The organism is Acinetobacter sp. TYF_19 (assembly GCF_043105125.1).
Taxonomy (GTDB): Bacteria; Pseudomonadota; Gammaproteobacteria; order Pseudomonadales; family Moraxellaceae; genus Acinetobacter; species Acinetobacter johnsonii.
In genome coordinates, this window is record NZ_JBICLH010000080.1 from 1 (window position 1) to 56,410 (window position 56,410).

The 56,410-nt window shown below is 39.4% G+C and carries 54 protein-coding genes, 1 rRNA gene, 1 pseudogene and 1 riboswitch; of the genes and pseudogenes, 33 read left to right on the forward strand and 23 right to left on the reverse strand.

The genetic code is table 11. The features are described from left to right. The first annotated feature begins 221 nt into the window (after positions 1–221). Positions 222–336 (forward strand): 5S ribosomal RNA (rrf, locus tag ACF8FD_RS11665). A gap of 177 nt (positions 337–513) precedes the next feature. Here the strand turns inward: rrf and ACF8FD_RS11670 are convergent. The 5 genes from ACF8FD_RS11670 to ACF8FD_RS11690 form a co-directional block, all read right to left on the reverse strand. Then, the gene (locus ACF8FD_RS11670) at positions 514–1,074 is read right to left on the reverse strand and encodes a lytic transglycosylase domain-containing protein (RefSeq protein WP_005399395.1); all 561 of its coding nucleotides are present in this window, start codon (positions 1,072–1,074) and stop codon (positions 514–516) included. Positions 1,075–1,790: 716 nt separating this feature from the next. Beyond that, entirely contained in the window at positions 1,791–2,990 is a 1,200-nt protein-coding gene (locus tag ACF8FD_RS11675; protein ID WP_058869654.1) for an acyl-CoA dehydrogenase family protein, read from the reverse strand. 17 nt (positions 2,991–3,007) lie between these two features. Beyond that, complete coding sequence (locus ACF8FD_RS11680) at positions 3,008–4,294, reverse strand: acyl-CoA dehydrogenase family protein (RefSeq protein ID WP_171428566.1); 1,287 nt, start codon at positions 4,292–4,294, stop codon at positions 3,008–3,010. A 231-nt stretch (positions 4,295–4,525) separates the two neighbouring features. Beyond that, entirely contained in the window at positions 4,526–5,899 is a 1,374-nt protein-coding gene (locus tag ACF8FD_RS11685; RefSeq protein WP_205666685.1) for an AarF/ABC1/UbiB kinase family protein, read from the reverse strand. 157 nt (positions 5,900–6,056) lie between these two features. Then, positions 6,057–6,362 carry a hypothetical protein gene (locus ACF8FD_RS11690; RefSeq protein ID WP_234304974.1) on the reverse strand — a complete coding sequence of 102 codons (306 nt, stop codon included), beginning with the start codon at positions 6,360–6,362 and terminating at the stop codon, positions 6,057–6,059. 193 nt (positions 6,363–6,555) lie between these two features. Here ACF8FD_RS11690 and ACF8FD_RS11695 point away from each other — a divergent pair, with 193 nt between their 5' ends. The 8 genes from ACF8FD_RS11695 (at position 6,556) to ACF8FD_RS11730 (ending at position 15,516) form a co-directional block, all read left to right on the forward strand. Then, positions 6,556–6,978 (forward strand): DUF1311 domain-containing protein, encoded by a 423-nt coding sequence (locus ACF8FD_RS11695; RefSeq protein WP_279679097.1) that lies wholly within the window; start codon positions 6,556–6,558, stop codon positions 6,976–6,978. A gap of 105 nt (positions 6,979–7,083) precedes the next feature. Next, the gene (prmB, locus tag ACF8FD_RS11700) at positions 7,084–8,094 is read left to right on the forward strand and encodes a 50S ribosomal protein L3 N(5)-glutamine methyltransferase (protein ID WP_026056415.1); all 1,011 of its coding nucleotides are present in this window, start codon (positions 7,084–7,086) and stop codon (positions 8,092–8,094) included. Positions 8,095–8,109: 15 nt separating this feature from the next. Beyond that, on the forward strand, positions 8,110–9,201 hold the full coding sequence (gene aroC / locus ACF8FD_RS11705; RefSeq protein ID WP_125273806.1) for a chorismate synthase: 1,092 nt from the start codon (positions 8,110–8,112) through the stop codon (positions 9,199–9,201). 183 nt (positions 9,202–9,384) lie between these two features. After that, positions 9,385–10,203, forward strand: coding sequence for a hypothetical protein (locus ACF8FD_RS11710; RefSeq protein WP_234304972.1), 819 nt, complete (start codon positions 9,385–9,387; stop codon positions 10,201–10,203). Between the two features lie 229 nt (positions 10,204–10,432). After that, a riboswitch (glycine riboswitch) is annotated at positions 10,433–10,519 on the forward strand. A gap of 132 nt (positions 10,520–10,651) precedes the next feature. After that, positions 10,652–11,896 (forward strand): D-amino acid dehydrogenase, encoded by a 1,245-nt coding sequence (locus ACF8FD_RS11715; protein WP_234304971.1) that lies wholly within the window; start codon positions 10,652–10,654, stop codon positions 11,894–11,896. 181 nt (positions 11,897–12,077) lie between these two features. Continuing rightward, positions 12,078–12,305 carry a hypothetical protein gene (locus ACF8FD_RS11720; protein ID WP_058869647.1) on the forward strand — a complete coding sequence of 76 codons (228 nt, stop codon included), beginning with the start codon at positions 12,078–12,080 and terminating at the stop codon, positions 12,303–12,305. A gap of 442 nt (positions 12,306–12,747) precedes the next feature. Continuing rightward, positions 12,748–13,971 carry a diguanylate cyclase gene (locus ACF8FD_RS11725; protein WP_234304970.1) on the forward strand — a complete coding sequence of 408 codons (1,224 nt, stop codon included), beginning with the start codon at positions 12,748–12,750 and terminating at the stop codon, positions 13,969–13,971. A 54-nt stretch (positions 13,972–14,025) separates the two neighbouring features. After that, positions 14,026–15,516, forward strand: coding sequence for an amidase (locus ACF8FD_RS11730; RefSeq protein ID WP_234304969.1), 1,491 nt, complete (start codon positions 14,026–14,028; stop codon positions 15,514–15,516). Positions 15,517–15,571: 55 nt separating this feature from the next. Here the strand turns inward: ACF8FD_RS11730 and ACF8FD_RS11735 are convergent, their stop codons facing one another. The 5 genes and pseudogenes from ACF8FD_RS11735 to ACF8FD_RS11755 all read right to left on the reverse strand — a co-directional run bounded on the left by ACF8FD_RS11735 (position 15,572) and on the right by ACF8FD_RS11755 (position 20,566). Continuing rightward, positions 15,572–16,726, reverse strand: a complete 1,155-nt coding sequence (locus ACF8FD_RS11735) for an MFS transporter (protein WP_234304968.1) — start codon at positions 16,724–16,726, stop codon at positions 15,572–15,574. A 167-nt stretch (positions 16,727–16,893) separates the two neighbouring features. Further along, a pseudogene (locus ACF8FD_RS11740) lies at positions 16,894–17,250 on the reverse strand (SDR family NAD(P)-dependent oxidoreductase); the annotation flags it as partial. 173 nt (positions 17,251–17,423) lie between these two features. Next, positions 17,424–18,368 (reverse strand): esterase/lipase family protein, encoded by a 945-nt coding sequence (locus ACF8FD_RS11745; RefSeq protein WP_392453410.1) that lies wholly within the window; start codon positions 18,366–18,368, stop codon positions 17,424–17,426. Beyond that, positions 18,337–19,353: a hypothetical protein gene (locus ACF8FD_RS11750; RefSeq protein WP_234304966.1), complete on the reverse strand. Its 1,017-nt coding sequence runs from the start codon at positions 19,351–19,353 to the stop codon at positions 18,337–18,339. The genes ACF8FD_RS11745 and ACF8FD_RS11750 overlap by 32 nt, the downstream gene beginning before the upstream one ends. 133 nt (positions 19,354–19,486) lie before the next feature. Then, positions 19,487–20,566, reverse strand: coding sequence for a putative zinc-binding metallopeptidase (locus ACF8FD_RS11755; RefSeq protein ID WP_234304965.1), 1,080 nt, complete (start codon positions 20,564–20,566; stop codon positions 19,487–19,489). A gap of 399 nt (positions 20,567–20,965) precedes the next feature. On the opposite strand from ACF8FD_RS11755, the gene ACF8FD_RS11760 reads away from it, so the two are divergent. The 4 genes from ACF8FD_RS11760 to ACF8FD_RS11775 all read left to right on the forward strand — a co-directional run bounded on the left by ACF8FD_RS11760 (position 20,966) and on the right by ACF8FD_RS11775 (position 23,458). Continuing rightward, the gene (locus tag ACF8FD_RS11760; RefSeq protein ID WP_029575028.1) at positions 20,966–21,457 is read left to right on the forward strand and encodes a hypothetical protein; all 492 of its coding nucleotides are present in this window, start codon (positions 20,966–20,968) and stop codon (positions 21,455–21,457) included. Between the two features lie 320 nt (positions 21,458–21,777). Beyond that, a complete protein-coding gene (locus tag ACF8FD_RS11765) occupies positions 21,778–21,900 on the forward strand; it encodes a hypothetical protein (protein ID WP_268843198.1) in 123 nt (40 codons plus the stop codon). Positions 21,901–21,904: 4 nt separating this feature from the next. After that, on the forward strand, positions 21,905–22,360 hold the full coding sequence (locus tag ACF8FD_RS11770) for a CopG family ribbon-helix-helix protein (protein WP_010326746.1): 456 nt from the start codon (positions 21,905–21,907) through the stop codon (positions 22,358–22,360). 75 nt (positions 22,361–22,435) lie between these two features. Further along, positions 22,436–23,458 carry an ABC transporter substrate-binding protein gene (locus ACF8FD_RS11775; protein WP_234304964.1) on the forward strand — a complete coding sequence of 341 codons (1,023 nt, stop codon included), beginning with the start codon at positions 22,436–22,438 and terminating at the stop codon, positions 23,456–23,458. 111 nt (positions 23,459–23,569) lie between these two features. On the opposite strand, the gene ACF8FD_RS11780 is transcribed toward ACF8FD_RS11775, so the two are convergent. The 5 genes from ACF8FD_RS11780 to ACF8FD_RS11800 form a co-directional block, all read right to left on the reverse strand. Next, the gene (locus ACF8FD_RS11780) at positions 23,570–23,899 is read right to left on the reverse strand and encodes a multidrug efflux SMR transporter (RefSeq protein WP_159128315.1); all 330 of its coding nucleotides are present in this window, start codon (positions 23,897–23,899) and stop codon (positions 23,570–23,572) included. Positions 23,900–23,916: 17 nt separating this feature from the next. After that, entirely contained in the window at positions 23,917–24,801 is an 885-nt protein-coding gene (locus ACF8FD_RS11785; protein WP_392453411.1) for a hypothetical protein, read from the reverse strand. Further along, complete coding sequence (locus tag ACF8FD_RS11790; protein WP_287166694.1) at positions 24,798–25,808, reverse strand: isopenicillin N synthase family oxygenase; 1,011 nt, start codon at positions 25,806–25,808, stop codon at positions 24,798–24,800. Before ACF8FD_RS11790 ends, ACF8FD_RS11785 begins: the two co-directional genes overlap by 4 nt. Positions 25,809–25,880: 72 nt before the next feature. Beyond that, complete coding sequence (locus ACF8FD_RS11795) at positions 25,881–26,777, reverse strand: ABC transporter ATP-binding protein (protein WP_392453412.1); 897 nt, start codon at positions 26,775–26,777, stop codon at positions 25,881–25,883. Beyond that, positions 26,777–27,721, reverse strand: coding sequence for an ABC transporter permease (locus ACF8FD_RS11800; protein WP_125273818.1), 945 nt, complete (start codon positions 27,719–27,721; stop codon positions 26,777–26,779). Before ACF8FD_RS11800 ends, ACF8FD_RS11795 begins: the two co-directional genes overlap by 1 nt. A 185-nt stretch (positions 27,722–27,906) precedes the next feature. On the opposite strand from ACF8FD_RS11800, the gene ACF8FD_RS11805 reads away from it, so the two are divergent. The 8 genes from ACF8FD_RS11805 (at position 27,907) to ACF8FD_RS11840 (ending at position 33,019) form a co-directional block, all read left to right on the forward strand. Further along, positions 27,907–28,275 (forward strand): hypothetical protein, encoded by a 369-nt coding sequence (locus tag ACF8FD_RS11805; RefSeq protein WP_004979554.1) that lies wholly within the window; start codon positions 27,907–27,909, stop codon positions 28,273–28,275. Between the two features lie 3 nt (positions 28,276–28,278). Further along, positions 28,279–28,704 (forward strand): hypothetical protein, encoded by a 426-nt coding sequence (locus ACF8FD_RS11810; RefSeq protein ID WP_234304959.1) that lies wholly within the window; start codon positions 28,279–28,281, stop codon positions 28,702–28,704. 127 nt (positions 28,705–28,831) lie between these two features. Further along, a complete protein-coding gene (locus ACF8FD_RS11815) occupies positions 28,832–29,083 on the forward strand; it encodes a hypothetical protein (RefSeq protein WP_004693049.1) in 252 nt (83 codons plus the stop codon). Between the two features lie 33 nt (positions 29,084–29,116). Further along, complete coding sequence (locus tag ACF8FD_RS11820; RefSeq protein WP_234305094.1) at positions 29,117–29,842, forward strand: zeta toxin; 726 nt, start codon at positions 29,117–29,119, stop codon at positions 29,840–29,842. A gap of 490 nt (positions 29,843–30,332) precedes the next feature. Continuing rightward, on the forward strand, positions 30,333–30,749 hold the full coding sequence (locus tag ACF8FD_RS11825; protein ID WP_234304958.1) for a YeeE/YedE family protein: 417 nt from the start codon (positions 30,333–30,335) through the stop codon (positions 30,747–30,749). A gap of 2 nt (positions 30,750–30,751) precedes the next feature. Further along, entirely contained in the window at positions 30,752–31,174 is a 423-nt protein-coding gene (locus ACF8FD_RS11830) for a YeeE/YedE family protein (RefSeq protein WP_151836448.1), read from the forward strand. Beyond that, positions 31,171–32,040 (forward strand): MBL fold metallo-hydrolase, encoded by an 870-nt coding sequence (locus tag ACF8FD_RS11835; protein WP_234304957.1) that lies wholly within the window; start codon positions 31,171–31,173, stop codon positions 32,038–32,040. Before ACF8FD_RS11830 ends, ACF8FD_RS11835 begins: the two co-directional genes overlap by 4 nt. A gap of 205 nt (positions 32,041–32,245) precedes the next feature. Further along, positions 32,246–33,019, forward strand: a complete 774-nt coding sequence (locus ACF8FD_RS11840) for an alpha/beta fold hydrolase (protein ID WP_151837188.1) — start codon at positions 32,246–32,248, stop codon at positions 33,017–33,019. Here the strand turns inward: ACF8FD_RS11840 and ACF8FD_RS11845 are convergent, their stop codons facing one another. From ACF8FD_RS11845 to tssH, 6 genes are read right to left on the reverse strand one after another with little or no spacing between them, the layout of a single operon-like run. Continuing rightward, positions 33,020–33,988 carry a M15 family metallopeptidase gene (locus tag ACF8FD_RS11845; RefSeq protein WP_125273823.1) on the reverse strand — a complete coding sequence of 323 codons (969 nt, stop codon included), beginning with the start codon at positions 33,986–33,988 and terminating at the stop codon, positions 33,020–33,022. It lies immediately after the preceding gene. After that, positions 33,985–34,584, reverse strand: a complete 600-nt coding sequence (locus ACF8FD_RS11850) for a hypothetical protein (protein ID WP_234304956.1) — start codon at positions 34,582–34,584, stop codon at positions 33,985–33,987. The genes ACF8FD_RS11845 and ACF8FD_RS11850 overlap by 4 nt, the downstream gene beginning before the upstream one ends. 11 nt (positions 34,585–34,595) lie before the next feature. Continuing rightward, positions 34,596–35,393 (reverse strand): type IVB secretion system protein IcmH/DotU, encoded by a 798-nt coding sequence (gene icmH, locus ACF8FD_RS11855; protein ID WP_062034902.1) that lies wholly within the window; start codon positions 35,391–35,393, stop codon positions 34,596–34,598. An 11-nt stretch (positions 35,394–35,404) separates the two neighbouring features. After that, on the reverse strand, positions 35,405–36,769 hold the full coding sequence (gene tssK, locus ACF8FD_RS11860) for a type VI secretion system baseplate subunit TssK (RefSeq protein WP_234304955.1): 1,365 nt from the start codon (positions 36,767–36,769) through the stop codon (positions 35,405–35,407). 5 nt (positions 36,770–36,774) lie between these two features. Next, positions 36,775–37,905, reverse strand: a complete 1,131-nt coding sequence (tssA, locus tag ACF8FD_RS11865) for a type VI secretion system protein TssA (RefSeq protein WP_234304954.1) — start codon at positions 37,903–37,905, stop codon at positions 36,775–36,777. A gap of 23 nt (positions 37,906–37,928) precedes the next feature. Then, positions 37,929–40,616 carry a type VI secretion system ATPase TssH gene (gene tssH / locus ACF8FD_RS11870; RefSeq protein WP_392453413.1) on the reverse strand — a complete coding sequence of 896 codons (2,688 nt, stop codon included), beginning with the start codon at positions 40,614–40,616 and terminating at the stop codon, positions 37,929–37,931. A gap of 360 nt (positions 40,617–40,976) precedes the next feature. On the opposite strand from tssH, the gene ACF8FD_RS11875 reads away from it, so the two are divergent. The 12 genes from ACF8FD_RS11875 to ACF8FD_RS11930 all read left to right on the forward strand — a co-directional run bounded on the left by ACF8FD_RS11875 (position 40,977) and on the right by ACF8FD_RS11930 (position 54,550). Beyond that, complete coding sequence (locus ACF8FD_RS11875) at positions 40,977–41,177, forward strand: hypothetical protein (RefSeq protein WP_279679094.1); 201 nt, start codon at positions 40,977–40,979, stop codon at positions 41,175–41,177. A gap of 11 nt (positions 41,178–41,188) precedes the next feature. Then, positions 41,189–41,626 (forward strand): hypothetical protein, encoded by a 438-nt coding sequence (locus tag ACF8FD_RS11880; protein ID WP_279679093.1) that lies wholly within the window; start codon positions 41,189–41,191, stop codon positions 41,624–41,626. Between the two features lie 40 nt (positions 41,627–41,666). After that, complete coding sequence (gene tssB, locus ACF8FD_RS11885) at positions 41,667–42,170, forward strand: type VI secretion system contractile sheath small subunit (RefSeq protein WP_234304952.1); 504 nt, start codon at positions 41,667–41,669, stop codon at positions 42,168–42,170. Then, the gene (gene tssC / locus ACF8FD_RS11890; protein WP_218289409.1) at positions 42,163–43,644 is read left to right on the forward strand and encodes a type VI secretion system contractile sheath large subunit; all 1,482 of its coding nucleotides are present in this window, start codon (positions 42,163–42,165) and stop codon (positions 43,642–43,644) included. Before tssB ends, tssC begins: the two co-directional genes overlap by 8 nt. Positions 43,645–43,690: 46 nt before the next feature. Further along, positions 43,691–44,194 carry a type VI secretion system tube protein Hcp gene (locus ACF8FD_RS11895; protein ID WP_004693082.1) on the forward strand — a complete coding sequence of 168 codons (504 nt, stop codon included), beginning with the start codon at positions 43,691–43,693 and terminating at the stop codon, positions 44,192–44,194. A 66-nt stretch (positions 44,195–44,260) separates the two neighbouring features. Then, positions 44,261–44,737 carry a type VI secretion system baseplate subunit TssE gene (gene tssE / locus ACF8FD_RS11900; protein ID WP_010326723.1) on the forward strand — a complete coding sequence of 159 codons (477 nt, stop codon included), beginning with the start codon at positions 44,261–44,263 and terminating at the stop codon, positions 44,735–44,737. A gap of 12 nt (positions 44,738–44,749) precedes the next feature. Beyond that, a complete protein-coding gene (gene tssF, locus ACF8FD_RS11905; protein ID WP_234304951.1) occupies positions 44,750–46,558 on the forward strand; it encodes a type VI secretion system baseplate subunit TssF in 1,809 nt (602 codons plus the stop codon). Continuing rightward, positions 46,522–47,520, forward strand: a complete 999-nt coding sequence (tssG, locus tag ACF8FD_RS11910; protein ID WP_234304950.1) for a type VI secretion system baseplate subunit TssG — start codon at positions 46,522–46,524, stop codon at positions 47,518–47,520. The genes tssF and tssG overlap by 37 nt, the downstream gene beginning before the upstream one ends. Further along, entirely contained in the window at positions 47,513–48,937 is a 1,425-nt protein-coding gene (locus ACF8FD_RS11915; protein ID WP_234304949.1) for a hypothetical protein, read from the forward strand. Before tssG ends, ACF8FD_RS11915 begins: the two co-directional genes overlap by 8 nt. Positions 48,938–49,027: 90 nt before the next feature. Next, positions 49,028–52,786: a type VI secretion system membrane subunit TssM gene (tssM, locus tag ACF8FD_RS11920; protein ID WP_392453415.1), complete on the forward strand. Its 3,759-nt coding sequence runs from the start codon at positions 49,028–49,030 to the stop codon at positions 52,784–52,786. Positions 52,787–52,822: 36 nt separating this feature from the next. After that, a complete protein-coding gene (gene tagF, locus ACF8FD_RS11925) occupies positions 52,823–53,779 on the forward strand; it encodes a type VI secretion system-associated protein TagF (RefSeq protein ID WP_078389300.1) in 957 nt (318 codons plus the stop codon). 6 nt (positions 53,780–53,785) lie between these two features. Continuing rightward, positions 53,786–54,550, forward strand: coding sequence for an OmpA family protein (locus ACF8FD_RS11930; RefSeq protein WP_058869615.1), 765 nt, complete (start codon positions 53,786–53,788; stop codon positions 54,548–54,550). Positions 54,551–54,989: 439 nt separating this feature from the next. Here ACF8FD_RS11930 and ACF8FD_RS11935 read toward each other — a convergent pair whose 3' ends face one another. Then, complete coding sequence (locus tag ACF8FD_RS11935) at positions 54,990–55,184, reverse strand: hypothetical protein (RefSeq protein WP_201706515.1); 195 nt, start codon at positions 55,182–55,184, stop codon at positions 54,990–54,992. A gap of 132 nt (positions 55,185–55,316) precedes the next feature. Beyond that, positions 55,317–56,410, reverse strand: a 1,094-nt coding sequence (locus ACF8FD_RS11940) for a zonular occludens toxin (protein ID WP_392453414.1), incomplete at its 5' end; no start/stop codon positions are given.

Sequence of the window (56,410 nt, forward strand, 5' to 3'; positions counted from 1 at the left end):
TGTGAAGCTGACCAATACTAATTGCTCGTGAGGCTTGACTATACAACACCCAAACAGTTGGTGTTGTGGTTCAAATCACTGCAAACAACTTGATTTAGTTATAAAGCTAAGTACAATGTGCAAATTAAATTAACTCAGATATTCTGTTAATAACTCATTTGATGAAAGTTAGGCATACACGCTGTGTAAATAAGACCAAACGAATAGTCATAAACAGTTGTGCTGGCGACAATAGCAAGAGTGAACCACCTGATCCCTTCCCGAACTCAGAAGTGAAACCTCTTAGCGCTGATGGTAGTGTGGAGTTATCCATGTGAGAGTAAGTCATCGCCAGCTCATTAATTCTAAATCCCCCTAACTCAAATGAGATAGGGGGATTTTTTTATGCAAGGAAGGTTGAATAATGTTAGATAATAAAAAAAGAGATAGAGAACGAGTGAAATAGCTTATCTATAAGGGCATAAATGGTAAAAAGCCAGCATTTTCTGGTTTTTATGTCTTATTTAAAAGAGGTTATAGAGCATCTTTTAAGTTTTCTTGATGTGCTTTAACCTGTTTGGCATATTTCTTACCTTGACGCTTCATCTTCCAGCTGGAATGGTAGCCTGTTGGACCGACATTATAATAAGCCAAAGCTTTGGGCCAACTTTCTGCTTTTTGGTTATAGTTAGCGAGAATATAGGTGCCACAATTAATATTATTAATCTCTTCAAATAAATCGCCAGGGCAGGTTTGTTGCCAATAGCGTGGAATAACTTGAGTAAGTCCAATAGCACCAGCAGGGGAAACAGCATAATTTCTATAGCTAGACTCTTGTCTTATGACGGCTGCAACTAGTAATGGATCGACATTATAGCGATCGGCACTTTGTACAATCATGGGTGCAATACGTAGTGCTGTATTGGGCTCAACAGCGTATGCCTTTTGAATGCCATTGGCTAATTTTGCTGAACGCTTTTCAACCGAACCGCCACCTAGTGATGCACAACCAGTAAATATTAAAGTTATTGTTAAAATTAAAACAGATTTAGCTTTAATATGAGATGTTGGCAAGTATCGTTGATAATTCAGCAAACTGTATATCCATTGGTATAATGTCTGAGAAGATCATATTGAGCTGTGCAATTACAGTCAAGTTGAGACAGAAGGTACTATTTTATGGTTTTGTTAAATCCGTACTTTATTTAAGCGAAATAGATGTGATTAATCAAAAGTCTATATTTTTATGCGGTGAGTAGAACCACTTGCAAAGACAGTTTTGTCACATAAATACAGAGTATTTAAATTTACCATACCTGATCGTATGGACCAGTCAAAGAAATTCCTCTTGCTTATAATAAATAGCCTAAGTAGCTTCTAGGCATCTAAATTTGTAAGACTGGCTATTCTCCAAATATTAGGGTGGAAATTAGGAAGATGTAAGACCTAATGTAAAGACATGACTGACGCTGATAAAAAACTTTTAAATTTCAAAAAAGAGTGATTTACACGCAACAGAAAACAGCATCGGCTATTTTTTTATGATGATAATTATTAATACTATTAAAAAAAATAGAGTGAGGGTGCATATATAATTAAAAGCATTTATGTATTATTAAGCATGTTAAATAAATTTAAACTCACATGATTGTGATACGTTTTTTTGAAGCGCAATAAATAAGTTTAGGCGTTGTTAGATAGCATGAATTTGAGTCTAGTGATTTCTTATTTCATAGTACTTTCAATGTGAAGCCATAATTCTTTATTTAGAGAAACCATAGCTTCAACATATCCGAATGGGACGTTTTATATTATTTCAATTCGCTCGATGACTTTCCTAATTCACGGCGTGCGATAATGAGTTGCTGAATTTGTTGCGTTCCTTCAAAAATATCTAGAATTTTAGAATCTCTTGCCCATTTTTCCAAAAGCTCATCTTCGTTGTAGCCGACAGTTGAAGCAAGTTCGACGCACTTAAGGGTAATTTCATTACAAATTCGACCAGCTTTAGCTTTGGAGATGGAAGCTTCTTTTGAGTTCGGTTTCTTGTTATCTGCCATCCATGCGGCTTTTAAGATCAGTAAACGAGCCGCTTCCCATTCGGCTTCCATACGATAAATTTGGCTTGCAATATGAGTCGTTTGTAAGTATGGGGTTATATATTGAGGATCCAAACAATCGCTGAAGATCTCTTTAATGCGTTCTAGTGAGGCCTTGGCACAGCCTATAGCCATCGCTGCAACGAGCGGACGAGTATTATCAAAAGTTTCCATCACGCCAGCAAAGCCTTTAGCAATATTAATTTCCGCATTTCCCAGTAGGTTATTAGCTGGCACTCGGCAGTCGATTAAACGAATAACTGCGGTATCAGAGGCTTTGATTCCTAGCTTATGTTCTAAACGTTCCACTGTCATGCCAGCAGTTCCTTTAGGAATTACAAAAGATTTGATCGCTGAACGGCCTAATTTTTTATCCAGCGTTGCCCAAACGACGATAGCGTCAGCACGCTCTCCTGAAGTCACGAAAATCTTTTCACCGTTTAAGATGTAATCTTCACCATCTTTGACTGCTGTGGTGCGAATAGCGGCAGAGTCCGAACCACAGTTTGGTTCAGTGATTGCCATGGCTGCCCATGTGTTTTTGAAACGCTCTAACTGCTCTTCATTGGCAACAGCTGCAATTGCTGAGTTTCCAAGCCCTTGGCGGGGCATTGATAGAAGTAAAGCGGTATCTCCATAACACATTTCAATTACACTTAAAGCGGTAGAGAGATTCACTCCATTTTTATTGCCTTGTTCATTTGTACCTCGCTTGCCGACAGCAGCCCCCGCATTCATACCTTCACCACCCTCATTCATACCATCGACTAAAGATGCCAGCATATCCAGTTCTTTAGGGTAGCTGTGTTCAGCTTTATCGTATTTTCTAGAGATAGGACGAAGTACATTGATGGCCACTTGGTGGGCTTGATCAATCAGTAATTTAAATTTTTTAGGGTTTTGTAAATTCATGCCAGTTTTCCTTTTTATTATGCATGTAGACCAGAGTGAACAATCGCTGTTGCACGTAAATCACGATACCAACGCTCAACAGGATGTTCTTTGGTGAATCCGTGCCCACCTAAAATCTGTACACCATCGGTGCCAATTTTCATGGCTTTTTCGGCACAAAGTAAACGTGCTAAATAGGCTTCACGGTGAAATGTCTGCCCAGATTCAGCTAGACTTGCGGCATTTAGAATGAGCATACGCATGGCATCAATTTCGATGGCCATATCGGCAATCATAAAAGCAACACTTTGACGGTGAGAAATTGGTTCACCAAAGGCGGTACGTTCATTGGCATATTCAATACAATATTTTTTGACCGCTTCACATGTGCCGACCGCCATTGCACACCACATTAAATTGCCGAGGTCTAAAAATGCCGTGTAGTTGAAATCTTCATCACCTAAGCGTAAAGCAGGGGTTTGATTAAAAATTAAAGTTGCTGTTTCGGTTGCTTTGAGCCCCATAGCGGGAGATTTTTTAAACTGAATACTTTCATCCCGTCTGAGAATAAAAACTTCAGCTTGGCCATTAAGTTCGGCACTGACAAGGAAAATATCTGCACTTTCAGCCAATAGTACAAGTGTCTTTTCACCTTGAATAAAATACTGGCCAGCACGTGAAATGGCTTTGGTTTTTAACTGGTAAGGATTAAAAGCAGGCGTAGCTTCTTGAATTGCAAAGCTAGCGCGAATGCTACTGTCTTGCGCAAAACTGTTTAAATATAAAGCTTGTACTTGCTCAGAACCCCATTGTGTAACGGCATTAATCACACTAAAGGTAGAGAGCATACCAGCGGCTAAACTAAAATCACCTTTGGCCAAATGCTCCGCAATAAGCACATTACTCAGAATATTTTTCTCAGCAGCGACACCACCGTGTGCCTCAGGCAAAGCATAAAAGTTCAGACCTAGCTCTTCGATATATTGCCAAAGTTCTGTTGGAAAAGTTTCATTTTGATCGGCACTTGCAGCTAATGGGTAAAGTATATCAGCGGCAAACTGAGACATGGTGTCGATGGTCATTTGCTGATCTTCAGAATAGCTCAGATCAAACAATGATTTTTCTTGATTATTGAGTCGCTGTTTATGCAGATCCTTATTGGCTTTAAAGGCTTTTTGTGTTTTTGATAAAGTCTTATAGCCCGCTTTTGAGCCTTGATATAGCGATTTCTCCACAAATTTTCTAAGTTTTAATTGGTCAAGTACGTCGCTACTTGCCATTTTTGTGATCAGTGATAAGCCAAATCCCTGCGCCTTATTTACCATATTTGTCATTATTTTCATCCAGCAGAATTATTCTGTGGTTGTATGCTGACATAGCGGCACACGAATAACTATGTCATCGCTGACATGATGTATTGTCAAAGATAAACGGTAGGTTGTATGCTTTAAATTTCTCTAATCTTTTGTTTTTAAATATTTTTGTTGAATCGTTAGAAATTAAATTTATTGATCAATTGACCAAAATGACATCGCGTCATTTTGGTCAATGAGCCTTTAGATAAACTTTTTCACCATTGCACGAATATTGGTTTTCGCTTCAATCACAGTCATAAAGGTATAAGCACCGATGAATTTACGGCTGATAAACATAAATTCTTTCGGTGGCACACTGAAATAGCGAGAAGCCATCGACTTAGAAGCTTGTTGCATTACACGGCTATGAAGCTGGCTTGCTTTCCAGTCATAAGCAAAGTGTTCATCCATAACACCAGCAGGTAAGTCTGGGTTGTTGCTTGGACTGCTGAATGCTTCAGTTGCAAGTAAGAAAACTTTAGCCATATCCGGTTTAATGCTTTGAGGGATAGAGTCGAAAAACTCATAGCCTGTCATTGCTTGAACCATTTCTTCACTACTATGATTAAACCCAGCATGAATGAGCTTACGTGCAACGCCAAGTAAATGTTCATCAAACTGTCGTATTGCGCCGAAATCAAGCAGAACGATTTTGTCCAAGATGTCATTGCCATTGCCTAAGCGAACGAGGTAATTACCAAAGTTCGGGTCGGTCTGCATTTCACCCCATTCAAAAATCTCGCGTACCGCAATTTCAAGTGATGCTTCGCCAAGTTTGTTGCGACGTTCTTGCGGCAGAGACAGCATGACAGGGCTGTTAATCGGCACGCCACGTTCAAATGTCATACACAATACTTGGTCTGTGCAGTAGCCATCTATAATTTGTGGCACGATGTAGCGAGGGTCTTCTTTTAAGCGAGCAGCAAAGCGGCGTGTGGTTGCAGCCTCAATTTTATAATTCACTTCACGGTGCATCATCTCACGAACTTCATCGAACCATTGGTCGAACTCGCGTGTTTGCGGAACCATTCGTGTCAGTTTAAGCATGTTTTTGAATAGACTCATGTCTGAGTCAATGGCTTCAGCAACGCCTGGATATTGAATTTTCAATACCATCTCTAAACCATCAGACTTACGCGTTGCACGGTGGACTTGTGCCAGTGATGCAGTGCCCAGTGGCTCATGATCGATGGTCAAATCATCTAGCTTAGAACCCAATTGGCTGTGTAGTTGCTGTTTAATCGCAGGCCACGCTAAAGCGACCGTTTGATTATTTAACGTATTTAAGGCTTGCGTGATTTCTTCAGGTAGAAAGTGTTCACCATAAAGCGCCATCATTTGGCCAATTTTGACGATAGAACCTTTAAGTTTGCCTATTTCAGAAACAAGATAATCGGCCTGTTCTTTCATTGCTTTTTTGCGTTTCTTTTCTTTTTCTTCTTCGCTAGAAAACATAGTTGTCGCATTAGACGCAGCCCAACGTGTTCCAGCAAGCAACGAAGCTTTGGCAATCGATAAACGACGATCCATAGAGGAGGTTTTCAGTTGTTTAAGCTTATCGTTGTGATCTGACATAATTCAGTAAAATCCTTTCATCAGCAAGGGCAGCATTTTAGATTGTAACGGATAATATCGTGTATTCACGTATTAAAAAAGTTCAACTTGCTGAATCTCGAGTTAAAAAAGGCCATAAGTGTTAAGCAACCATCTAAATAAAGCCTAATCGGGATTGTTACATGCGAAATTTTACTTTAAGCATATTTTTCTGAATCAATTCATCTTTATGCATTTGTATGTGTTGGAGGATCATTTCTTGTACCGGTTGGTGCATAAATCCATGTGCATAACCTTTAACAATGATGATGCTCGGTAGGCTAAAAAAGAAGTATCGAGCATCTTCAATGGTTGCACATTCATAGATCCCTTGCTGCTGTAACAGCTGCTGAAAAAAAGCTTTTTCAGTGTCGACATGATTGTTTTCGGTGTCATTCCAATAGCGTTCACGCATCGCCATTAAGTTGTTGTGTTTATAACTCATAAGTTTGGAGAATATTGGCAGAAGAACTCACTTTATAATAAGGCTGTTTGATCAGGTTTCAATGCAAAGCCTGTGAGTTCATGTAAAAAGCTGTGTGGTGGAAATTTTATAGAGGGCTAGTATGTTCATACAAAATAGGATGTTATATTAAAGCGCTGCAGCACGTAGATGTTGTGAATGACTAGATTAAAAAATGAATGAAGAAAATTTGCTTTGGGGAAAGGAATTGAAACAGATATTCAGTACGTTGCTTGTTGTGGGGTTATTCAGTGGTTCAGCCTATGCAATGGGCCCAACTAAAAAATATGAAGCATGCATGAAGCAAACTGGCAATGTGTTGAGTGAAATTGATGCATGCATGAGTAAAGAATATAAAGCACAAAAGAAACGCTTAAAGAAAGTATTTAAGCCGTATTTAGCGAAGGCTCCTGTAGAAGAGCAAGGATTGGTTAAACAGTCTCATCAGCAATGGCTAGTGCAGCGTGATCAGATTTGTAATAACAAACCTATCGTGAAAAATGAAAAGACTGAATTACAGCGTATTTCGTGTCTGATGCAAATGACACAAACCCGTGCAGATATGTACGAAGCACGTACAGGCCGTATCAGCAAATAAGAGCAAAGCGTATGAAAATGTGTTTGCTGTGCATCAAAACATTATAAATCATAGAAAAACAGGGTATCATAAGGCGTTTTTATTATGACCTTGGAGACGCCTTTAGTGGATCGCCCGACTATTAGCCCTGAACATATACAGGAAGCCGCTGAAAACTTAAGCACAATTCGTGATTTTATCCGTTTTGGAGTGACAGCATTACGTCAATACGATGCACATTTAGGTCAAGGTACAGAAGACTATTTTGCTGAAAGTTCAGCTTTGGTTTTACAAACTTTATCTTTAGATTGGAATGCAGATGCTGAAATCTTAGAGTCGAAGTTACTGCCAAGCGAAAAGGCAGAAGTTTTAAGCTTATTAGAACGTCGTATTAATGAAAAAGTACCGACTTCATATTTGCTTAATTTGGCATATTTTGATGGCAAGCCATATTATGTCGATGAACGTGTACTGATTCCACGTTCTCCGATTGCAGAATTGATTCAAAACCGTTTTGCACCTTATTGCTTAGGTGAAAATGGCCAAATGGGTGAAGCAGTCAATAACTTGCCAGAAAACCCGAATCCAAAAACGCCACAACGTATTTTAGATATGTGTACGGGCTCAGGTTGTATCGCAATTGCTTTGGCTTATGCGTACCCAGATGCCGAAGTAGATGCAACAGATATTTCTAAAGAAGCTTTAGAAGTAGCTCAAATTAACTCAGAACACCACGACAAACAGTATCAAGTGGCTTTACTTGAGTCTGACTTGTTCTCCAAAATTCCTGCTGAAAATCAATACGATCTTATCGTGTCGAATCCCCCTTATGTGGATGCTGAAGACATGGCAGATTTACCTGAAGAATTCCATCATGAGCCAGAATTGGCACTGGCGGCAGGTCAGGATGGCTTAGATTTGGTTCGTAAAATGTTAGCTCAAGCGCCAGATTACTTAACTGAAGATGGTCTCATCGTGATTGAAGTGGGTAATTCTGAATGGGCAATGCGCCAAAACTTTAATACCGTTGATTTTTACTGGTTACAGTTCCAAAAAGGCGGTACAGGAATCTTTGCATTGACTGCGGCTCAATGCCGTCAATTCCGTGATTTATTCATTCAATCTGTTCAAGCATAAAAGGAGTCGTTAGACATGGCAGGTAATAGTATAGGGCAACTCTTCCGTGTAACGACTTGTGGTGAATCTCATGGTGTAGGCTTAATGGCGATTGTGGATGGTGTTCCACCGGGCCTCGAGCTTACAGCAGACGATTTACAAAAAGATTTAGACCGTCGTAAGCCAGGCACATCTAAATTTGCGACACAGCGCAAAGAACCTGATGAAGTTGAAATCATTTCAGGTGTGTTTGAAGGTAAAACGACTGGAACTTCAATTGGTTTACTCATTCGTAATACCGACCAAAAATCGAAAGACTACGGTAACATTGCACAAAGCTTCCGTCCGGGACATGCAGACTATACTTATACACAAAAGTACGGTTTTCGCGATTATCGTGGCGGTGGTCGTTCAAGTGCGCGTGAAACGGCTATGCGTGTGGCTGCGGGTGCAATTGCGAAAAAATACTTGGCTGAAAAGTTTGGTATTTTAATTCGCGGTCATGTGACCCAAATTGGGACTGAAATTGCGGAAAAATTGGATTGGAATGAAGTACCTAATAATCCATTCTTCTGTGGCGATGTCGATGCCGTACCACGCTTTGAAGCCCTTGTGACTTCATTGCGTGAACAAGGTACCAGTTGCGGTGCAAAGCTTGAAATTTTGGCTGAAAAAGTGCCAGTAGGTTGGGGTGAGCCTGTTTTTGACCGTCTAGATGCTGACATTGCCCATGCCATGATGTCTATTAATGCGGTCAAAGGGGTTGAAATTGGTGATGGTTTTGCCGTTGCAGGTCAGTTTGGACATGAAAGCCGTGATGAGTTAACCACTGATGGCTTCCTTGCGAACCATGCAGGGGGTATCTTGGGCGGTATTTCGAGTGGTCAAACTATTCGTGTTGCAATTGCGCTTAAACCAACAGCATCTATTACCACACCGGGTAAAACGATCAATATTAATCGTGAAGATACTGACGTATTAACTAAAGGTCGTCATGACCCTTGTGTGGGTGTGCGTGCGGCTCCGATTGCAGAAGCAATGCTTGCGATTGTTTTAATGGATCACTTTCTGCGTCATCGTGCTCAAAATGCAGATGTCGTTGCACCATTTGCACCGATTGAATACTAGAAAATTCTCTTTATATTTAAGAGAGTACATATTAAAGTCAGACTTCGGTCTGACTTTTTATTTGCGTATGAGAGCTAATCTTATTAGATGCCAATGTAGGCTAAATGTTGATGAATCTTCATTTGGTCTTACTGAGTAAGAAAATTTAGAGAGTTCATTTTTAAAAGAAAAAAGAAGGGGCGCATGAATAAAAAAATAAGCACAGCCAGACGAGGCACCATTATATTTTTATCATTACTCACAGTTTTGGTTATTTCATTGTTGATATACGGCTATGACAGGATGCATGACCCTGAAAAAGTCAAAGCGCACTTATATGCTTGTGGAAAATTTGGTGATCGGCACATGCTCATTGATAAGCAGTATTTACATTATGGCAGAGTGACTTATCAAGGTGTGAATTATTGGGGGAAAAATATAAAAGAAGAACACGAGGCCAAAGGTTGTGATGATCAAATTCAAAGTATTGATTTGAAAGTGAAATGGCCTGAAATGACAGCATCTAGAGAAGGCTTTAGACTAGGGTCTGAGTTTAAAAATGATATCACAATCGCACTAAACCAACGCTCAGTTTGGAAAGAGGAGCAGGGAAGTAAAGATTTTTTTAATGAGTTTTTGCTTTTAAAACTATACTTAAGAAAAGGAATGTCTTCTGGTGGAGAAGAGGTAAGTGAAGTATGGATAGATGAAACAAAAACATTTAATTCAGATTTGGGACTCTACGAAATAGAGGTAAAAAGTGATGATGGTGTTGGAAAAAAGGTGTATTGGCAGGAGCGTAAAGGTAAAGGGGTAAGCCTAACCATTAAGTGTCTTTATTTTAAGGATGGGGCAACAAGTTGTGAATTTAATACACATCAGCCCAATTATGGGTTTAATACGAGTTATATCACTATAAAATTTCATAGTGAGTTACTACCGCATTGGCAAGAAATTTATCAAGATGCAGAACAACTCATTCATTCTTTTAATACAGGAGAGAAACAGAATGAAGCATCTTAAGATGTATAAATCATCACTATTAAAAATGTTTAGATGACCTCAGCATAGCTCAGATGTGCGCGATAGATATGTCCTATTTTAAAGCAGTAACAGCGCAATTTTGATCAGTATAGTGCAACGCTTGCCCTAAGCTGAGGTTGTGCTCTATAAAAATAAACGAAAGATAATACTTTAAGAGCAGTTTCCAACCGGATGATTACATGGTATATAAATTGCTCATAGAATAATAAGCATTATTGCAGGAGAGAAATGTTCTGCATTCGCCGAAGGAGCAACGACCCCGGAAACTCTCAGGCAAAAGGACTGTAATAATGAAAAAACTCTGGAGAGAAGTGTTCAATCACTCACCGAAGGGGATGGTTTAAAATATCATGGGATGTTTTAGGTCGAAGCTCTCAGGTACACATGACAGATGGGGTTGACATCAAACAATAAAAAGGAGGTGTCTATGTGTCATGTCGTTGTCATTGGTGCTGGAATTACAGGCGTAACTACTGCATATGAATTAAGTCAATTGGGTTATCAAGTGACCGTTGTTGATCGTCATTTATTTCCAGCCATGGAAACTTCTTTTGCAAATGGTGGACAACTGTCTGCATGTAATGCGGAAGTTTGGAACCAAAAATCGACAGTGCTGAAAGGCATGAAATGGATGTCTCAAAAAACTGCTCCTTTATTACTCAATCCTGCGTTTAGTGTGCATAAATATGCATGGCTAATGGAATTTCTGGGCAATATTAAACATTATGAGGCCAATACCCACGAAACAGTACGTTTGGCTTTATTAGCTCGTCAGCGCTTGTTCGAAATTGCGGATAAAGAGTCAATCGATTTCAATTTGGAAAAACGTGGCATTTTACATTTTTATCATAATAAACAAGATTATGACGTTGCCATTCGAGTTAATGATTTACTCAATAAAGGTGGACTTGAACGTTCTGGCGTGTCCAACGAAGAAATTAAGCAAATTGAGCCGACACTGACCGGCGACTATTATGCTGGATTCTATTGTGAAGGCGATGCGACGGGTGATATTCATAAGTACACCACAGGTTTGGCGGAAGTCACCAAAAAATTAGGTGTGAAGTATCTTTTTGGTATGGATGTGACAGATATTCAGCATTTAAGCTCAGGTGTTGAAGTAAAGTTACAACCCAGTTCAGAAAATGTAGAACTTGCGCCAGATGAAGTTGAAATGCTCGCTGCCGATGCTGTTGTGGTTTGTGCAGGGGTAGGTAGTTATCAATTGGCTGAATTGGTCCAAGAACGCGTCAATGTTTATCCTGTAAAGGGATATTCGATTACCGTGATGTTGAATGATGAAGAGAGTCAGCAAAATGCGCCGTGGGTGAGTTTGCTGGATGAAAGCGCGAAGATTGTAACTTCACGTTTAGGTAAAGATCGTTTCCGTGTTGCGGGTACTGCTGAGTTTAATGGCTATAACCGTGATATCCGTGCAGATCGGATACAACCTCTTGTAGACTGGACCAACCGCAACTTTAAAGTTTCGACAGAGCATGCGGTCCCTTGGGCAGGTCTTCGCCCGATGATGCCGAATATGATGCCTGTAGTTCGCCGTGGAAAGTTAGAACGTGTGTTCTTTAATACGGGACATGGGCACTTAGGTTGGACGCTATCTGCGGCAACTGCGGCAATGATTAGTCAGGAAGTCGCGACAGCGTATCCTGTTTAATTCGAGTGCATTCTTAGATAGATAAAAACAAGCTTGCTTCGAGCTTGTTTTATCATTTTTGTGCAATGATGCTATAATTCTGCCTTAATTTCAAAAGATTGCTCACAAACGAATACTTTAAACTTGGGCAAAAATAAGTAGTATTGTTTCAAGCAATTGATGACTAATGTGAAGGTGAATAATGATTAACATGAAAATGGCTTTGGTGGTTTTAGCTTCTGCAACGATGCTGTCGCTTGCTGCGTGTAGTGACAAAAAACAAGAGACTGAACAAACGCCAGTGGAAAGTTCAGCAACTGAAACACCAGTGACCAATATTGAAGTTAGTCCAGAGATGATTGATGCTGCACCTTTAGAGTCTGAAGAAGCAGGTGCATCAGCACCAGCGGCAGCGTCTGAAGCGAAATAAGTCCAAAGATCAAAAAGCCTCCCAATGTGGAGGCTTTTTTTATGGATTAGAGTGATATCGGCATTTAATCGTAAATATTTAGATTCAGGATATAAATCAAAAAATCATATTGAAACCATAACGAACAATCGATAGAGTTTATTTAGTAAATATTGTCAATCTGTGATGATTTTCATCAATGCATCGTTTGCAAGCAAATGGACAGTAGAAAACATGATGTTTAATCATAACTCATGTAAAAATGAGGGAATATTTTGTACGCAGTTAAGCTCACAGAAGTATCGTTGAATTTTAAACAGCATGGCCGAGCATGTTTGATTTTTGTCTGCTGTTTGCTTGGGATATTCACTCGACCGATTGCATATTTCGCTTATTTTTGGCCAGCTAATGCCGTACTGATCGGCTTATTTTTACGGTTTAAGCCACTCAGAAATGTCGGTGGTTGGGCGCATTTATTGGTTATATGTCGGCAGACTTAGTCACAGGGAATCATCTTGAGCTGACGTTGGCTTTAACGATCGCCAATTTTATGACAGTAGGCGTTTCGTTATTTTTTATCCATTATTTACAAATTGACTATCGTGCATATAACAAAGGTTTAAATTTTCTTTATCTTTTCTTGGTTTGTGTTTTTCTTGGGTGTTTTTCCAGCGCGATATTTGCCGTTGCGGTCGTTCCGTATATGCCATACACCTTTATGAGCACGCAAGACCTTTGGGCTGAGTTTTATATTTGGTGGACAGGGGAAGTTCTCAATTGTATTTCACTTTTACCCCTCATGTTGACCTTTCCTGCAGCGAAGAAATTAAAGTATCTTTGGAATAACCGTAGACAGTGGGAAACCCAGTTTGTCGATGTTTTACCCTTACTCTCAGTTTTAATTTCTGTGGCATGTACTCATCTGTTCTTTGGTCCTGGTGCCTTACTTTTCCCTTTAGCAGGGCTGATTTGGGCGGCGTTGAGTTATAACTTATTTTATGTGAGTATCATTAACAGTTTGGTTTGTTTTGTGACGTATCATAGTTTAACGACTTATTATATTTCACGTACAGCAGACAACTTCTTGGCCACTTCTATTTCTGTGCGTATAGGGCTGTGCATGTTGATGATTGCACCTTTGCTTTTATGTATTGTGAGTCGTAATCGTCATGATCTGTATAAAGAAGTGCTCTATCTGGCCAACCATGATCCCTTAACTCATGTGGGAAATCGCCGTTTTTTCTTCACTCAAACTGAAAACTTATTGAAGGAAAATTTGGTTAAATCGCTGAGTATCATTGTGCTGGATATTGATCACTTTAAGAAAATGAACGATCAATATGGTCACTATATTGGTGATGTATTGCTACAAAGCTTTGCCACGACGGTAAAAAGTAATTTACGTGAGCAGGATTTATTTGCACGTATGGGCGGTGAAGAATTTGTGGTGGTGCTAAATAATACCACTGAAATTGAATCACAAATCATTGCAGAACGTATCTGCCGTGCTGTCGCTACTTCAAAAACCCAAGTTGCACATGCTGTTTTGAGTATGACGGTGAGTCTTGGTGTGGTGCATCAAATTTTACCAACGCAAAATAGTCTACAGAGCTTGTTAAATCGTGCTGATCGGGCGTTATATCAAGCCAAAACTTTAGGACGCAATCAAGTACAACTTGCCTCATAGGTTAAAATTTAGTAAAAGTATAAAACAATAAAAACTATAGATACTTGGATAAAAATGAATTTTTCTGAATACCTTCGTTATGATGGGCTGGGTTTAGCTGAGTTGGTTGCACAAAAACAAATCCATCCCGCTGAATTATTACAAATTGCAATTGAGCGTAGCCAACAAACCAATCCTGCTTTAAATGCGATTATTATTCCTATGCATGATTATGCCAAGAACAGAGCGCAAAATGCATTGTCTGGCCCATTTGCTGGGGTGCCATTTTTAGTAAAGGATTTATTTCAAGAATATGCAGGTTATCCAACATCTTATGGATGCCAAGCATTTAAACGTACGGGCCATATTGCAGAACATAATGCAGAAATTGTAAACCGTTGGGAAAACACAGGCATTTTAACTTTTGGGCGTACCAATACCCCTGAGTTTGGTATCAAAGGCATTACGGAATCAGATGCTTGGGGAGCCTGTCATAATCCTTGGAATTTAAAACATAACAGTGGTGGTTCATCGGGTGGTTCCGCTTCTGCGGTGGCCGCAGGAATTGTCCCGATTGCGGGTGCGGGCGACGGCGGCGGGTCGATTCGAATTCCTGCATCGTATTGCGGTTTATTTGGTTTAAAACCAAGTCGTGGACGTACGCCGTGGGGCCCAGATATGAGTGAAGCAATGCATGGCGCTGCGATACAGCATGTATTGAGTAAAAGTGTAAGAGACAGTGCAGCCATGTTAGATGCAACGCAGGGTGCAGAGCATAGTTCATTGTTTAAAATTGAACTACCCAGCCAAAGCTATTTGGCCTGTCTACAGCAGCCTGTAAAAAAACTTAAAATTGCATTTAGTACTCAGTCGCCTATCGGAACCACAGTGTCTAAAGATGCAATTGATGCTGTACATCATACCGCACGTTTGTTGGAGTCTTTAGGGCATACAGTGGTCGAAGCACAACCTGAGATAGATGGTATGTCTTTGGCCAGAGACTTTATCACGACGTGGTTTAGTCAATTTTCTTATATGTTAGAGCAGATTAAGCAACAGGTTCCGACCACAGCAGGAGATTTTGAGCTGGATTCTTTAGCTTTGGCTGCTTTTGGTGCGAAAACGACTGCGTTAGAATATATTCATAATCTGAATAATTGGGGGGTGTATGTCACCCAAATGAACCAATTCTTTGATCATTATGATCTTTATCTGACTCCTGCTACAGCTTCAGTCGCACCCAAAAATGGGCAAATTTCTACCCCATCATGGCAAAAACCAATTTTAAAAAGTTTATTAAAAGTCGGCAAAGCACATCTGTTGGCACAAGGAAAACTGGTCGATAAAATTGTGAAAGATAATTTGCGTTGGGTGCCTTTTACTCAGCTAGCCAACATCACAGGTTTACCTGCGATGTCTGTACCTTTGTATTGGAATGCTGATAATCTTCCGCTTGGTTCACAGTTCATTGCGCCTTTTGCCCGTGAAGATCGGCTCTTACAGTTGGCTAGTCAGCTTGAACAGGCCCAGCCATGGTTTCATAAATACAGTGAAATCAAAGTTTAGAAAGCTGATTAATGAAACTGCTGCAATTTATGCGGACAGATCAGAAGAGAACTTTTTAAGCTTGAACTTCTTTGGGTAAGTACCGAACAAAACCCAAGCCCAGTAGCACAGCACAGCCTGCCAGAATAAAAATATATTCGCCTGACAGGCTGTGCCAATAATATCCTGCAAGAATACTTCCAGACGCTACACCCAGTCCCCACATGGTGCTATATAAGGCTTGACCGCGTCCTTGTTGTCCTAAACTAAAGTTTTGGAAAATGATACGCATGGCGATGAGATGAAATAAACCAAAGCTAAAGGCATGAATGGTTTGTGCGAAGAACTGGATGGCAAAGATTTGTGGAAAAGAACCGACCATAAACCAGCGTAGCGCCGTGAGGATCAGACAAATAGACACCATGAGTCGCCATGAAAAACGTTTGAAAAAAACGTGAGCAATGGCAAACATAATAATTTCGGCCATGACACCGACAGCCCACAAAAAACCAATTTCTGTGGTTGAGTAACCAGCTTGTTTTAAGAAGTTACTATAAAAACTATAAAAGGGCGCATGAGAAAAAAGCAAAATAAACTCGATACCGAAAAATGCCGCTACAACGGGTTTTTTTAAGATAGGTAACAATGGCTCAAGCTGCCCTTGTGAATGGGGTGCAGTGGTCGGTTCTTTTATGCTAAATGACCAAATAAAGGCTAAAAATGAAATACACAGCAATAAAACTGGCAGCATAGAGATGGGTAAAACTTCTAATAAGGCACCGATACCAAAAACCCCGACAATAAAACCGACAGAGCCCCACTTTCGAACTTTTCCATACAAAGCACTGCGCTGTTCCGCGAGCCAAAATAGAGTAACACCTTCAAACTGAGCCAGAATGGCATTTTGGAAGAAGCTAAAGATCAGCATGAGCAGGGCGATCGCCTGAAAGGAGTTTGGAATGATAAAAATCATGAACCAAATACAGGCTTCCATCCACGTTGCAACTCTGACCAAGAGCATCCGTTTCCCTGATTTATCTGCAATCCAGCCCCAAATAAAAGGAGCAAAAAAACGGGTAATGATCGCAATTGAGGAAAGGATACCGATTTCACTGTAGTTAAAGCCTTGATCTTCGAGATACAGGCTCCAAAACGGCATGAAGGTGCCTACAATGGAATAATAAAAAAAGTAAAAACCAGCCAGTCGGTGCCGAATGGGGAAAGAAAGCATCGTACTGTGTTCCTTGGTTGGGTGGGCAGATTCTGAAGAAGACTTGAACCTAAAACAAAGCTTCAAGTCGATGAAGCTTCGAGAATTTTTAAAATGGATTGTTTAATCATTCTTATTCAGAGTTTAGGGATTAAAGCTCATTAGCCTTTGACTAAACCACCATCCACAACTGCACCCTCAAATTGTTGTTGCATAGTTTCCCAGCGGAGCTCATGAACTTTTTGGCGGGCCTCACCATTAAACTCGAATTGAATGAGCGCATTATTAATCACGGCGTTGATATGCTGTCCAAAATGCTGAAAGCTTGCATCAAACATACTTTTGACTTGAGCATTGTCTGTAACATCAGCTTGGTAGATAAAAACCTGTTCGGGATACTGCTGAGCTAAGGTTTGCGCTGCTGCTTGGCTGTTCAAATAGTTCATGACTACACGAGCACCTTCATTGATTAAGGCGTGTGTAATCGCAAGACCTAAACCGCGTGCGCCACCTGTGACCAGTACAACTTGATTTTTAATGTGCATAATGTTTCCGAGCAGATAAATGCATGTATTTTTTAGATAAAGCAAGTATATCAAAACCTTTCCGTACCTGAGATTTTACAACCGCTGCTTTTCAAGTTTTCGATGCTCATTTAGCTGAGTTAGAGTATTCGGATAAAAATCGCCAAGTAGTAGAACATTTTTAGTACTGTTGATCATTGAGCCCGAGTTTGCTCAAGGTGTAACCTCAAAATACGCCGTAATTCTAATAATGTTTCTGCCTCCTCATGCACAGAGTGATTGCCTTTAATGATTTTTTCAGAGACAGCCTGTTCTAAATGTGAACTGGAATAGGGCACAATACCATCGCTTATGTCATGTATGTCATTGGTCTGACGGTGATTACCAATAATAGAATGATAAGGAACTGTGGATATAGGCATCATGTTACTGGTCAAAGCCATAAAGCGTGACTTTGGACTTAAGTCGTCAGGGCCAGATTGCACCATGCCTTTGGTGCTAGAGCTACCATTGAGCTGTATATCCACTTGGTTAAAGAAAGTGATCGGCAATTTCACCATTTCCATATACCAGCGGTCAGACAGTTCACTGCCACGGTGAGGCGCGGCAATAAAAATTGCACGTCCAATGGGTAAATCGGGATGAAATTGAAAACGTTCTTTGATTACGGGGTATTGTTGTAATCGGGTGTATTGCTCATAGTTTAACAGTGGAATCACTTGCTCAGAAATATCGTGCTCACTAATCAGTAAGCGACTAATGACGCCGCCCATAATATGTCCAATCAGCACGGCGTCACTGGCTGAGCGAGAGTTGGGTTGAACTTGTGCAAAGGCTTGTTTAAGTAGTGCATGAATCTGATAGCGGCTTTCAACAATTGGCATATTGGTTGAATAAAACACCTGCCATACCTGAAAGTTTTCTCGTAAAACTTTATCCCCCAAAATGTTATTGGTCAGATTGACCCAAATTTCAGGGCTGCTGGCGAGACCATGAATAAGTACAATCACTTTTTTATTCGGTTGGTAGGGTTCAAGTATATAGACATGTGGCATACGCAAGTGCTCAGTTTTATCGAGCAAGGTTAAGTAGCCTGTAGAGCCCAGTTTATTTTCTGCCAGCCAATAAGCAAAAGGCACAGAATAATTCGCCGTGAGAATGTATTTTTGTTGATGTTATGTCTACATACTTTTGCGTATAAGGATTAAATAGCTCAATCTCAAAAATGGCTTTGCCATTAAGCACATCTTCAATGCTGCTTTCAGGGTTTAATGGCTGTGCCGCTGCGGTTACGGACAAATAGCGTGCAGGATGGATATTGGGATTGGTTTGATTTTGATAAAACGATATCGGGTCAAGGATAAAATCATTTTTATGAATAGGATCCGCTTTAGTCACAACCACGAACTCTGCGCCCAGACCATCTTGACGGTTGACTTGATAAAAACCCGAGAAGTTTAAATTATAACTGGATTGAACTCGGTCAATGGTTTTACTTTTCAGTTCAGGATAGTGTTCTAAATTTACAATATATTGACGTTGTTGAACGTTGAGTTGTGCGGGAACTTGATGAAAAGGTTGTGTACGGTATGCCATGGTAATTAAACGTGACAATGCGACATTGTAAAAAGTGCGGACATGCATTTGTCTTTGATCAAAAACCCGGGTACTTGGGCTTTCTTGCATTTTAAATAAATACACATAGCTATAACGTAAACTCTGGTCGAAGGCCTCAAGGCTCTGTTCTAAGCAGTGATTGTTTTCACTGTGTGGCTGTGCGTGGGTACAGTTGTGTTGTTTTGAGAGCTCTAAAGCTTGAGCCAAATACAGTTCACTTAAAGCGGCATAGCGTTCATCTGCAGCAATATCTGTTTGTGTGTTTAAGCGCTTCAAGCATGTTTCAAATTCAGCGCTGCATTGCTGTGGCGTCAGGCTGAGTAATTTGAGTAAGCTGGTGGTTTCCGCACTCAATTGGTCATGGGTTAAGATATTTTCAGACTTGCTACGAATAGCTTGATGGATGTTATTTTCTTTAACTTTGACCAACTGGCAGGCCGGCAGTAAAACAATCGTTAGCCCTAAAATGATTGGTCGCGTGAAAGTATGATGTCTCGTTAAAAGCATAGTTTTTAGCACGGACGTTATCTATATAGGCTAAAGATGTCTTTCATTTTAAGATAATTTCTAACGAGTTACATCCAAATTCGGTCCAATCTTTTGTGTCCCTAGACATAACTTAAGAACGCTTATATTCAGCTCAAGCAATTTGGCGAGCAAAGGCTTTGCCCAAAACATGTTTATGTATAAATCGTAATTTATCGAGGACTGGTCCTGAGAGCGTAAAAGGATAAGCATCTTCTAAACCCATACTGCGATTTAACGCATTTAAATTAAAAGTTAGTGTCATCCATTGTTTGAGGAGTACATCAAAATCTTGAGCGCCGATTGGATTTTCATAAAAGCTTAAGTCATGGGTATCTTTTCGATTATTGCGCACAATTAATCCTGCATAGTAAGCGGTTTCCAATGTGTCCATCATGTGTAAATAGTGTGCCCAGGTTTCTGCCCAGTCTTCCCAAGGATGTGTGCTGGCATAAGAGCTGACATAAAACTTGTCCCAGTTTTGCGGTGCGCCATCTTCATAGTGGCGTTGTAGTGCTTCGTTATAATCTTGACGCTCATCTCCAAAATACTGACGGAACTCGTCGACCAGCTCAGGATGTAGCGATTTAATGAGGTCAAAATAATAATGCCCACTTTCATGACGGAAATGCCCCAAAAGCGTACGGTAGTTTTCACCCATTTTAATACGGGTCGTTTCCCTATAGATGACATCTGCTTCACTGGCATTGAGTGTAATGACGCCATTAGCATGTCCTGTCAGCACAGGGTGCCCTACTTCAGGCATGAGAAAATTAAAACGGAGTCCGTAGCGATCGTCGTCGTTATATTTGGGCCTTGGCATAATATTCAGGCGTTGCATTAAATACAGAAAACGCCGTTTAGCATGTTCGAGCCGTGACCAATAGACGATATGATCTGGGTTATCGAGAGTAGGAATGGTATATGTGAGTACACAAGACTCACAGTAGATGTCGTTGCTCTCTGCGGGAATAACCCAATTACAGACTTGATGATGCTGATAGTTATAACAAGGCTTATAGCGCTTCGTCTGGTATTTTTCATTTAGCGCTAACCAAAGAACAGGGTTATGCTGTTCAAAGCTCCCCATATCTTTTTCTGATGCAATATAACCGAGTGTAGTTTGGCAGCTCACACATTGTGAGTTGGCAAAAAAGACTTGGTTTTGACAGGATGCGCAACTAAAGAATTTCATCGGCGGCTATGTATTTGGTGAGCTTTTAGCACCAGTATAAAGGATGTCGATTCCCTTCGTCATGTTCTGTCATCTGTTTTGATAGGCTTGCAAAGTTGAGTATTCATTTGCATATAATTTGAAAAGTTTTTAGTCGTTCGTTTGATATACAGGTATAAGCGCGGTAGTGCTTGCCTAGATTGCATATTAGAAAGAATACATGTGCTTGGTTAGTAGCGAGCTTTTCAGTGGGGTTCTTTTCTTTCATATTTGTATAAAGAGATATAAATTTTAAAATTTATAAACTGAATGAACGAAAAAGCTTGATTTAGGTGCAGATTCGTCAAAAATAGGGACTGGGAAAAATCAAAGCTTCATTTTAGAATTTCAAAGCCTTTTAAGTTTCTGGGAGTAAATATAATGATAACGAACGTATCGCCAAAAAAATGGCTACTCATGAGTTTGGGGGCGATGTTGCTTTCAGGTTGTGCGACCACCTCTACAGACCCAAGTCGTCAAAATGTGGGGACCACAGGTTTACTCATTTGTGCGCAGAATGAGCTTTGTCCAGTGGTCACTGTGAGCTGGAATGAATCGAACAAAGAGCTGCTTAAGTTAAAAATTCATTTGAGCAGTACTTACAATAAATATGAGATTCATAAAGTTGAGTTTACAAATGAGAAAGACTTTCAAACTTTTGCTGTCACAGGGCCAACTGAGCATGATCATGTGTTAGGTGCCAACCGTTCGACCAATTATATTTTAGCGCCTGTAAATTTGATGAGTAAGTTAAAGGGAACGGATTCGATCAAGATGGATATTTATACGGATAGAGGTATTATCTCTCGATATGTGTATAAAGATGGCGTCTCAGCTCCAATTTTGGGTGAGTTCCAAAAAGTTTATCAATAAAAGAAAAAATCGCCATCTGGCGATTTTTTTTGCTTATAAGTGAGAGAAAACTAAAACTTGCGAGGACATAAGATTTCACTTCCAAAAGGTGTTTTGCCTATAGGGATGTAAACATTGGACCTTTGACGGATGAAAACTAAAGCTGAATAGCCCGAAATGCACTTTGATGTATCAATTTTAAAAATATAAATACATTTTGCACAAAAAATAAACTTTTTGATGCGCTGTTGCTGTCAGTCTAATCAAAAAAATTGGCATGTATTCTGCTTAGTTCTAGGTATTACAAAAACCTTTTTTGGTAATACCGAAAGGAGCAGCAAATGTCTAAACAATTTAAAGATGACTTAAATGCATTCTTCACTGTATTTAAACAGCTCGTGGTTGCCATCTTAAGTGCTAGAGCGGGCATTTATATCAAGCAAGACCCACCAAAAAAAGGATAAGCACGTGCCGAAACATAAATTGGCACGGATCAGCATCACTGTGCCTGAATTAACTGTCGATGCATTGGATCAGAAAATTGTTGATCAGCACTATGAAAGCCGTTCTCAAGCGATTGTCGACATGATCAATAAACATTTAATTGCGGATCAGGAGCAACGTAACGCCGTAATGGTGGGGACATTTACCTTGCTCTATGACGCCAGTGTCACGCCACTTAGAGTCCAATTGCTGGACTTGCAGCAACAGTTTTTAGAACAAGTGGTCAGTTCACTGCATATTCAGTTAGATGAGCAAAAAATTCTAGAAGTGATGATTTTGCAGGGCTTAACTACAGAGTTAAAAGCATTAAGCCAGCAATTCATTGCTTTGAAAGGTGTGATCAAAGGGCATTTGGAGCTGATGGATGCAGTGATGCCGCCGATTCCACAAAATGAAAAACAGAGCGCGTTGAAATCGTGACCATGTTCACCGCCCTCAATGACTCACTCTATACATAGCAAGTTTAAACATTTACAGCATCGGGAAAATTGCATCATGATTAAAAAAGCGTTCTTATCAGTTTCTATTGTTTCGACTATTTTATTGGCAGGTTGTGATAACACCGCCAAAATTCCTGAAACAAAAAACAGTGCATCTGAGAGCACAGCCACCAAAAACATCACGATTGGCTACAGTGATTGGCCGGGTTTTGTTGCATGGCAAGTGGCAATTGAAAAAGGTTGGCTAAAAGAAGCAGGGTTGAATGTTGAGTTTAAATGGTTTGATTATTCATCATCACTTTCTGCTTTTGCAGCCAATCAGCTAGATGCAGTACTGGTGACCAATGGAGATAATCTAGTCACAGCCTCTGGGGGCACTCAAGGTGTCATGATTATGGCGACAGACTATTCCGCAGGTAATGACGTGATTATCGCAAAAGATGGAATTAACAGCATTGCCGATTTAAAAGGCAAAAGTATTGCTACTGAAAAAGGCTTGGTTGACCATCTATTGCTAAGTACAGCACTGACAGATGCAAAAATTAAGACCAGTGACATTAAATTGGTCAATTCTATGACCAATGAGCTTCCACAAGTTTTTGCCAGTCCAGATATTGCTGCAATTGCGGTCTGGCAACCTGTAGCCAATCAAGCGTTGAAGTCTGTTGCAGGGTCTAAAATTATTTATAGTTCTAAAGATAAGCCAGGTTTAATTTATGACACGCTGACTGTAAATATGAGCCATCTTTCTGCCAATAAAGAAGATTGGAAAAAGATGATCCAAGTGTGGGATAAAACAGTCAAATATATTAATGACCCTGCAACACATGAAGACGCCGTGAAAATTATGTCTAACCGTGTTGGCGTTGATCCGAAACAATATGAACAATTTATTGGCGGGACGCATTTACTCGATTTGGCAGCCAATAAAATCGTATTTAAGAAAGGTTCAGGTTTTGACTCGATTTATGGCTCAAGCTACCACGTAAACAAATTCAACGTTGAAAATGGCATTTATAAAACAGAAATGGATGTTGATGGTGCAATTTACCCAGCTTTGGTTGAAGAGTTAAAGTAAGATTTCGTAGAAACTAAAAGCCCAAGTTAACTTGGGCTTTTTTGTATGAGTGTGTTTAAAAAGCAAAGAAAGATCTAATGTTAAATAAAGAGTAGATTTTAAGGCATGTATTTATAAATGCGTACTTTTAGAAAACACATGAATAATCACGATGCCGATAATCATAAAACTTAAACCAACAACTGCGGCAAAGTCGAGCTGCTGTTTAAAATAAATCCAACCGACTGTAGAGATCAGGATAATGCCTGCACCTGACCACAGTGCATAAGCTAGCCCCATAGGGATGGATTTAAACGTTAGACCTAAGAAAAAGAGCGCAATCGCATAACCAATAATAGTTAAAACAATAGGTAAAGGTGCAGTGAAACCATTGGTCGCTTTTAATGCAGAAGTCGCGAGGACTTCTGCAATCACGGCGATCAATAAATAGAGAAAAGCCATAGTTTATTAAAGCTCCCTTACGCAACCACGGTTGCATGATGCATGAGGTGATCTTGTTCTTGTTTCAGCCAATCCTGACTGTCCGCCGTGGTAGATGTTACATTTTGAAAAGCGTATTCAGGTTCATACACATCCACGACAAACACCAACTGATATGCTTCGCCATCGATCAATTTACGCTGTATGAGGGTTCCAGCATCAACGACTTCAAAACCATCTAGGATGAGTTGTTGTTGAGTCATTTGGGTGCAGCTTGAATATTGAATGAGCTGATCCTGAGTTGAAACTGATACTTCATAGCTTTCAATTTGATTTAAGTCAGAAGGACTTTGCTCCACATAAGAAAGAACCCCTAACGCGTCTATATTCTGTTGAATATGGGGTAAACGTGACTGTGCATATGCCATATGCTCACCGCAGATGATGAGACCGCCATCGAGTGAAATTTCTTGCTGCGTGGCAACATGTACGGCTTTGACTAAGCGTAGTCCTAAAAATAAACCTATACTGGCTTGTTGACGCCAGTCTTCAACATAGGCATTACTGGGTGAAAACTCCAAAATACAATTGCCAATGCTATGCAGGGTTGCAGGCTCAGGCCACTGGGTATGGTTCTGATAATTACTACTTAGCTCCCATGACAGTGATGCATTTTGTGCATCCCAATGCGTATAACCGACCCATGCTTGACGCTCTGTGATAGGTGTATCTGTTGCAGATTTGAGACGTAGGTCAATGGTGAAGCTCTTGGACTGAAACCAATACACAATCGTATTTTCATCGGTTAAACCATTGTAAAAGCTAATACTCTTACGCCGAAATGCGCCTATTAAATAGGTTGGCACACTGCCAGAAGCTGCTGTGAGAGGTTTTAGTTGACTTAAAGTTTCGAATAAATTCATGGGGTGTACTCCATGTTTGACTCAGTCAGACCAAAAGAATAAAGCGGAACGGCATTCTTTAAGACCAACTCACCACTGGCTACACGTTGTTTTAAATAATGAAAGGTTTGAGCCGTTTGATTAAACAAATGTTCTCCACCTGCCAGTGGCGCATATTTAGCTGGCTCATTTGTATTAATCGGTTGGATGACATAGTCATAGTCACAAGAAAAAAATAAAGGGAAGGAGTAGCGTTCTTGTTGGACTTTTTTGACCCGATGCTTGGTGGCTAAATATTTGCCATTGGACAAGATTTCCATCATGTCACCAATGTTCATCACCAAGGTATTTTCAAGCAGAGGAATATCAATCCACTCACCTTGCTTAGTGAGGACTTGTAAACCGGGTGCTGTGGGTAGTAATAAAGTAAAGCACTCATAGTCGGTATGTGCCCCGATGCCTTCTGCATCTGTCGCTTGAGGGTTATATGGATAGTGAATGAGGCGTAACTGACTGGGTGCATGTTGAATATGCACATCAAAAAAGTCTTCTTTTTGCTCTAAAGCCAGCGCAAAATTGCGAAACAGTTGATGACCAATGGCTTTTAAGTGCTGATAGTACTGTGAGACATGGCGTTTAAATGCGGGATCATCTGGCCATTGCGTCGGGCCAAGTAAGGGGAAATTTAGTGCAGATCCTTGATAGTCATAATTCACATCATAAGATTCTTTTAAATCGTAGCTGTTACTTGAAAACCGTTCTTCACCTATAGGCACATAGCCACTATGGTTCACCGATTTGCCAATATAATTTTGCATTTTGAGTGCGTCATCTTGGGCAAAATAATGCTCCGCGATGTCACATAACTGTGCAAATAATGCAGGTTGAAATTGATCACCTTTGAGGTAGAGAAAACCAACTTCTTTACAAGCCTGATCAAGCGCTTGAGCAACTTGCATACGGTCATCTAGATTTGGGCTATTTAAAAGGCTGATATCCACCAGTGGAAGGACATATTTATCTTGCATGGTAAAATCCTCGTGTTGGCCGTCCAACAGTGCATAAAACCTAAGGGTCGTCCCTCAGGCTAGATCAATGAATTATTTATGCGTACTAACTTGGGTCATACGTGGAATTTTGGGTAAATCTTCCAGTGCTGGATCGAGTTCTTCTTCTTGTGCATGTACTAAGAAATCGACCCGTTCTCTAAGTTGCTTAAAGGCAGGGCTGGACATCAGTTCAGTGTTTCGTGGACGGGGTAAATCCACTTCAATAATTTCTTTAACTTCCCCAGGATTGGCTTTAAGCGCGACGATACGATCAGCCAGTAAAATAGCCTCATCCATATCATGGGTTACAAAGATGATGGTGATATCAATGTTTTGCCATAGGTCCATCAGGTGTTTTTGCATTTTTTGACGGGTATGCGGGTCAAGCGCACCGAAAGGTTCATCCATCAGTAAAATTTTCGGTTCATTGACTAAAGCACGGGCAATCGCAACACGTTGCTTCATCCCGCCAGACAGTTGATGCGGATATTGGTTTTCATACTTCTCTAAGCCAATAATATTGATCCATTCTCGTGCAGCCGCTTCAGCTGAGGAATGACTTGCACCTTTCATCAGTGGACCAAACATCACATTTTCTTTAACCGATTTCCAAGGAAATAAGGTATAGCCTTGAAACACCATGCCTCGCTCTGGACTAGGGCCTGAAATGGGCTGTCCATCTACTAGCAATTCGCCACTGCTATAAGGGTCTAGACCCGCAACAACACGACTAAAGGTCGATTTTCCACAACCAGACGGGCCAATCACACAAATAAACTCTCGCTTATGAATTTTCAAATCGAGCTGATTTAAAATCGTGCGTGAGTTTTTACCATGCTGAAAAACTTGACTAAGTTGTTTGGCTTCTAAAATGACAGGACGTTGATAAATGTGATCAAAATACTGACGAGCATTGAATTCCGTCGTTCTTATATCTGTGGTTTTCATTATTTTGCTCCCGCTTTCCATTTAAACAGATGTTGTCCGAGCTTCATTAAAATCACATCACAGACCAAGCCAATTACGCCAATAATCAAAATCGCAGCATAGACATTGTCAAAGTTCTGGTAGCGTGCTTGCTGGGTAATAAACCAAGTGATCCCCGTGGTGGTGCCAATTAGTTCAGAGACAATTAAGTAGGTCCAAGCCCAGCCCAGCAAGACACGTAAATCACGGTAAATATCGGGTAACGCCGCTGGAATGACCACGTGAAATAGACTTTTTGCTTTATTCGTCCCTAGGGTATAACCCGCTTCAATCAGCCCGCGGTCTACCATACGCGTAGTATTGGCAATAATCAGAATTTGCTGAAACAGCGTCCCAATCACGATGATGGCAATCTTTGGTGCATCATTAATGCCTAATATGGCAACAGCCAGTGCACCAAAGGCAGGTGCAGGTAAGTAGCGAAAGAACTCAACAAAGGGTTCAGTGAGCTGGGAAATTTTGTTGGAAAAACCACATAAAATTCCCAACGGAATACCCACGAGTGATGCAATAAAGAAAGCACTGAATACAATTTTGATACTGTGCCAAAGACTTTGATGAAACCATGGCGCATCGGCTTGAGCTGGTGGTGTCGTAAATGCCGTCACTAAGGCTGTCGCAACTTGATGAGGTGCTGGTAAATAAATGGGATTGACCAAATTACCTTGTGGCGGTTCAGTGCCTGTATTGACGGCATTTTGTGCTTCGGCATAGAACACACTTTTGTCTACACGGCTACCGACTTGTAAAAAAGAGACACTGCCAGAGTTGGTGATTTGTACCTGAGGATGCCAAATAAAGGGCAAATAACTCACAGCACACCAAATGAGGATTGGTATTAGAAATGATCCAAAGCCCAGCAATATTTTGCTTTGAGGACTGAGTTCTCGCGCGACATAACCCATAGTTGCTTAGCCCCGATATTACTTTTTTTATAAAACGTAATACTGTTAAGCAAAATGAATGCCACATTTGTAGTGATATTGAGTGTTCACCTGTGTGCTAATTGTTTAAATAAAAACAGCCTTTGACCTAAATATGTTTTAAAATGCGCTATCGATAGATTGACGCTCAAAAGGGGCAGCATCGCATGGCACAAAAGTCACAACAATCTGCATTGAATGAATTGATTGCAGAACAAAAACTACTGTGTGAAGAATTTGACTCCGCCTATGTTGAAGTAAAAGGTGATGATGTCGTTGCTGTTGCTGTACAGACTTTAAATCAAGAGCCCATTGTCGGTTTACGTAAAAAGCCAGAAACTGAAGAGAATGTCGCTTGGTTCATCTATGGTGGTGAATTAGGTGAAGGACAAGACTTTTTTACAACCATGACTGTACGTGAGTTACAAGATATCTTGCCTGACGTACTTCCATACTTGGCTTTAAGTGAAGGTTATCGTTTTATGATTGATGGCGATGACTATGAAGACGTATGGAAAGAAGGCGATGAGTCTTAATACATGAAAAAACAAACATGGACGTTGCTTCGCCTTTCGTTATTTTTATCATCATTTCTATCAACCCTGAGTTATGCAGAAACAACGAAGCTAACTCAGGCACAGTATGATCAGAAGATGGCTGAATATACAGCAACTGTGAATTCAACTAAAACCGTTTTAGATGCAAAAGATAATCCAGCGACAGCAACAGAAATGAAAACCGCATTTTGTCAGCGTATGGATGCATATCATCAAATTGCTGCGCTATCTAAAGCCAATATTGAGTTAAGTACCGCTTCAGTGATGCTGATGGTGGCCAACCGTTACCTTGAGCAGCAAGAAAAAAGCCTGACCGATGCAGGGATGAATGAAAGTGCCTTCTGCCCAACGGCGAAAGCTTTAAAAGTTGAAGATACGAAACGATTAAAAAGTAAAGTAACCGAATAAGACAGCATGAAATTAGTGTAGATATTAAGATCTAATTTATTGTTTCAGGATGCTGTATAAATAGACAATGTCCTCGATTGTGTTAAGATAAATAAAAATCAACCATCGTTTGAGTAGGAGTTGGTGTATGGCAGCTTATACCGACATTAAAGTAGGCAAATATGAGGATGATATGATTCCTAAACTTGCCATTCATGCTTTTCATGATGCTTTTCAAAAAGCAACCACTCGTTCGTCTGTAGTTTATGCAAAAGCTGAACAGTTGGTTGAACGCGATATTCATGGCAATGAAACTGTTTTACAAGACTTAAGTCATGCTTATGTCGATGTAGGCGTTTTACCGACACTGACACGTAAAAAGAAACACGCGACCGTATAGATTGATATGCCACCTCGACAACCTAGAATAAGAATGTTTGCAGGGCCGAATGGTTCTGGTAAAAGCACTGTTAAAGATTACCTCTTGCCCCAACATATTGGGGCATATTTAAATGCAGATGAACTGGAACAAAACTTAAGACAGAGTCAACGCATTGATTTATTGCATTATCATCCTTCCTTAAAAGCTTCAGAGTTGGTCACTTTTCTAAAAAGTAAGAAGCGTCCTCAAGCGGCACAGTTCGTGGCCTTACTTGCGCATGAACCAATTGTGCTAGATGAATGGAAGATCGAGTTTAAAACCGAAGAAATTGATTCTTATCTCTCTGCACGCATTATTGACTATATCCGGCTTGAGTTTCTGCGCTTAAAAGTCAGTTTTACTTTTGAGACGGTCATGTCACATATCTCTAAAGTTGAGTTTCTCCGAGAAGCGAAGCGTCAGGGTTATAAAACCTATCTATATTATGTCTCAACAGTGGATCCACAAATCAATATTGCTCGGGTCAAGTATCGCGTCAGTGTGGGTGGTCATCCTGTTCCTGAGCAGAAAATTATTGAACGTTATTACCGTAGTATGGATCTGCTCATGAAAGCCATAGAGTGCTGTGATCGAGCCTACTTGTTTGATAATTCTTCTGACGGTATACAAGCGTCTTTTCTTGCTGAAATTGAAGCAGCTGAAACCCTAAAGATGAATGCCGCAGTGTCTAAGCTCCCAAGATGGTTTGCAGAACGGGTATTATCAGAATTTCAATAAACTGCTCAGAAAAAGAGCATATTATTTTATCCTTTTTCATGTGTCTGCCCGCATAAAAAAAATATTCAAAAGTCGCGAATGTGTTTTATAAACCCAGAATAATACTCATGATGTAGAGATGTACCCATAACTCTATTCAGTTTCTTAAATGAAAACTATAATGAAATAAAACGAGAGAAGTTAAGTATTTCTAATCTAAAAAAGGCCTGAATACAAAATCTCTCGGGGATATATTCAAGCTTTTTACGTTATTGTGAAGAATAACTATGTAAAAGAAATGCTTTAAGGTGTTATCTAAAAGACTAAAAGACTAAAAGACTAAAAGCTTCGATAACGAACAGATAGTAACCATTCAAATATCTAAATCTAGATGCAAGTGCCCGTAAACAGTGGTCATAGACGTGCATAGCATCGATAGATAGAAAGGGGGCTTGATTATTTTTTAATTAAATATATTATAAAAATATATATTGTTTTAGGGTGCTTACCAATGCATGATTTTGCGTGGTCTTTTATAGGTGGGATATTACTCGGCATCTCCGCCGTTGGATATTTATATACCAATGGGCGGATTGCGGGAATCAGTGGTCTGGTCTCACAAGTTTTAAACTTAAGAGGGATCATAAATACGCCTGCACTGTGGTTCTTATTGGGGCTGTTTATTGTTCCGTTTATATACGCAGCTTTTGTTCAGCCAGAAATCTATATTGAAGCTACACCTCTCATGTTAATCATTGCGGGCGTATTGGTAGGTTTTGGAACGCGATTAGGTTCTGGTTGTACCAGTGGGCATGGTATTTGTGGTATCAGCCGCTTATCCAAACGTTCAATCATCGCTACAATGAGTTTTATGTTCGCAGGCTTTATCACTGTGTATGTTGTCCGTCATATGCCTGGAGCAATCTAAAAATGAAAAATGTTTGGGCATTCATTTGGGGTGGATTATTTTCAACTGGGCTCATGCTTTCAGGAATGTCGAATCCTGCGAAGGTGATTGGCTTTTTAGATATTTTTGGGCACTGGGATGCCAGTTTAGCTTTTGTGATGATGGGTGCAATTGCGATTGCATTTATTCCTTTTCAAAAAGCTGTACGTCAGCCACATCCACAAACGGTTTATGGTGAAGCCATACAACTTCCTAAAAATACGAAAATCGACAGAAAACTGATCTTGGGAAGTTTGCTATTTGGTATAGGCTGGGGAATTGCGGGAATTTGTCCTGCGCCGAGCTTTACTTTGATTGGACTGGGCTATTATCAAGCGATCTATTTTATAATTGCGATGTTCGTCGGTGTGCTGCTACATCGTAAAGTGATGGAGAAAATGCCATGAAGCAAACCGCGCAAGTAAAAGCATTCTTTGATTCAGTGAGCAACACGTTTAGTTATGTGGTGAGCGATCCAGAAACCCAGTGTTGCGCCGTGATTGATAGTGTGTTGGACTATGATGCAGCATCGGCAACGACCAAAACAGAGCAGGCCGATTTAATCATTGCTTATATTCAGGAAAATAGCCTAAGCGTAGACTGGATTTTAGAAACACACGTACATGCAGATCATTTAAGTGCTGCGCAGTACTTAAAGCAAAAACTAGGCGGAAAAATTGCGATTAGTTATAAGATCGAGATCGTACAACAAACTTTTGGTGAGATTTATCATTTAGATATTAAGAGTTTAAATGCCACCCAGTCATTTGATTATCTTTTTGCAGATCATGAGATATTTTTGATAGGCAACATAGAAGCTTATAATATTCCGACACCAGGGCATACACCAGCGTGTCTCAGTTATGTCATTGGTGATACTGTTTTTGTGGGGGACACGTTGTTTATGCCTGACTATGGAACAGCACGTTGTGATTTCCCAAAGGGGAGTGCGGCGGTTTTATTTGACTCGGTGAAGACTTTGTATACATTGCCAGATCAAATGAGGATGTTCTTATGCCATGACTACTTACCCGAAAGTCGTGATCAATACCAATATGAAACATCGGTATATTCGCAAAAGCATAAAAACATTCATATCAATACTACAACGGAAAGGGTCGATTTTGTCGAGATGCGAAACCGCCGTGATGCAATGTTAAGCATGCCAAAATTGATATTACCCGCAATTCAAATCAATATGTTTGCAGGCAAGTTCCCTCAACCAGAAGACAATGGTATTTCTTACTTAAAAATTCCGCTGAATTATTTTTAAAATAGAAAAGTAGCAAGACTTAAGGCATTCGGCATCTTTTCACTTGCATAAAATCTGATTCAAAAATCTAATCTGATATTAAACAGATATGTACATCATGCCTTTAAATTTAGCCTAAGCAAAATTGAGCTCAATATAAAAAGTCATTTGATTTATTTCCATTAAAAATTCAATATCTATAGCAATCAAATAAAGTAAGTTTCATATGATCCTAAATCATCAATTTCATCAAAATGAGCAGGCGCCTACAAAAACATTGGTCTTTGTCCATGGTTTATTTGGCAGTTTAAGCAATTTAGGGATGTTGGCACGGGAGTTTTATTCAAGCCACCATGTATTACAGGTAGATGTACGTAATCATGGGTTATCGTCACATTCAAATGTGATGAATTATGAGGTTATGGCAGCTGATCTAATTGAAACTTTAGATGAACTCAACATCGAATACTTTTCTTTGATCGGGCATTCGATGGGTGGAAAGCTGGTGATGAAAGTGACCGAACTCGCAGGAGATCGACTAGATCAACTGGTGGTGTTGGATATTACGCCTATTGCTTATAAAGAAAATCATCATGAGCAGATTTTTAAAGCGCTCTTTGCCGTACAAAAAGCACATATTGAAACACGTCAGCAAGCCATAGAAATCATGCGTGAATATCTCAAAGAAGAAATGGTAATTCAGTTTCTATTAAAATCTTTTAGCAAAGGAAAGTGGTTGTTTAATGTAGACGCACTATATCAGAACTATGCCCAAATTCTGTCATGGGAAAATATAGAGACATGGCATAAGACTGCATTGTTTATACGTGGTGGAAACTCACCTTATGTAGAAAAGCCAGAATATATAGAAGCTATCCAATCGCAGTTTTCTCAAGCCCAGATTCAGACGGTGGCAGATGCTGGACACTGGTTACATGCAGAGAAAACTGCGCAAGTTCTGCAAATCATTACCCAATATTTGAGTCAGCCTTCAACCTGATTAACTCAAATTCGCAGCTGAAAGTTGTCCTTCAGAGGTCAGCTTTTCAGCCATTTCCGCAGTTTTCTTTAAATTCGGCATTCGATATTCAGTATGGCCATAGTCTTGGATCGACTTCCAACGCCCGCCCCAAGTTAAACCTACAGATTCTGCAACTTCACCATAGAGCTGATAGCCACGCATCGCCCATGGATCTCGTTCAGAAATAACGACTTTTCCATCCCGCTTAAATGCGACATCCGCCGCCAATCCAAATTGGTGATAACTCTGATAACCCCGTGCCAAAGTCGTATTTTTATTGCTGGCTAAAGAATTCTGACGCTGCGGGCTACGATAGCCTTCCAGTAAAACCAGTTCATATCCATGTTGCTCACGCATTATTTTAAATACCATCAGTAAACGTTGTTTATAGCGTGGGTTCATTTTGTGCCACTTACGATCAGCCGTTGCTAAATTGTCATGTGAATGAGTTGAATGTACATCCTGAATACTTGGATCGTAATTCAAAGCACTGGCTTGAATAGAATTATTATTAAGATCCGCTTGCTCAAGCAGACTTGCTTCAACTATGGCCGCCGCAACTAAGGATTCTTCGATCTCTGGTGGTGGGGACAAAATTTGTCCATCAAGTAGGGCATAAATTTGTGGATCCGATTGTTTTAAATAATCGGCTTCGATTTTAGTGGGTGTGACTGGACTGGTAAAAGCAAACATTAAGATGCTGGCAAATAGAAATAGACCTGCAACCAATATCCACCACTGCTGAATATGCCAATGCGACTGCAATTGCTCGGGCGCAGCAGCATGATTTATATGCTGTGCAAAATGACGAGCGGATTGAAATCTTTTTTTTCCTTGAGGAATTAACCCGACAAAAAAGCCTGCTAATTTTACTCTGAGTTCATAGGACAGTGCTAAACCTAGCCCTAGTGACAAGATTAGAAAAAGCGAAAAAAGAGCATAAATCATAGTCTGATAGTAGCTGGAATTGGGGCTTCGACGGTACGAGTTGTAATCTTGGTTTGTACACTCCCTGTGGGAGATTCTTCGGATTTTTCCACTGCCTGTTCTGCTTTGGCTACTTTGTCGTGATTTTTATCTTTCGGTGCGGCCGAACTTTGCGTTGACGAGTTTTGTTTCTTATTTTCTTTTGGTAAGGGCTGTGAACTAGCACTCTTCATCGATGGTGCAGAAACTGTTTCAGCTGGACGAAGAAATGCTTTGCTTAATTCATCTTCTTTGGGTTGAGGAAAATCAGAAGGCGGCTCAGTTACATTTGAAGGTTGAACACTTTTAGAAGGGATGACTTTAGTCGTTTCAAAAATAGCTTCGGGTTCCCGCGTCGGGGCTTCATTATCGACTGAGGGTTCAGTGACATCGACGCTAGAACTTTGACTAACCTGTATTAAATCATTTTTTTGTTGTGTAAAAAAGTAAGTAAAACCAAGAGTAGCCATTAATAAGACACCACTCAAAAAACCACCAAATGCATAGAGCATAGGTGAAATATTTTTCTTTTTTGTAGACGTCAAAATTTTGACTGAAGTCTGTTTTTCATGAGCCATGGAGTTAGTTCTTAGGGTAAATGAATAGTAATATGTGCCTGTTCTGTTGGCGTAGAAATGACATTTTCATATGTGGCCAAAGAATTCGTACTTTGCTTTGATAACATATAACGCAAGCCTGCAAAGGATAAGAGCGCGAATACGATTAGAAAAAGTAAAATCCAGTAAAAAGGAAGCTCACGGTGAATCATGTGTTTAATTTGATCTGGGAGCGATGCAAAAGGGGAAAAGGCCGCCTTTTTCCCTTTCAAATAATCAATTTCATCGCCCACACGTGCCACCAAATGGTTTAAATTTTCTATAGATTCAATACGATATCTACCATGAAAACCCAGAAGCATGCAGTAATGATAAACTTCAAGTGCGGCTAATCGACTATTTCCTTTACGGCGTAACTCTTCTAAAATTTCGAAAAAACGATAACCCGCAAGTTGTGAGCCAAATAAACTAAGCTGTAAGGGACTGATTAACCAACTATTTTGGAGCTCGAAAAATTTTGCATCTTGCTGAGTCACAATGGTTTCATCTAATAATGCACAGTAAGCATATTTAGCATCTTGAATGTCATCGGATGAAAATTGTAATTTTCGGGCTTGGTTTTCAAAACGGTTGAGTAGGGCAATGATTTTTTCGCGAAATTCAGTCGAACTACTCGGTATATATTTGTTTTTCAATAAAAATACAATATAAAACCCGTCATGGAGTAAGTCTACCAAGTTGGTTGTGCTGGTGGCTTTGGCGGTCATGGGCTGAGAAATTGAACCAGTTCCAATTTGTCCATCATCAAAAAGTGAAGGGGCATTATTCATGATTCATTTCCTTAGCCATTCATCACAGCAATCAATTCAACAGCAATATCTTGGAAACCCGCTGGAATATAAATACAAATCGACTCGGCATCCAACATGCGTTGGTATAAGTCATTATTTGGTTCAATTTCAAAGTAACTCACACCAGATCGTACTGGAATAGCGGTTGGAACCTGCATTAAATGATGCAAAGGAACTGCAGGTAGTGCGGCGATGACGCGTTGTTCAACATCTACGGTATTGCCCACTTTAAATCGTAACGGAACCAATTGAATTAGTTCGTGACTTTGCATCATGCTGCTAGAAACAGCCAAGTAAAGTCTTGAATCTCGAGTAATTTTGTCTGACTCTAAACTGCCTAACCAATAAGATGGTCGTGTTTCTTTCAATTGGATACTGATGTAGCGGTTTGAAATAATCGTATCTAATAACTCACGTAGAATGACATCGAGCTGACTAAAACTTTCTTGTAAATTATGGTGTTGATAGCGAGGTAAATGATCAACCTCATGAGCCGTTGAAAAGGTCAGTAATGAGCCTATTAAACGTAATAATTCAAAAAACAGTCGCTCTGGATGGATATGCGGATATTGCAATAAATGATTCAACGTCGCGTGTGCTGTGTTGAGTGCATTGACCAACCAAAATGACACAATGTCGCCAGAGCGAAACTCAATCAGTTTTTGCTCATTTTCTCGATTATTACTTTGAATGGTCTTAATTTTCGCTTTGATGACATTTAAACTGCGTTTCAAACTCGAGATAAGATTTTCAGAAGATTCAATATGCAAGATAGGCGGAATAAAATGACGATCAAATTCAAATTGACCTGAGCTTTGACGTTTAATTTTTGCTAAAGCTAAATACAAAAAACCATCCAGTTCTTGATTCGGTTCTACGTTCGCCTCTAACAAGCGAAACTCTGCACGGCGGCGCAATAAGGTGATATCTGCTGCAGTTGCATCTGTAAATAAATCGTGGGTTGAGGTCAGATAAGAGTGGTAGCGACCAAACTGTGTACTATTTTCAGCGCTCACATTTTTCTTATTGGCTTGTACAATCGGCAAGGCTAAATAAACCAGGATTTCGCCACGTAAATTCAGTTCATCTAATAACACTGGCTCTGGCAGCAAATCACGTGTTGGCGCCTGATAAATTTCGCCATCTTGCCAAATCATACTAATACTTTCGAGTGCCAAGATATGTGTGTGTAACTGGGCTTCATCAAATTGAATATTTTGAATGCCATAGGCAAATGGAATCGTGGAACGAATGGTATGATTCAGACGTTGTTCATGATACGCATCTTGTAATTGAAAATGTTGAGGACGTAAAAATAGACCTTCACCCCAAAGTATTTTTTCTGCTTTAAACATTTAGATTACCAGTCGCTTGATTCATTTGCTTGTTGCACGCCCAGTAGTTCTTGGACGTTATGCAGTGGATTTTCGTTTTTAATGACTTGATTTAACCATTCATGTAGTGGCATCTGACTCCACTTGATGGTTTTCTGTAACATATAGCTTACGGGACTATGCGGTTCATTGGCTTGGAAATAGTCAGAAATTTCTTGTAATACCCGCATGGCTTGTTCACGGTTTGCCAAGTGATTTTGCGGTTGAACCTGAAAGCCTTTGGATGGATGGACGGTGTTCATGTCAATCTCTTGTTCTTTGTGCTGGGTAAATGAAAGTGCCTGTGTTGTTATCGTTCTGGCAGCAGAAGACTCAGACGTTTGTGTCGCCATTACAGGTTGGGTAAAAACATCGGTTTTATAGAGCTTTTTTAAACTGGTGTGGATGTTTTCAAGCTGAGTATCAATAGCAGCAAAGCTTGGTGCATCTAAGCCCATTAAGGTATCTAATACACTTTTCAAAATTGACCATTCAGCCAGAATCGCCGAAAAATGTTGATAGTTCTGATATTGAAATGATTTTGATGTATTGAACAAGCTCTGCTCAAATTGTTCTAAAATCTGAGAGCTATTGGTATCATCTGTATAACTTTCGACTTGTTTCAACAAATGGTTTTTTTGTCTCAGTAAGGCTTCATAATCACTGAGTGAAAATGAAGGAACATTCACGATAGCGACTTGTTTAATCAGTGGAATCAAATGATTAATTGAACCTTGCAATAAACCTAGACGTTGATCTAAATCTTCGTCTTCAATTTCAGGATGAAGTTGTGTCCAATACTCATTTAGCGTCCGATGCATAAGCTCTAGGGCTTTTGCAGTACCTTCAAATCCGTATAAATTTGACCACGCTTCAAGTAACCAGCCCAATAAGCGTAAATCTTTTGATTTTCCCGTGAGAATCTCGATAGATTTTTGTTCAACGAAATGCCAGTCTGCTTGCTTGGGTTCAGCAACCCAGTCGCCTTGATCGAGTAGTGGATCATCCTGAGTTTTTGCAATTTTGATAGCGTGGAATTCATTGGAAAAAGACAAGTCTTGTCCACATGGTTGATCGCTTGAGATAGGAGACAATAAAGGCTCGATTTCTAAGCTCATAATTTTACACTCTATATATTCTATTAAACTTGATTCGCTTTATTTTTAGCAGGATGTCGTTTCTTTTTAGCCGTGGTCTTTTCGACAGGGTCTAAAACATAAGTAATTTCATCATCTTTGACATCGATCTGAATGACTTTAGGCAAATAGTCTGCTGCCAAAGCTATCAATATCTCTGTGGCTAAAGCTGGCAATATACTGGCATTCAAAATGTGATCAACATTCCGTGCGCCGCTATCGACTTCCGTACAGCGACTTAATAACAGTTCTACCAGTTCCTCTGAATATTGAACTTTGGTTTGGTACTGCTTCTCAAGGCGAGAGGTTATTTTCTTGATTTTATGATGGATAATTTGAATCAGTAAATCATCATGCAGTGGGAAATAGGGAACGATACGCATGCGCCCTAAAAAAGCAGGTTTAAACTGTTTATATAAACTTGGTTTTAACTGCTCTGCTAAGTTTTCCGCAGTTGGCCATGTCTCAATCGGTTGATTCAAACACGCCTGCATAATGGCATTCGAACCTACATTCGAGGTCAAAATAATGGTGGTATTTTTAAAGTCGATGATTCGACCTTCACCATCCTCAAGTGTACCTTTGTCAAAAACTTGATAAAAGAGTTCTTGAACATCATTGTGTGCTTTTTCAATTTCATCCAGTAAAACCACACTATAAGGATTGCGGCGAACCGCTTCAGTCAGCACACCACCTTGACCATATCCCACATATCCTGGTGGGGCACCTTTTAAAGAAGAAACGGTATGTGCTTCTTGATATTCAGACATATTAATGGTGATCAGGTGGGATTCTCCACCATAAAGCTCACTCGCCAGCGCAAGTGCGGTTTCGGTTTTACCGACGCCACTTGGCCCTACCAACATGAATACGCCTTGCGGTTTATTGGGATCATCCAATTTTGCTTTAGATGTTTTAATTCCCTGAACCAGTTGATGTAGGGCAGAGTCTTGCCCCATAACACGCTCAGCCAGTTTGCTTTCTAGGCTGAGGATCTGTTTTATTTCATCGTTCACCATATTGCCAACAGGAATACCGGTCCAGTCTGAAATAATTTCATTAATGATTTGTGCATTAACTCGCTCAAACACTAAGGGATTTTGACCTTGTACAGTGCTTAATTCTTCACGAAGCACAGCAATCTCTTTTTGAGCATTGTTAACAGTTGTATCTTGTTGGCGTTGTTTTATCTGTTCAACAAGCGCTCTTTCTTTTTGCCACTGCGTTTGAGTGTACTCAATTTCACACTCAAGCTGTGCTAGTTTTTGCTTTAGATCGTGCAATCTCTCATGATGAATCGGCAAATTTTTATGTTCATTTTCTAAGATTTCATATTCAAGTTTGATGTTATGTTGTTGAGCAAGTATCTGATCTAACTTCACAGGTTGTGCATTTTGAGTGAGCGCTACACGCGCTGCGGCTGTATCGAGTACGCTAATCGCTTTGTCTGGGAGTTGGCGGCCACTAATATAACGATGTGAAGAGTGTACGGCTGTGACGATGGCTTCATCATCAATATTTAAATTAAAATGATTGGCCATGACTGGTAGCATGGCACGTAACATATCGATGGCGACATTTTCGGTTGGTTCTTCAACTTTAACGACTTGAAAGCGTCGACTGAGCGCTGCATCTTTTTCAAAATATTGTTTATATTCAGCCCATGTGGTTGCTGCAATGGTACGTAACTCACCACGAGCCAGTGCGGGTTTTAATAGATTGGCAGCATCATTTTGGCCTGCTTGACCTCCCGCACCAATCAAAGTATGTGCTTCATCAATAAATAAAATTATAGGATGAGTGGCAGACTGAACCTCTTGAATCACTTGTTTCAGGCGATTTTCAAATTCACCTTTTACACTGGCACCTGCTTGTAATAGTCCCATATCAAGCGTATGCAGCTGAACATTTTTTAAAGCATCAGGCACTTGGTTGTTCACGATTTTTAAAGCCAAACCTTCAACGACAGCCGTTTTTCCTACACCCGGTTCACCAGTTAAAATGGGGTTATTTTGGCGTCGACGCATTAGGATATCGAGCATTAAACGTATTTCAAACTCACGACCAATAACAGGGTCGATAAGGCCACTTTGTGCCTTTTGGGTCAGGTTAATTGTATATTGATCAAGTGCTGGCGTTTTGTTTTTAGCCAAATGCTGTGCAGGCTCAGTGCTTTCGCTTGGCGCTGTTTCCTGTAAAGCATCTTGTTCGATACTGTTTGAGCATAGGTCTAAAAATTTATGCTTCATTGTGTCGATCGGGAACAGTTCAAATTGGCCCGAAGCGCGTAATGCCATTTGATGCAAATCTGGTGCTGTTAAAAGTGCTACCAAAATATGACCTGTTCGAATGACAGGATTTTGTTCGGCTGAAGCAAGTAACCACGCTTGCTCCAATAAACGAATAATGGATTGAGCAAATATCGGGGTACGAGTATTTCCTTTAGGCAACTGGGAAAGACTGAATTGTAAATCCTTAACTAAAAAATCATGGGAAATTTTATATTTTTCAACTAATAAGTGGAGATCATTTGGCTCTTGTTGTTCTAATAATTCAAGAAAAAAATGCTCAATTTCGATTTCATAATTTTGTTGATTAATACAACTATTTGCAGACTTCTCTAGAGCAACACGCGCATGATTAGATAGCTTCTTAATTAATATTTTAAGGTTATTCATATGTAACTCAGTCATGCTTTATAGCAAAGTTTTTACAAGACAAATATGCCAATGGCTATCTGTGTTTTTAGTGTAAATATAAAATTATTTATAAATTAGCATTTTACAAGCCATTATAAATGCTATTTGGCGGGTATTTTATATATATGCCATCATAATACACAAATGAAATTTAGATAAAAAAGAAGATATATTACAAAAAGCAAACACAGTTACTTTTGAGTAACATTTCTTCCCTTGACTTTAGGTGCCATATTTTTGTTAAATCCAAGCGCATTATATAAGCAGAAAGTATTTACCTAGGGTGTGTATATTTTAAATCGAAGTTACTGATAATAATTTTAATTTTTTATTCATAAAGGTTTGAGGCAAGTTTTGAAAAAATATTATTTAATTTTACCTACATTCGTTTTATTAACGGTGACACCATTTGCTTTTGCAGCGGTAGAAGAGGGTATTAGTTTAAAAAATAAGTGTATTAAAAATTACCCATTGGTAAATGGTGAAACTGATCACGATTTACTAAATTTATATGCACAGATTTGCGATAGTAAAAATAAAAAAATGATGAGCTAAAAAATAAATTATTGGTTCAAGCTGCTAGTCGATATCAAGAACTTGGGAAAAGTTATAAAGCACTTCAACTGGTTGAAGAGTTAAATGCGCGAAATATTAATCATACATCATTAACAGATACTCGGTTTTTAGCTGGCGTTTCGATTGCAAATACGGCGTTAAACCATATGCGTCAAGAAGAAATGCGCTATTTATCTACAGATTTAACCTATCCGCCTGCCAAAGAGCTGTCTAATCTCGTTCGTAATTCTTTGCCTGCGCCAGATACGAGTGATGCAAAGGCTGTGGTGATCAAAGCACCAAAGAAAACCACGCGTAAGACTGCGAGTTCAACCAAACAAACCACAAAGAAAACAACGGCTCAGGTGGCAAAACCCAAAAAAGTTGAGAAAGTACAATCAACAGAAGTGGCGAGCAAACCGAATACAAATCCCTTCAATTCACTTTAAAAACTTTCATTTTTGAAATAATAAAAAACAGGATTTTCATATGGCTAAACGTGAAAGCGTCCAAAAAAAGTTACAGCGTATTCGACCACCTCGGGTACAACTGACTTATGATGTTGAAGTTGGTGATGCTAAAGAAATTAAGGAATTACCATTTGTTGTTGGTGTTTTAGGTGATTTCTCAGCGGCATCTGAAATAGAAAAAACCAAGCTCAAAGACAAAAAATTTATTAATGTTGATTTGGAAAACATTGATGAAGTCATGGAGTCTTTAGCACCACGTGCAGCCTATCAAGTTGAAAATACATTGACTGAAGAAGGTGGACGTATGTCTGTTGATTTGACGTTTAAGTCGATGGAAGATTTTCGTCCTGAAAATGTGGTTCAGCAAGTAGATCCTTTGAGAAAACTGGTGGAAGCTCGTGAACGTTTGACTGATTTGCGTAACAAAATTTCGAATAATGAGCGCTTAGAAGATCTACTTGATCAAGTTCTGCACAATACAGATCAAGTGCGTAAAATGAGTGTGGAGGCTGAAAATGAATAATGCCCAATCTGCTGCAGTTGCTCAAGATACCACTGAAGAATTTACGCTATTAGATTCAATTGTTGAACGTAGTCGAATTGCTCGAAATGAAGAAGAGCATGATCGTGCGAAAAGTTTAATTGGCGAGCTCGCTAAAGAAGTGATGGCGGGGACGATTACTGTTTCAGAAAATATGACATTATCGATTGATAAGCGTATTGCTGAAATTGATGCACTCATTTCAACGCAGCTCAGTAAAATTATCCATGACGAACAATTTCAAAAAATTGAATCGACATGGCGCGGTTTATATTACTTTTGCCAAGAAACGCCATCTAATCCATTGATTAAGATTCGTATGTTGAATACAACGAAGAAAGAATTAATCAAGGATTTTCAAGGCGCAACGGACTTTGATCAAAGTACATTGTTTAAAAAGATCTATGAAGAAGAATATGGGTCATTTGGTGGTGCGCCATATGCCACATTAATTGGCGATTTTGAGTTTGATCGTACACCTTCAGACATGTATTTGCTGGAACAAATTTCACATGTTGCTGCAGCTGCACATGCACCCTTTATTTCTGCAGCAGATGCTAACATCCTCGGATTGGAGTCATTTACGGATATTGACCGTCCGCGTGAAGTATCCAAAATTTTTGAAACCGCTGAATATGTTCAGTGGCGTTCTTTCCGAGAAAGTGATGATGCGCGCTATGTTGCATTAACAATGCCGCGTGTATTGGGTCGTCTGCCTTATCACCCTAAGGAAGGTACAGCGACGGAAGGTTTTAATTTTGTGGAAGAAGTCTCTGGGCAAAATCATGATGAATATTTATGGATGAATGCAGCCTATGCTTTTGGCACGCGTTTGACCAATGCTTTTGATATGCATGGTTGGTGTGCTGCCATTCGTGGGGTTGAAGGTGGTGGTTTGGTTGAAGGTTTACCTGTTCATACCTTTAAAACTAGTGATGGTGAAGTGGTCTTTAAATGTCCAACTGAAATTGCGATCACTGACCGTCGTGAAAAAGAGCTCAGTGATCTTGGCTTTATTCCTTTAGTACACTGTAAAAATACAGATTACGCAGCATTTTTTGGTGCGCAATCGACGCAGAAACCTAAAAAGTATAATAGCGATTCTGCCAATGCAAACTCGGCTTTATCTAGCCAAATTCAGTACATTATGGCCGTTTCACGTATTGCACATTATTTAAAAGCCATGATGCGAGATAAAGTCGGAAGCTTTGCTTCGGCTGGAAACATTGAAACATTTTTAAATGAGTGGTTGGCTCAATATATTTTGCTTGATGACGGGGCTTCACAAGAGGCGAAAGCACAATATCCGCTGCGTGAAGCATCTGTCAAAGTTGTAGAGAACCCAGCACAACCGGGGCACTACAAATCTGTGGTTTTCTTAAGACCACATTTCCAGTTGGATGAGTTGTCAGTATCACTGCGACTTGTTACTGAGTTACCTCAGTCCTCAAGCTAATTTGAGTGTCAACACATAATAACTTTAGAATAGGAAAAGATTACAAATGAAAGACATATACGTACAGTTCAGAGGTAAATATAAGGTCGATGGCGAGTCACGTGATACAGAGCACCAAGGCTGGTTAGAGGTGAACTCTTGGTCGCACAATATTCGTCAGCCAAAGTCTGCAACATCATCAAGTGTTGGTGGTCATACGGCAGAACGTGTTGAACACTCAGACATGCTTTTTGTTAAAGATTTGGATGCAACCAGTCCAAAACTTTGGGAAGCATGTTCAGCGGGTTATACCTTTGATGAAGTACAAATTGATTTTTATCGCGCAAATGGCGATAAGCGCATCAAGTATCTACAAATTAAATTGAAGCATGTTTTGGTTTCAAGTGTTACACCAACAGTAAGTGAAGAAGGTGTTCCGCTTGAAGGATTTGGTTTGAAATATGCTGCTGTGGAATGGACGTATAACCAGCAAGATATTAATGGCACACAAAAAGGTGCTGTGACCAAGAAATGGTCTCTATCAAACAATACTGCATCATACGCTGCATAAAAATAACTGAAAAAATAAAGGCTAACCAACGTTGGCCTTTATTTATGCGAGATGATTTTAATCAACATGAATCTAGATCAGCTTTATCCCTATGGGTTTAGAAAAACGCTATTTGACCGATTACTACCGACCACTGAACAGGACCGATTGGGGATGTCTCTTCAGGAGCTACGTGAATCCGTCGCGACCGACTTAGAAGATTTGTTGAACAGTCGTATGGCGAATTTTAATGATTCAATTGATGCTTTTCCGTTGGTAAAAAAGTCCATTGTTCAATTTGGAATCATTGATTTTGTTGGATTATCGACTGCGAATCCGACCGATCGCGATAAAATTTGCCAGTCGATTGCAGCGTCTATTACAGCGCATGAGCCGAGACTAAAACAAATCAAAGTCGAAATGTTGCTCGATGGGCAGAATATGGGGGCTTTGTGTTTGAGTATTCAAGCCTATTTAAATATTCATCCTTTATATGAACCCGTCATTTTTGATGCTTTGCTCAAACCGACAACACAACAATATGTTATTTCTGCAAGAGCTTAATGGGGCTGATTTGTGATTGAAGAATTATTACCGTACTACGAAAAACAATTACAAGAATTTGGGCAGCAGTCCCGTGAGTTTTCGCAAAAATACCCAAAAATCGCTCAGCGTTTATCCTTAAACCAAGAGCAAGTAGATGATCCGCATATTGAACGCTTAATTCAGTCCTTTTCTTTAATTGCAGCAAGAATTGATAAGAAACTGGCGGACAGTTACGACATCTTTACCCGGTCTTTGTTTGAGGTGATGTTTCCTCAATACCTCAAACCATTTCCTGCATGTACCGTGGTCAGTTTTGAAGACTTAAATAAGTGTAAACAATTAACTGAAGCTCATCTTATTCCTAAAAATACTGCAATAAAATCAAGAAGTTTTAAAGGTATACAATGTGAATTTAGCACCACACAAGAACTAAAGTTATTACCCATTGAACTGAGTCATCTCAATTTTAAAACGAATCCTAGTGCGCATATGCATTTAAATCAAAATGCAACGCTTAGCTTAGGATTTAATATTTTTAATCAGGCACATCGAATTTTAGAAAAAGAAAATTTGCCTATTTATTTGGATGCGATATCCAATTTTCCACTACAAGTTTTGGATGCTGTGTTCCAGTCGAGTACAGGATTTTCATTAAAGGTTGGTCATCGCGTCATCGACATCCCAAATCCGTTTAGTATCATGGGTTTTGCTGAAAGTGAAAGTTTGTTGCCCTTAGATCAACATACACATCATGCATACCGGCTGTTGATGGAATATTTCTGTTTTTCTGAAAAATTTAATTTCCTCAATATGAACTTAGGTTTGTTAAAACATTTAAAAAAAGAGCAAAATCAGTTTGAAATTTTGATTCATCTTAAATTAAATTTAAATGATCAGGTCAATATTCGAAATTATTCTGAGTTGAATATCGCAAATTTTAAATTATATGTCGTACCAGTTATCAATTTATTTAAAAAACAGGCTGAACCTCAAAAAATTAATCATCAACAACTCGAATATCCTTTAATTACTGATGCTCATCATCCTGAGTTTTATCAAACTTATTCGATTACTAAAATGCAAATGATTCGTGAAAAGTCGAATAAAGATCAAACTACTTTTGACATTTATCCATTTTTTGCGATGAGTCATTATCAAAAGGATGAGACTCAGTTTTTTTATAGTTTGAATTCGGCACAGCTACAAAATAAATATGTTGAAACAGGTTATAGTATTATTTCAAAACATTTATCACCTGAAACAACCAAATCTGATTTTATCAGTACGCAATTATTATGCTCCAATCGTGATTTACCCCATGAGGCATTGAGCCAAGCCAACAATATATTAAATTTGAATGATAGTAGTCTAGCACGGCGAGCTGTGGTTTTAAAAAGACCGAATAAACCCTATTACTTTGAACAAAATAAAAAAGAGCAATGGCGGATCATTTCGCATTTATCATTAAATACTTTATCTCTCACTAAGGGAGATGCTCTAAGCCATATTCAAGAACTACTTGAACTCTACAATCTGCCTCAGCTTAAAGAAAACCACCTTATTATTAATGCGATTCAGTCGGTTAATTTTGAATTAAAGCAAAAGATGGTGGATGCAAAACCATTCCCACTCTTTATACGAGGGTTGAAAGTAAATTTAGGGATTGATTCGAAAGTGTTTCGAGGACATAGCCTGTATATTTTTAGTCAGTTGTTGTCGCATGTCTTTAATCTAAAAGTCCAGATGAACAGTTTTGTCGATGTTGTTATTTCAGATGCTCAATCTCAACAGGAGTTATACCAATGCGTGCAGAACGTTGGTGGCAAGACACTTCTATAGTTGATGTACTGGTTGAACAACCGAACGCTTTTGAATTTATTCAGGCCACGCGATTACTACGCCATGCGGAAGCTCCCCATGCTCAAAAAGAAGGGGATTGGGCAAAGCAGTTTAAGTTTCATAGTTCACTGAATCTCAACTTTCCGAATGCAGAAATTGAGAGTTTAACCCTTGACGAAGAAAAAATTCACTTAACCAATTTAATGATTGGTTTAACTGGGATTCAGGGCACCTTACCGTATAGCTATACCAATAAAATTAAACAAAGTGCACGTATACAACGGAATGAAACACTTCATTTTTTAGGTTTATTTAATCATAAGCTCACAGCGCAATACGTGGATGCATCTTTAGCTTACCATTTACCGATTCGCTATGAGATTGAGCAAGAAAACCATTACCTCGATATTTTGCATGCATTAAATGGTTATGTGAGTGCTCAACATGAGCAACAGGACTTAGATGATTATTTTGCTGAATTCGCTGGGCTAATGCAGGGGCAAAATAATACATCACATGCGCTAAAAACTATGCTGAGTTGCGTGTTTAAGCAACCTTTTAAGATTAAAGAATTTGTGGAAGAGATTTTTCATTTGTCCCCTGAACAAAGAAGCACACTGGGGGGCAATAATCAATTGGGCATCAATACCTTTTGTGGAGAAAATATCCGTCAAATAGATGGAAAAATTGAAATAGAAGTTGGCCCGGTTCCATACACAGAGTATTTAAAATTTTTACCCGACCAAGCTGAGAGTATAAAACTCAAACGATTACTCGCGAGTTGGCTCAGTCCAACACTTGGGGTGGATTTAAGAATCATCCTGAGGAAAGAAGATATTCAACCGATTCAGCTGAGTTCAACGATGACCATTGGTTTATCACAAGGTGCTTTTTTGATGCCGATGCAGACTGAACACAATCATGAAACCTGTTATACATTGATGGGGATGGGGCATGCTTAAGCTCTTTATTGGCACTTTAAGCAGCTTATTGTTGCTTGTTGCAGGAATCGTCATTTTTTACTGGCGTGACATTCAGTATGACCCAACTGGGGCAGACCTGCTTAATTATTTGCTTCTATTTCCACTGATTCTGTGCGTAATTTTATGGTCTCCGGTATTTATTTATCATGCCATTAAAGCTCACCAAAAGCGCAAAGAGCAGCAAAAACAAGCGCAAGTAGAGCAGCATCCGGATGATGAGAACCAACAGGCTGAACCTGTTGAAGTTCAGTGGTTGAACCTGAATATTTATTCATCGTCTGCATATAGTGCCTTTGGGGAAAATGACGAGATTCTTGACGAGATTAAAAAATTTAAAAGCCCAGAGCTCGATACGCAATTACAAAATGCCTATGGCTTACCGATGCTATCTTATCGCATACATGCACTAGACCATGTCATTACAAATCTGGATGATGAAGTCGTTGATCATCCACGCCATATGCGAATCCAAGCCCTGATCGAGCATCAACTAGAACAACATGTAGAAACATTGTGGCAAATCTCACAGCATTTAAAGCAATCGGCTTTATTTTATGACAGTGAATTGGCCTATGAATATCGTATGCATCCGGCATGGATTGATCCTACGAGTGAATATGATAGCAATGAACCAGAGGAACAACCTGATGTGCAGCAGGTTGCTAAATTAAACCGTATCAATATACATATGCTGCTGCCTGAATCGATGTTACATGTTTGGAATGAAGAACAAAGCAGTGATGTCGTACAGGATTATTTAAGTTCACTGGGCGTGATTACGCAGCAAATTCATCTTGAACACCATTATTTCAGTCAAGAAACAGCTTATAAAGATTGGATGCTGTTATTGGAGCAAATTTCTCAGCAGTCAGAGGAAATCACGTTCATCCTGAATGTAGACTCTGAAATTGACCAAGAACTGCTCGATGAAAAAACATGGTTAACCGACCATTACTTGCCTGCTGAATATGCTTCTAGTTGGTGCTTAGCATCATCTTCTTTACCATTACTTGATATCAAACCCTTAAAACAACTCAAGATTGCGCTAAACGAGGCCAATCTTGCCAATCATTTTGCATCCCCACCGATGAAGCAATTAGAACAATTTAAAGATATTCAGCCTTTTGTGCTGATGCTCGATGATATTACAGACATTCAAACCATGAAAAAACTTAACCAAATTTTCGATCGAAGTGGGATTGAATCGCATCACTTCATTCATACCAAACAAAGCTTTGGACATACGCAGCATTTGGCCAAAGTATTTGGATTTATGTTGAGTATGCATTTGCCTGATGAGTTGATGGCGATGATTTATAGCATTGATCAAATGTCTACACATTGTTTTCTACATGCGTGTGAAGACAGTAATATCCCTGTAGAACCAACCATTTAAATTAAAAAAGAATAAGAGAGTATTGTGAATTCTTTATTTTATAACGTCTTAGGTTATGTTTGGCAGTATGTGAGCAACCCGAAAGCTATTATGGCTATATCGGGTTTTGTGGCACTAATGGCCATGTATAACGTCATTCCAGCCAAAATCTTTTGGCCTTTAATGATTTGTTATGTATTCGGGTTGATGCTGTGGGGGATTTATTTACTCATTGTACGTCGTCGACATGCAGCACAAGGTGAAGCACTTGCCGATGCCATTGCACATGACACCAATGCAGAATATGGCAAACAAAAAAACAAAGATGAACTTCATTTGATTCAGCAACAAATGAAAGAGTCTATTCAGTTGATTCGAAAATCAAAACTGGGGGATAAAAAGGGCAATGCTGCACTCTACGAGTTGCCATGGTATATGGTAATTGGTAATCCTGCTGCAGGTAAAAGTTCGGCCATTTATAATTCGGGTTTAAAGTTTCCTTTTGAAGAAACTCATCAAAAATCAGTTTCTGCTGGATTAAGTGGAACGCGTCATTGCGACTGGTTTTTTTCAACAGAAGGCGTGTTATTAGATACTGCGGGTCGTTATTCCGTTTATGCGGAAGATCATTTTGAATGGTTAGGTTTTTTAAATATCTTGAAAAAAAACCGCTCAAAAGCACCAATCAATGGCTTGATCGTGATTGTCAGTATTGCTGAGTTAGTGAGTAACAGTCCAGAAAAGTCGATCAAACTGGCAAAGAATTTACGTGCACGAATTCAAGATCTTACTGAGCGCTTAGAGGTTTTTTCACCTGTTTATTTGGTCTTCTCTAAAATGGATCTGATAGCAGGCTTTACTGAGTTTTTTGAATGCTATGAAGTCGGTGAGTTTGATCAGGTTTGGGGGGCGACACTGCCTTATACAACCGATGGGGCTAATAATGCTGTTGAATTGTTTGAAAAACATTATTCCATTTTATATGACGGTTTAAAAGGCGTCAGTACGACACATCTCAGCCGTCGACACTCGCAGAATATTTCTCCAAGTGTCATGACATTTCCTTTAGAGTTTAAGAGCTTAAAGCCTGCGTTAAAGACATTTATCGGCACGCTGTTTGAAGATAACCCTTATCAATTTAAACCTGTTTTCCGTGGCTTTTATTTCACCAGTGCACTGCAAGAAGGCATTATTGAAAGTCCAATGACCGAGCAAATTGCTCAAGACTTTTTATTGCAAAAAGGTTTAGACAATGAAAATGGCATTCCAACGCGCTCAGTTTCGCAAAACCATGGCTATTTTTTAAAAGGTTTATTTTCAGACATTATTCTGAAAGACAAGAACCTCGTTAAACTACATATTAACCCTAGCCGAAAGCGTCAGCGTTATATTGCCTTTGTTGCCGCTTTATTTGGTGTAGCTATTATTCTAAGTCTATGGGTGTGGTCTTATCGGAATAATCAACAATTGATTGCAGACGTACAAGCCGATTTAGACAAAGTCGTTTTACTTGAAAAGCAATCGGGTCAAGAGTTGTCTACACAACTGAGTGCACTCTTGATTTTACAGGAACGCATGCAGCAGTTGGACCAATTTGAAGAAGATCGTCCTTTAAAGCTGGGTTTTGGTTTATATCAGGGAGATGAGCTGCAGGAGAAGCTAAAAACAGAATATTTAAAGGGTGTTGAGCAAATCGTCTTGATTCCAACACAACAAAATATTGCCCAATATCTACAGCGGGTGAAAAGCAATGAAGAAAAATTGCGTACAAACCACGCAAATGTAGAGCTGACACCTGTTGCAAAAACACAGCAATATTTAGAGCCTAATGATGCAAATCCACAAGATGCATACAATGCTTTAAAAGCCTATTTAATGATGGGCAATACTCAATATATGGATGCAAGTCATTTAAGTGATCAAGTCACACGTTTCTGGCGTTCATGGTTGGATAATAATCGTGGTCAAATGCCTCGCGGAGAAATGATCCAGAAGGCAGAGCAAATTTTGTCGTATAGCATGACTTTAGCTAGCGATCCTAAATTTCCTGTACTCAGCTCAGACAGCTTAGTGGTGGATCAAACGCGTCAAGTTCTCTTGTCTGTTGTTCGTGGAATGCCTGCACGAGACCGTGTTTATAATGAATTAAAAATGCGTGCGGCTGTCCGTTATCCAGCATTAACCATAAAACAAATGCTTGGCGATGCTAATCAAAATGCAATCTTAGGCAGTTATGCATTACCGGGTATGTTTACACATGCTGCATGGTCAGAATATGTTGAACAAGCCATCGATGAAGTTGCAAAACGTCCTACAGATACCAAAGACTGGGTACTCAACAGCACACAGTCGGATGACTTATCATTTAGTGGTAGCCCAGATCAAATTCGTAAACAACTCACAGAACTCTATAAAAAAGAATATATTGCGGAATGGCGGAAATTTTTAGGTGCGATACATTATGCAAAAGCTAAGGATTACGGACAACAGGCGAGTTTCGTTCAAGTTTTAGGCGAGCCTGAAAACTCACCCATTCGAAGTGTTTTTGATCGCGTTGCCAAAGAAACCAGTTGGGACAATCCAGTCGTAATGGCAGAGCTGGCAGCGCCACAAACAGGTTTTGTGGCTTGGTTTAAACGCAAAGTATTAAGACGAGATGAAACTCAGCTTGATGCCAAAGTCATGAATCAAGCGCAAGGCCCGATTTCTAAAGAATTCCAGATGTTTTATCAGTTGGTGCGTAAGCGTGACGACCAACAAAATAAGTCTTTGCTTGATGAATACATGCAATCTTTAGCTCAAGTCCGAAGTAAATTCAATGACTTGAAAAGCTCAGGGGATATTGGACCATCTGCGATGAATTTGGTTAAGTCGACCATTAATGAGCAAAATTCTGTCTTTAATACAACACAGAAGCTGGTAGATGAAAAAATGTCTGTGGGTCTGTCTGAGGTTGATCAAAAACTGCTCCAAAAACTGTTGATGTCGCCACTGACACAATCATTTGAAAGTTTAATTCTCCCAGCGCAAGATGAGATGAATAAGCTGTGGGTTATGCAAGTCTACCAACCTTTCAATACGAACCTGAGTAAAAAATATCCTTTTAACTCTTCAGCGACACTGCAAGCAACCAGCAATGAAATTAGCCAGATTCTTGGCGAAAATGGCAGTATTGCGCGTTATGTCAAAGAGTATCTTGATCCACTGGTTATTCGTCGTGGTTATACCTTGACTTCTAAGACATGGAAAGATTTAGGGATTAGTTTAAATCCACAATTTGTAATGAATTTTAAAAGCTATGTTGCGCCAAGTAATGGCATGGCAACAGGAGCGTTAAATCAAGCTTCGTCTGCACCTACTGGTACAGCGCAATCGAATTTTCAATTTTACCCAATTGAAAATCCTAAGTTTTTATCCTATACCATTGATATTGATGGACAAAGAATGCTTTATGAAAACGGCATTCAACAATGGGTGAATTTTGTATGGCCAAATGCCGGAGCAATTCCAGGTGCACGTATTACAGCCATTGATTTAGATGGGAAAACGCATACGATTTTTGAGGCGCCTGGTGAATATGGCATTAATCGTTTAATTGACGGTGCTGAGCGAACGCAACGTGGCGGAAGCTATGAAATGATTTGGAGAAATCAGCAAAATCCAGAGCTTGCAGTAAAAGTCAATTTCCGTTTAATCAGCGGGGACGCCAATGGTGGAGTAGGCGGGCAGCGCAGTTACAATGGCATGCAACTGGTCGATCAAATTGTCACCAATAAATCCGTACGTGTGGTGGCAGCGCAAACCACACCTTCAGCAACAGCTGCAAGTCCTAAAGCTCCAACACCAGGTATACAGGAGCCTCGTTTATGATTTCTCGAAAGTGGCTAGGTTGTAAGGAGTATTGCGATGGATGAACTGCGGACCTTAGCTTTATATTATGGAAAATGTCCTGCACGTGGTGATTTCTTAAAAACACGCGGCCAGTATGCCTTAATTCAACTGATTGATCAGTGGATTACTGAAGCATTAGAACATGCCATGCAATCAGAGGGATTTAGTCAAGCGTATGAAAATCTACCTTCATTAGACTTTTTTATTGCCAATCCACAAGAAAATAATTTTCTTGTGGCAAATTTGATAGCCAGTCACGATAGTTCTGGTCGTCAATTTCCAATGGTATTGAGTCATTTATTAGAAGTTGAAAATAGTTTTGATAATCTTATTTATGCGCCATATCGCTATAAGCAAACTTTAATAGATTTATTTCAAAAGAATCGTGTGGTACGTTCAATACGTGACCCCAATATCGTGCTCGATAAATTATCTAAATTAAATAATGAGATACAGGTTTTTAATCACAGCGAAGTTTCGGCATTTTATGAACACCATACGATACATTCATTTGCTCAATTACTAAGAATGACCAGTTACGAGCTTGCACAAAGCATGATTGGACTCGGATTATTGTTACAGCCCGTCATTCAACATGGTACTAGTCGCTTAACTAAAGTGTTGATTTTACCTATTAATAACTCTAGCTACTGCTATGAAATTGCAGCTTTTTGGGTAAATCTAATCAGTTTTTTTATTCAAAATCAAAATGCTGAGCTTCTGATAGGGATTTTACATAGCGAAAAACCAGTACTTCTTTTTGGCTTTCAAGGGGCAGATATTATGACCTTAAGTGAAATTTTCACGCAAAAGTTAGATTCAGATCACTGGGTTTCATTGGTTCAAGCCAATTGGATTGATGCATATTTAGAGCAAAATGCCGGTTTGGCAACGCTGGAGCAAGCTTTGTGTGAGCGGCAATTGAGCTTAATACAAGCTGTGAAACTTTTTAAAAAAACTTTTATAGATTAGTAAAATATGAAAATAAATCATAGATTTAAGTCGAATAAATGGCTGCTGACTTTAACGTTGGTTTTGAGCGTGAATGTCTGGGCTGAACCGATTATTGTTGAGGGTGTTGTTCCAAATGATGCCAGTAAGCAAATCATTTTAAACAAGATGTATAGTGTTTATGGCGCTGACCAAGTGATTGATAAAATAAAGGTTAAAGCGGTTAATGCTCCAAATGGTTGGAGTGAATCTGTTGCGAATATGGTGGTTCCAGAGTTAAAAAAAGTTCACCAAGGTAAACTTTCTGTACGTGGTACGCAAATGGAACTTAATGGAAAAATATCGCGTTCAAATGAAGTTCAGCCTACAACAAGCTTATTCCAAAGTTTAGTAACGCCACCATATCGCTTGAATGCGCAGCTTTCTGTCAATCAGGCTGAACAGCAAATTGTAGATGAAGCACTTAAAAACAGAATTATAGAATTTGAATCTGGCAGTGCAGTTTTGGCTATGAGTGGAACTCAAATCTTAGATGAAATGGCGGTGGCTCTGAATAAGGTTGGTGGAAAAAAGGTTAAAATTATTGGACACACAGACAGCTCAGGTGACGCTGCAAAAAATCTTGCTTTAAGTAAAGAGCGTGCTGTAGCTGTTAAAAACTACTTGATCAATAAAAGTATTTCTGCAGAACGTTTAAGTGTTGAAGGATTGGGCTCGAACAAACCCGTTGCTGATAATGCAACTGCAGATGGCCGTAAGAAAAACCGTCGAATTGAATTTGATGTGATCTAAGTTATTTATAAAAAGCTACATAATCAAGTGTGGCTTTTTATAAATAACTTAAATTGCGTATAATGTATATTATGTTAAATAGCATATCCAAGACTGTAGCCTACGCAACCTCAGTTGGTGCTACAGCTCGACATTGTGAATCTTAGTAAAATTATATTCACAATGCCGAGTACGCTAATGAACATAATATACGTTATGCCGAAATCTACGCGCGCAGCCTATCGATGTGATGATCTAATCGTATGAATAATAATTTTATTTGCATAATCTCCTGGTCATTCTCCCGGTCAAAATCTTGTTGTATTTTCTCCAGGTAATTCTCCAGGCATTCACGCATAAACAAATAATCAGCCCTGGTTAAAACGCCCTTTGATCTGTCATAGCTGACTGTTTTGTACAAATGTGGGTTTACACGCATAAATCTTTACCGGCATCTTATTTATGCCTGATCTTTAGAATACCAGCTACGGTACTTATCTAAATAGTTGTTAAATTCAGTGATAAAAACATGAGACATATCTTCATCACTTAAAATCTTTTGTAAAACTTCAAGATTGATTGAAACATTTAAATTCCCACTTAAATGTTGTTTAGCAACTCTTTGCGCTTCATCTGTAACTTGTTGAGATAACATATTTTTCCCCTCAGTTCGCGCCATACGGACGCTCTGTATCTACCGTTTAGAATCATAAGGGAGATTGTAATCAGAGAGAAGAAGTTTTGTATTTCAACAGCATCAGTTCAGGGGTAGACACCCCTTCTATAATTATAGTGAATTAGCCCCTGAAATATCTCTTGGTACTGGTGTACCTAATGGAATTTGTTCAGGTTTAACAACTGGGTTTTGGGCTTTTGCATATCGTTCAGCGTCTAAACGAGCAATATTTTCTTGATAAGCCTTTTTATAGTGATCATCTGATGACTGATCTACAGGCTTTATTTCCTGTTTTTGAGCGAAATAGTTGAAAGGTCTATCACCATCATTAATAACACGTCTGCAATCAGCCTGAGAGACTTTTAAGCGTGTTCCCTGTTGTGTATATGCAATGTACTCACCATTAAATTTGGCACAACCTGAAAAAACAGGTTTTGCAGTAACTTCATATGTCAGATCGGTAAACGACTCATCATTAAAAGGCGTATTCGGGTTATATGAAACTGTAGAAACGGAATGTTCAGAATTACCTACAGATTGATTACCCTTAGATAGATCATCAAACCACTTAACACATTCAGGTTTTTCTACATTAACACCTTTACGACATTCAACTTCAGGAACAAAAGCCTGTGATTGAGTTGCTGAAGTATTGGTTTTATCAGTAGGTTTATGTCCAGTAGAAGCATTTTGAAGATTGGAAAGGTTATTATCTTTTCCGAACATTCCACGAACCGCATCAGCGAAAAAGCCGAAAATAGGAATTTTAAAGAGCAAGGTAAGGATAATAATTGCGCCAATTAAAATAAAAAATGCGTTTCTAATCCATTTCCAAGGCATTTTAAACCGCATAGATGAATGGTTTGCAGCACTGGTATATAGACGCTGAATCGACTTTTTATAAGTCAATAATTTGTATTCAGAATACTTTTTAGGTTCACGTTTTGAATCAGCAGCTGCACGAGGATTCGACAAGAACTGGTCAAATGTATAGATAGAACAGCAATTGGGATTACCGTGCGGTCTCTTTACGAAATACAGGACATGGACAATTTTTCTTAATGATTTATGCAAGTTATCAGGATCAGGAGTCATCAAGAAAAGATCAATGTCATAGTGACGAATCTTTGATAATTCTAGAATCATTGGGTTTTTTGAAGGTCGATTACCATCGAATAAAAACTCAGGTCTATCCTGAAATTCAT

Excerpts from the sequence above, each read along its gene's own strand:
- ACF8FD_RS11675 (WP_058869654.1), bottom strand. The coding sequence starts at position 2,990 with ATGAATTTACAAAACCCTAAAAAATTTAAATTACTGATTGATCAAGCC.
- ACF8FD_RS11680 (WP_171428566.1), bottom strand. The coding sequence starts at position 4,294 with ATGGTAAATAAGGCGCAGGGATTTGGCTTATCACTGATCACAAAAATG.
- ACF8FD_RS11685 (WP_205666685.1), bottom strand. The coding sequence starts at position 5,899 with ATGTCAGATCACAACGATAAGCTTAAACAACTGAAAACCTCCTCTATG.
- ACF8FD_RS11690 (WP_234304974.1), bottom strand. The coding sequence starts at position 6,362 with ATGAGTTATAAACACAACAACTTAATGGCGATGCGTGAACGCTATTGG.
- ACF8FD_RS11695 (WP_279679097.1), top strand. The coding sequence starts at position 6,556 with ATGAATGAAGAAAATTTGCTTTGGGGAAAGGAATTGAAACAGATATTC.
- aroC (WP_125273806.1), top strand. The coding sequence starts at position 8,110 with ATGGCAGGTAATAGTATAGGGCAACTCTTCCGTGTAACGACTTGTGGT.
- ACF8FD_RS11710 (WP_234304972.1), top strand. The coding sequence starts at position 9,385 with ATGAATAAAAAAATAAGCACAGCCAGACGAGGCACCATTATATTTTTA.
- ACF8FD_RS11715 (WP_234304971.1), top strand. The coding sequence starts at position 10,652 with ATGTGTCATGTCGTTGTCATTGGTGCTGGAATTACAGGCGTAACTACT.
- ACF8FD_RS11720 (WP_058869647.1), top strand. The coding sequence starts at position 12,078 with ATGATTAACATGAAAATGGCTTTGGTGGTTTTAGCTTCTGCAACGATG.
- ACF8FD_RS11730 (WP_234304969.1), top strand. The coding sequence starts at position 14,026 with ATGAATTTTTCTGAATACCTTCGTTATGATGGGCTGGGTTTAGCTGAG.
- ACF8FD_RS11735 (WP_234304968.1), bottom strand. The coding sequence starts at position 16,726 with ATGCTTTCTTTCCCCATTCGGCACCGACTGGCTGGTTTTTACTTTTTT.
- ACF8FD_RS11750 (WP_234304966.1), bottom strand. The coding sequence starts at position 19,353 with ATGCTTTTAACGAGACATCATACTTTCACGCGACCAATCATTTTAGGG.
- ACF8FD_RS11755 (WP_234304965.1), bottom strand. The coding sequence starts at position 20,566 with ATGAAATTCTTTAGTTGCGCATCCTGTCAAAACCAAGTCTTTTTTGCC.
- ACF8FD_RS11760 (WP_029575028.1), top strand. The coding sequence starts at position 20,966 with ATGATAACGAACGTATCGCCAAAAAAATGGCTACTCATGAGTTTGGGG.
- ACF8FD_RS11765 (WP_268843198.1), top strand. The coding sequence starts at position 21,778 with ATGTCTAAACAATTTAAAGATGACTTAAATGCATTCTTCACTGTATTT.
- ACF8FD_RS11775 (WP_234304964.1), top strand. The coding sequence starts at position 22,436 with ATGATTAAAAAAGCGTTCTTATCAGTTTCTATTGTTTCGACTATTTTA.
- ACF8FD_RS11780 (WP_159128315.1), bottom strand. The coding sequence starts at position 23,899 with ATGGCTTTTCTCTATTTATTGATCGCCGTGATTGCAGAAGTCCTCGCG.
- ACF8FD_RS11785 (WP_392453411.1), bottom strand. The coding sequence starts at position 24,801 with ATGAATTTATTCGAAACTTTAAGTCAACTAAAACCTCTCACAGCAGCT.
- ACF8FD_RS11790 (WP_287166694.1), bottom strand. The coding sequence starts at position 25,808 with ATGCAAGATAAATATGTCCTTCCACTGGTGGATATCAGCCTTTTAAAT.
- ACF8FD_RS11795 (WP_392453412.1), bottom strand. The coding sequence starts at position 26,777 with ATGAAAACCACAGATATAAGAACGACGGAATTCAATGCTCGTCAGTAT.
- ACF8FD_RS11800 (WP_125273818.1), bottom strand. The coding sequence starts at position 27,721 with ATGGGTTATGTCGCGCGAGAACTCAGTCCTCAAAGCAAAATATTGCTG.
- ACF8FD_RS11805 (WP_004979554.1), top strand. The coding sequence starts at position 27,907 with ATGGCACAAAAGTCACAACAATCTGCATTGAATGAATTGATTGCAGAA.
- ACF8FD_RS11810 (WP_234304959.1), top strand. The coding sequence starts at position 28,279 with ATGAAAAAACAAACATGGACGTTGCTTCGCCTTTCGTTATTTTTATCA.
- ACF8FD_RS11815 (WP_004693049.1), top strand. The coding sequence starts at position 28,832 with ATGGCAGCTTATACCGACATTAAAGTAGGCAAATATGAGGATGATATG.
- ACF8FD_RS11820 (WP_234305094.1), top strand. The coding sequence starts at position 29,117 with ATGTTTGCAGGGCCGAATGGTTCTGGTAAAAGCACTGTTAAAGATTAC.
- ACF8FD_RS11825 (WP_234304958.1), top strand. The coding sequence starts at position 30,333 with ATGCATGATTTTGCGTGGTCTTTTATAGGTGGGATATTACTCGGCATC.
- ACF8FD_RS11830 (WP_151836448.1), top strand. The coding sequence starts at position 30,752 with ATGAAAAATGTTTGGGCATTCATTTGGGGTGGATTATTTTCAACTGGG.
- ACF8FD_RS11835 (WP_234304957.1), top strand. The coding sequence starts at position 31,171 with ATGAAGCAAACCGCGCAAGTAAAAGCATTCTTTGATTCAGTGAGCAAC.
- ACF8FD_RS11840 (WP_151837188.1), top strand. The coding sequence starts at position 32,246 with ATGATCCTAAATCATCAATTTCATCAAAATGAGCAGGCGCCTACAAAA.
- ACF8FD_RS11845 (WP_125273823.1), bottom strand. The coding sequence starts at position 33,988 with ATGATTTATGCTCTTTTTTCGCTTTTTCTAATCTTGTCACTAGGGCTA.
- ACF8FD_RS11850 (WP_234304956.1), bottom strand. The coding sequence starts at position 34,584 with ATGGCTCATGAAAAACAGACTTCAGTCAAAATTTTGACGTCTACAAAA.
- icmH (WP_062034902.1), bottom strand. The coding sequence starts at position 35,393 with ATGAATAATGCCCCTTCACTTTTTGATGATGGACAAATTGGAACTGGT.
- tssK (WP_234304955.1), bottom strand. The coding sequence starts at position 36,769 with ATGTTTAAAGCAGAAAAAATACTTTGGGGTGAAGGTCTATTTTTACGT.
- tssA (WP_234304954.1), bottom strand. The coding sequence starts at position 37,905 with ATGAGCTTAGAAATCGAGCCTTTATTGTCTCCTATCTCAAGCGATCAA.
- tssH (WP_392453413.1), bottom strand. The coding sequence starts at position 40,616 with ATGACTGAGTTACATATGAATAACCTTAAAATATTAATTAAGAAGCTA.
- tssB (WP_234304952.1), top strand. The coding sequence starts at position 41,667 with ATGGCTAAACGTGAAAGCGTCCAAAAAAAGTTACAGCGTATTCGACCA.
- tssC (WP_218289409.1), top strand. The coding sequence starts at position 42,163 with ATGAATAATGCCCAATCTGCTGCAGTTGCTCAAGATACCACTGAAGAA.
- ACF8FD_RS11895 (WP_004693082.1), top strand. The coding sequence starts at position 43,691 with ATGAAAGACATATACGTACAGTTCAGAGGTAAATATAAGGTCGATGGC.
- tssE (WP_010326723.1), top strand. The coding sequence starts at position 44,261 with ATGAATCTAGATCAGCTTTATCCCTATGGGTTTAGAAAAACGCTATTT.
- tssG (WP_234304950.1), top strand. The coding sequence starts at position 46,522 with ATGCGTGCAGAACGTTGGTGGCAAGACACTTCTATAGTTGATGTACTG.
- ACF8FD_RS11915 (WP_234304949.1), top strand. The coding sequence starts at position 47,513 with ATGCTTAAGCTCTTTATTGGCACTTTAAGCAGCTTATTGTTGCTTGTT.
- tssM (WP_392453415.1), top strand. The coding sequence starts at position 49,028 with ATGGCTATATCGGGTTTTGTGGCACTAATGGCCATGTATAACGTCATT.
- tagF (WP_078389300.1), top strand. The coding sequence starts at position 52,823 with ATGGATGAACTGCGGACCTTAGCTTTATATTATGGAAAATGTCCTGCA.
- ACF8FD_RS11930 (WP_058869615.1), top strand. The coding sequence starts at position 53,786 with ATGAAAATAAATCATAGATTTAAGTCGAATAAATGGCTGCTGACTTTA.
- ACF8FD_RS11935 (WP_201706515.1), bottom strand. The coding sequence starts at position 55,184 with ATGTTATCTCAACAAGTTACAGATGAAGCGCAAAGAGTTGCTAAACAA.